The sequence below is a fragment of the Gimesia sp. genome, assembly GCF_040219335.1.
Classification (GTDB): Bacteria; Planctomycetota; Planctomycetia; order Planctomycetales; family Planctomycetaceae; genus Gimesia.
Window position 1 is genome coordinate 461,371 of record NZ_JAVJSQ010000004.1, and the last position, 57,671, is coordinate 519,041.

Sequence of the window (57,671 nt, forward strand, 5' to 3'; positions counted from 1 at the left end):
CCACCAGCTTGGTTTTAAAGACTTACAGACAGAAAATACCACCCTCTTACCTATCCTTTTCGTGTCTTTCGTGCCGGCCGTGGTAGTAAAAAATTCAGTTTGCTTAGTTACTCCTGCTTCTCACGATACCCCTCCTGAATCTCCTCCAACCCATACGCGTTCCGTTCCACTACATTCACAAGTTCAAAGCCCCACTCGCGCGCCGACAGCACCCATCGTAATGCGACTCCGAAGTCCTGCTTCGAAAGCTTCCCATAACCGGTCGCCAGGGCAGGGATGTTAACCGAAGAGCAATCCCGTGATTCGATGATCGACAGCGCACCAGTCAGAGTCTCAGCCGCCAGTGCAATGTTCGAATCGTACCAGCCGTCAATCGCCACCGAATACACGATCGACCGAAATGCAAATGGCTCGGGCCCGATTTCCATCACATAACCGGGCGGCACAAACTTCAGCCCCTCATCCCGCAGATACTGATGCAACTGGCTCTGCAGTGCCTCACCCCCTGGAACCAGCAGTGCGCCGTTCACGCCGCCTGACATATTCAGATAAACATTCCCCGAACAAACCAGCCCCTCCGCCGGCTGCTCCAGAATATCACCATGAATGAATTCGAGCTTCAGATTCATTCGCAGCTCCCAATCTCTTCAAGCCTGTAATCGTTGTGGCTATCAATCAGATACCGCGGATTAAACTACAGTTTTTTTCGGTTCCATCCTCTTCGGAAACCATCTGATTACCAGTTCCAGTCCCCACAGACCTGTCAGGCCTCCAATGATTGTCGCAATTGCCATCAGCAGTTGCAGCCAGCCTCCGATGAGGGACGTTGCCAGCATACCTGCCCCCTGCGCCATCATAAAGTACATTAGAAATGTGAGCCGCATAGAGAGGGTTTCTCAGTCGAAACGGATTACTGGAATGCGTCGGCCGTTTCCAGACAGGATCTGTGTACGGATTAATCACCTGAAATCCGACGACAGCCACAACCATAAAAGGCCAGAGCACAATCGAAATCAACATCCCAAAAACAAATAAATAAACATCAAACGGGGGCATCTCTTCCATTGGTCTCGACTGACAAGCTAAACAAGCCAGCCCTCCTGAAATCGCCGCCGGGATCAGCAACGTCGCGCGGAACCGTGTCCAGTCCCCCTCCAGCCAGCCCGCGCCCAGTTGTTCGCTCTGCCGCAACTCAACCTTCCGCCCGTCCGGATCCTCCACCACATACACCGGCTCCTGATCGACTACATTTTGAGACAGAATTCGCAATACTGGCCTCTTCCAGGCTCTCTCGCAGATCCATAGTCGTTCTCGTGAATTGAGATTTCACCTACCAGACGAAAGCGAATGGACCATTATTCTCTGCAAGCTTTTGCGAGAATTCTTCGTCTGAAAGTGTGCAGTACCGAATCAGCTCGATTAACGAAAGGATTAAAGGGATATAAGTCCACACGAACAAAATATACAAAATTCCCCAACCCCAATTGCCCAAGTAAAACTTATGAATCCCCAACCCTCCCAGAAAGAAAGCCAGAAAACCGGCAACCCGTTTCGATTTTTCTGGTCGCTCTGGCTGAATCTTTGGAGCGTTGACGCCAGCCCCCAAGGGTTCCTCATTTGAATAAAGCATGGTCTTACAATGCTTGCATTTGATCGCTTCGGCTTTAATTTCTTCACTACAGAAAGGACATAGCATGGCCCGGACCTCGGTATTTCGCTCGGATTTCGATTTGACTGACTAACTTGCAGCCGCAATAAAAAAGGCAAACAATAAAAACATGTTTAAACAGCTCAAAATAATTCCAGCAATCGCAACACCGCGCCCTCTATTTTGGATGCAGACGGAAACGATTCCCAAAGCAATACTGATAATCCAAAATAAGAAGAAACCCGCAAAGGTATCACCGTCCCAGGAAGCGATATCAAACAATGCGATAAAACAAAGTATCGCCAGAACTAGTGGAGGAACCGCCAACCACAAAGAGCCAGTCTGCTTTTGAGCTGCCTGACTTGACGCCTGCGCTAAATTGTTCTGAGGGGAAGAGTGAACCAGCATGCTTTGGCAATGTCTGCATTTAATCGCTTTTGCTTTTATCTCCTCCCGACAAAAGGGACAAAGTTTGGTATCGCTTGTTTCCAAGATGAATCCTCTCTACCTGTAACTGTACTCATTCTCGATTCCAGATATGGATCATTTCTGAGGAATCTTTTTGAGTTCAGCCCCTCACATTGATCACTCATACACAGCTAATCTTTTTTTGAGTAAAAATCAAGCACAAGCATACACATTTGCACATTACGTTAAATTTATCCAATCGTTTGACCGTGATGACTACTCTGACAAGAGTTGACCACTAATAACACATCCCTTTTCGTGCCTTTCGTGGTAACAAAATTTCATACCGTTAGTAATCACCCACCACGTTTCCATCGCTGCCGCGCCGCATCCAGCAGTACCGCGACGATAATCACCGCTCCGGTGATCACCCGCTTGAGAGGATCGGTCGCCCCGATCTGGGCCAGCCCCGTCTGCAGCACCGCGATGATCAGCACGCCGAAGAACGTATTAATCACTGAACCCCGGCCGCCCATCAGACTCGTCCCGCCAATTACACAGGCCGCAATCGCCGACAGCTCGAGTCCCACCGCCGCATTCGGATCCGCCGTTGAGAGTCGCGAAGTCTGCATCACACCCGCCAGGCCACACAAGAGACCACTGATCGTGAACACCACGATCGAGCAGGGGGCCGTCCGAATTCCCGACATCCGCACCGCCTCCGCATTCGTTCCGATCGCCACACAATAGCGACCAAAGACTGTCCGCGTCAGCAGATATTGTCCCACCACCACAATCACCAGTGCCAGCAGAAACGCGGGCGAGAACAGCAGCCCCTTCACAGGCACGCCGATCCATTCAATCGACGAACCGATGTATTTCGTCTGCGAATCGGTCAGCAGGTATGCACCGCCGCGTGCCATCTCCAGCATCCCCAGCGTCACAATAAACGAAGGAATCCCCGCCTTCACACTGATCGCGCCGTTAAGCATCCCGCACAGCGCACCGGTCCCCAGACAGACAGGCACCGCCGCCCACAAAGGCCAGCCCCAGTCGACCATGCACACGCCCAGCACCGCCGACGAGAGCGCCAGCAGCGAACCGACCGACAAATCGATCCCGCCAATAATCAATACCAGCGTCATTCCCACCGAAATCACCAGCAGATCTGGAATGTTATTCGCCACCGTAGCCAGCGTCTGCCGCGTCAGAAAGTGATCGCTCATCTGATGGAAAATCAAAACCAGCAGCACCAGCACACCCAAGAGGCCCGCATATTGAAACAGTGAATACGTCAGCCCGCCATGCGACGATTGGTTTTCCGGGAGTGGGGCAGGGGAGTCAGTCATCGCGTCGTTCCTCCAGAGTTTGTTTTCTCTTGTGATGCATACCCTGCAAAACAGTCCTGCATAATCGCGTCATACGACCACTCCTCCCTTTTGTATTCGCTCACCAGCCGGCCTGCCGACATCACACCAATCCGGTCGCAGGTCTCGACCAGTTCTTCCAGGTCACTGCTGACAATCACCAGGGCTTTCCCTTGCCGGGCCAGCTCATCAAACAGCTGATGAATCTTCCGCCGCGCCGCCACGTCAATGCCCCGCGTCGGTTCGTCAAACAGAAACACATCCGCATCCTTGAGCAGCCACTTCGCCACCGCGACCTTCTGCTGATTCCCCCCGCTGAGTGTGCCCACACTCTGTTCCATATCCCGGGCATGAATCCCCAGTCGTTCCCACTCGGTCCGCACGACGGTCGCTTCCCGCTGACGGTCGATCACGCCTGCAGTCCCCGCCAGTCGATCCAGACTGGGCAGCGTCGTATTCACCCGGATCGACTGCGAGAGCAGCAATCCGTTCTGCTTGCGGTCCTCCGTCACCATCGCCAGTTTCGCCGCGACCGCTTCATGCGGATGTCCGAATCGACGGGGCACACTCTCGCCCCGCAGGAAAACGTCACCCCGCGTCGCGCGATCTGCTCCGAAAATCAGCCGCAACAGTTCCGTCCGTCCCGCTCCCACCAGCCCCGCGATCCCATACCGTTCCCCCGTCTGCACGGAAAAGCTGACCTCCTGAACCGGTCCCCCCGTCATGCCTTCTACGCGTAACAGCGTCTGTTCCCGGGAGTGGTTCGTATGCTCCTGGAGCGCATGCTCTACCGCCTGTGTCTCGCCGGTCATCAGATCCACCACCCGTTCGATCGGCTGAAACTCACTCACGGCATGCGTACTGACATACTTCCCGTCCCGCAGCACGGTCAACCGGTCCGCAATCCGGGCAATCTCATCCAGGCGATGGCTGATATAAATGATCCCCACGCCCTGGGCACGCAACTCATCCAGCCGTGCAAACAGACGCTCCGTTTCACCCGCACTCAGCGCCGCCGTCGGCTCATCCAGAATCAGCAGCTCACACTTCCGATCCAGCGCTGCCGCAATCTCCAGCATCTGCTGCTGGCCCACTCCCAGGCTCCCGGCACTCTGATTTGTAGCGATATCCGTGAGCCCGAACCGGTCCAGCGCCGCACGGGCCCGAAGCTGTAATTCCCGACGATCGATCACGCCCCACCGCTGTGGATAGCGTCCCACCAGCAGATTCTCGGCCACGGAGAGCGTCGGAATCAGGTTCAGTTCCTGCTGCACGATCTGTATGCCCAGGGACTCCGCCGACCGCTTATCGCTGGGAGAGTAGGGGACACCGTTCAACAACATCTGACCTTCCGTCGGCGGGACCAGGCCGGAAATGATTTTGCACAGCGTACTCTTCCCGGCTCCGTTGGCGCCCACCAGTGCGTGAATCTCACCCGCGCGCAGCTCAAACGAAACACAGTCGAGCACACGCACCACGTAGTCCTTCGAAAGCCCCTCTGCCGAAAACCGCGGCGTCGTGCCCGTCATTTCAGAACCTCAGCCGTCACCAGATCGACGGGCGTCTCTCGGTCTTCCAGTTTCGCCTGCGGATCCTTGAGCAGGTTCAGGGCATACTCGATGCCATACACGGCCAGTTGATCGCCATGCTGATCCGCGGTCGCCAGAATCTGTCCATCCTTAATCGCCTGCTGTACCGCAGCAATATTATCAAAGCCGACAATCAGCACATCTCCCGCTTTGCCATTGTTCTTCACCGCCGCCAGGGCTCCCAGTGCCATGCTGTCATTCGCCGCCAGGATCGCCTTGACCTTAGGATGTTCGCTCAGCATCGACAGCGCCAGCATATTCGCCATGCTCATTTCCCACTGGGCCGACTGGCTGTCCGCAATCTTGATATCTGCGTCCTTCATCGCCTCTTCAAAACCGAGCCGCCGCTGTGTCCCGTTGAACGAAGTCCGAATCCCCTCCAGCACAATCACCTCATCCCCGGCTTTCAGCTGTTTGGCCAGGAAGTCGCCCACCTTTTTCGCCCCCGCTTTGTTATCGGGACCAACAAACGGAATCTCGATCTTCTCCGCTTCCAGAATTTCCTGATCCAGCTTGTTGTCGATGTTGATCACGACCACGCCCGCTTCACGGGCCCTTCTCAGCGCCGGCACCAGTGCTTTCGAATCCGCGGGGGCAATCACAATCGCATCCACGCCGCTGGCGACCATCTCTTCGACCAGCGCCACCTGGCGACTCAGATCGCGTTCATCCTTGATACCATTCACGACCAACTCGTATTCGTCGCCATGCTCCTGCTGATGCGTCTCGGCCCCTTTGGCCATCGTCGAGAAGAAATCATTCGCCAGCGATTTCATAATCAACGCAATCTTTGGCTTCTGATTCTCTGATTTCTCCCCCGTCGATTTTGCTGCTTTATCCGCCGGCTCTGCACAACTCAGCAACAGACCACAGATTGTCATCGCCAGGGCCAGCCTGGTCCCTTTCCTGAACTGATTCATCGAAGCGCTCCTGTCTTATTTGGTTAAAAGTGTTTCAATCTGTTCCCGCGTCGGCATCGCTGACTGGGCGCCCGCCCCGGATGCCGCCAGGGCCCCCGCCGCCGAAGCAAACCGGACGGCTTCCTTTAAATCGGCCTGTTCCGCCAGTCGGACTGCCAGTCCCGCCGCAAACGCATCCCCAGCGGCCGTCGAGTCGACCGCATCGACTTTAAATGCAGCTACCGTTTCCACGCACTCGCCATCGAAGAGCACCGCCCCCTGATCGGCCAGCGTAATCATCACCCGTCGCGGCCCCAGCTGTGCCAGTTCAGAAACGAGGGCCGCCGCCTCCTCCACCGAACCGACAGATTGCCCCAGCAGTGCCGCCGCCTCCGACTGATTCGGACAGATCAGATCCACGTCCAGCAGTTCCGCCGGGAAGTGAGCCGGGGCAGGGGCCGGATCCAGGATCACGGGTACCCCCGCCTCCCGCGCAATCGCCGCTGCCGCAATCACCGTCTCCACCGGGACCTCGAGCTGCATCAGCAGTACATCACTGTCACAGATCACCTGCCGCGCCTGTTCCAGTTCCTCCGGTCCCACCAGACCGTTGGCACCGGGGACCACCAGAATCGCGTTTTCGCCGCTCGTCTCCACCATCACCACCGCGACGCCGCTCGTGGTCTCTCGCTTGCGTGAGACGAGTTGCGTCTGCACGTCTTCGGCTTCCAGGTTCTGCAACAGTTCCTCTGCGAAACTGTCATCACCCACGCAGCCGATCATGGTCACTTCCGCTCCCATCCGCGCTGCGGCGACAGCCTGGTTGGCTCCCTTACCTCCGGGGTTCTCGACTTTCGCATCGGCGATCACCGTCTCGCCCGGCAGGGGTAACTTCGCCGACCGGATCATCAGATCCATGTTGATCGACCCCAGCACGGCGATGCGGGCACGTCGTGTCTCGCTCATCACAGCCTCCCGTTCTATTTACTTCTGAGGAGGCTGACTGGAAAGTTGCACGAGTGCTTCAATCAGGCGGGCCCGCTGCACATCATTCAGTTTCAGATAGCGATGCTTGCCGTCCGCTGTTTTTTCAAAGGTCGTCAGACCATCCTTCTCAACGGTCACGGTGCCGGCATCAGACAGATCGAAATACCCTCGATGCGGAAAGACACCATACAGCACGCTGGTCAGGTCCCAGGTAGGACGATCGTGCGGCGGTGGAATGTACAGAATATAAGCCTCCGCCAGTGGATGATGATCTACATAGTTATAATCTTCCAGGATGCTCTCGTGCGGGTAGGGGACTGAGAGACCAATCTCAAAGCCGCTCCAGACAATCGGCGTCGGCCAGTCTTGCGCCAGCTTCTGCGCCGCCGGGATGTCTTTCACCACGTTGTATTCCCGATGATCGACCATCTTCCCCTTGTGTGGAATCTTCTCAAACGCCCCCGCCATCACCGACAGCAGTTTCACTTTCTGTTTTACCAGTTGCTCTCCGGTCAGCGGACAGATGTCATCCGCGGGCGACTTGAGCAGATTCGCCAGGTTCGTCGAGAACCCGACCTGCGCGATCACCACTGAATGATCTTTCGCTCCCGCCAGTGCCTTCCGCAACACGGTCACGGCTGAAGGCGCCTGTTTTGGATCCGTCAGATCGTGTGGATACCGCAGTTTTCCGTTGTCTTTCTTTTCCGCCAGCACGTTAAACTTGCCCGGCTGGGGAGTCACGCCACTCTGACAGACTCCGATCGGCACATCTCCCTTACCATAAAACGTATTCACGGCATCGGTGAAAGACGCCGCCAGCGGATTGTCTTTCGTAATGGTCACCGCCAGCAGCTTGCAGTCGCCACGGGCTTCCAGCGCGTGAATCATGCCTAACGCGAGGACATCGTCTACATCGTTTCCGATATCCGTGTCAAAGATCAGCGGCACCGGGCGTTCCGGTTCAGCAGCAGTAATCCGGTTCAGCGGTACTGCACAGACCAGGCTGAGCACCGCTGCCATCAGGGCGAGCATCTGAGGGAATCGTTTCATTGCAGGATGTCCTTCTTCTGGTTGATAAATCGTCCTCGCTCAGGCGGGCGGCTGTATCGAAGCCCGCTGAATGAGCTGGACAGGAATCTGATAATGTTTCTGTTCGGGTGGTTTGCCGGTCCGGATCTGTTCCAGCAGTAAGCGGGCCGCCACGCGTCCCAGCTGGTTCACATCCTGGCTGACCGAAGAGAGCGGTGCAGCCAGATAAGCGGCGAACGGGTGATCGTCGAATGCGATCAACGACAGATCACCGGGAATGGCGCGTCCCAGTTCGCTGGCCGCCCGCAGTGCGCCCAGTGCATTCTGGTTACTGAAAGCAAACAGCGCGGTGATCTCGGGACGTTCCGTGAGCAGTATTTTCGCGGCTGCATATCCGGAGGCTTCATCAAAATTGTGACCGGCGATCAGGCTCGGATCATACTTCAATCCCTGATCCTCCAAAGCGGCCTGCACGCCCGCCAGTCGTTCCCGGTTGGGCAGAGTCTCGGGCAATCCCTGTAACACGCCGATTGTCTTGTGCCCCGCCTCCAGGAGCTGCTGCATCCCCTCCCGGGCTCCTGCCCGATGATCGGATGTCACACTCACCAGCGCGGGATCGTCAAAACCACGATCGACCAGCACCAGGGGTAGTTTCTGTTTTGCCAGCGATTTCAAATGGCGGTTTTCGATCCCCACCGGGCAGACCACCAGCCCTTCAATCTGACGGGCCTGTAGCTGGTCCACCAGCCGGGCCTCGGTCTCACTATTCTCCTGGCTGTCCGTCAACAGCACCGAATATCCCTCTTCCTCCGCCGCCAGGGTGATCTCCCGCGCAATCGCCGCAAAGAAAGGGTTCGCCACATTAGGCAGCACCACGCCCAGAAGTTTGGTCTGCTGAGAACGTAACGATCGCGCCAGCAGGCTGGGGGAGAACTGCAGCTTTTCAGCAGCTTTCCGCACCGACTGCTCGGTCGCACTGCTGATGCGATACGCTTCCGCCTTACCGGAGAGGGCGCGTGAAGCCGTCGAAACACTCACTCCAGCAGCGGCAGCGACTTCTTTCAACGTAATCGATTTGTTTGCAGACTTGCTCATGGAACCCCTTTGCACAATCGATTGTGCATATTACCAGATCAGTAGCGAAGATCAAGCAAAACAGGGATTTTCAGATTTAGAAATCAAACCAGGTGCGGCGTAGGGGCTGGCCTGTGTGCCTGCCCGCCTCGCGACAGACGAATCAGTTGACACTTCAAACGGGACCGGATACCAATCTCAAAAAACACGAAACAGGGTGCCCCCTCAATATTTCTCGAAACCTCAATGCCGGGTGGTACCGGATGTAATCCGGTATTGCCGCAGGCAACAGGAGGTCACAGGGAGCACGCTGTCTGTGATGAAGAGCGCGCCTCACTTTAAAGAAAGATCATACAGATCGGCTCGGCCCGGAAAAGGTAAATATCCGCCACCAGATAATTCTTTTAAAAAGACGACTGATCAACGTTAAATCCATCCCGTTATTCACTCATCCAACGGAAACTCTTCCAGAATCCGACGGGCCGGCTCTATGTCTCCCGCCAGGAGCAGTGAGACGGCTTCATCCAGCTTTACCGTCACGGTCTGCTCACCCGCATACTGTTTCTTGAGTCGATACCACAACACCGGCAGCCGTAAATCGCGGGCCGTCCCTGACACCTTCCGGGGAGACCTGGCACCAACAAACGAGCGGATGATCTCCAGATTCCGATAGCCCCCTTTTAGCTGTGGTTCCACCACGGTTCCTTCGCCATAATCGTTCCAGGTCGCGACCTGAATCAGCGGCGTCTTGCTCTCGGCTGCCAGCTGCAACGTTTCCTGTAAGGTCTTTCCATACCGGGCGTCGATTGCCCCATAGCTCTCATGCAGGCCCGCCTGCTGATAGATGTCGTGAAAGCCGGGAAAGGCAACTGATATAACCGTCTCCTGTGGCGCTCGTGCGTAGTACTCAGTGAGCCGTTTCCGCCACATTTCCGGCGTGACCGTTTTCCCGCCGGAAACGGGGGGCCAGGCAAAGAGTCCATCCAGACCGGCGGGTTGAACCAGATGCGGCAATCCACAGATCAGCGGCGAATGCTTCAAGCCGCCTCTCAATTCTTTCCACTGTGATTGATTTAAATACTGAGGACCGAAAACCAGCAGCAAAGGCTTGCCGTCAACCCGTAGATAAGCGTCGTCGTCAAACCAGTGCTCGCCCAGCCAGCCCATCACGGATTTCCCCTGAGCCATCACCTGAGAGGCGGGAATCTGTTTTCCGTCCACCAGATGTTTGAGTGTCTGGTCTTCGTAGCAGATCGCGAACTTCAACCCGGCCCGTTTCACAAATTTGATCAGGTGCTGCGTGTTACGGTGCACCATTCCATAATCGCGAAAATCCGTGATCCCGTACCAGTCGATGATCACACCCTCGATCCCTGCCAGCTTCATGAGCAAGACCTGACACTCCAGCACATCGGGATCATTCGAATCATACAGTCCGATGACAGGGGGATCATGCGTGGCCGCTTCTCTGATCCCTTTTCCTGCCAGCTTGTCCGGATTGAAATGCCCCATCGTCCAGTGCCAGCCCCATTGGCCGCTGACCGGCTTTGACGCATACCAGGGCATGTAATGCACGCAGACCGGTTGCTCAGCCTGTGCAGAAATCTGAGACAGCAGAAACACCAAAAGCATGCTGCCCGCAGACAGCATGCTTTTGACTCGAAATAGAAATCTGAACCGCAGCCACTTCACAATTATTTCAATCCTATAGAATACAGATGCTTGCGGGTCCGAATAAACAACCGCCCGTCAGCGATCGCCGGGGTCCCCAGAATCGAATCCCCCATGTCGTTCTTGGCGATGATCTTCTGCTCGGGACCGTCTTCCAGCACCACGATCTTTCCGTTCTCGCCAGCGACGTAAATCTTCCCGTCGCCATAAATCGGAGAGGCGAAGTATTCGCATTCGTTCTGAATCCGTTTCGGGCCCCAGACCTTCTTGCCTTTGTCGATTTCATAACAGGTCGAAATCCCGCCCCCTTTGACCAGGAACATCCGGTTCTCTGTCACCAGCGGCGAGACGATATGGTCGGTGTACTTGGTCTTATGCTTCCAGAGCAGATGCGATTTCGTTACGTCGCCGCGTCCGCCCCCTTTGACGGCCAGTACGAACTCCTGGGCTGGTTCTTCACCAAACTTGGCACCTGCCTCGTTACCGGGAGGCAGAAACGCGATGTCCAGCTCTTCCCCTTCCAGCGCACCGTCTTTATTCAGATCGCCCCGGTCGAAGGTCTTCTTGTAGAACGCCTCGGGTACTTTGGTCTTACCCACAAACGCCTGGATCTCTTCCTTGGTCACCTTACCATCGCTGTTACCGGTCTCCCAGCGGTCGATCGAAGCCAGCCACTGATTGGCAATCCCGCCACTCTGCAATGAGACATAGATGATCCCGTCCCGGCTGACCGGCGTGGTTTTGATATTTCGCAACAGCGTTTGCGCACTCCACAGTCGCTTGCCGGTCTGCGGATCGTAGCCGATCAGTTTCCCGGTACCGGCCACCACGATCTCATCCCCTTTATCCGTTTCACAGATCACCGGATGCGAATAATTCACGGCCTGGTCGCTGCGGTCATCTTTCCAGACAATCTTGCCGGTCTTTTTATCGAAGGCATAAAATGCCGGCGCCAGGTCATCGTCCTGACAGAACAGCACCAGGTCCTTATACAGAGTCGGGGACATCCCCGCGCCCCATTTGAATACGAAGTAGGGGACCGGCAGTTCCTGTTTCCAGACATCCGCCCCCGTTTCCGCATCGACGGCCAGCATCCCCAGTGTGCTGAAGTAGAAGTAAACCCGCTCGTCATCGGCAGCCGGAGTCGTGGCAGCGAAGCTGTTGGTTTTGTGAATCTCTAAAAGCTCGCCCGTTTTCCAGGTCCGCTCCCACAGTTTCTTACCGGTCTCGGCGTCAAAGGCGTACAGGCCGACCTTCTCCTTGTCGACCATTCCCGAAGTAAATACGCGTCCGCCCGCAACCACCGGACAGCCGATGCCGTCGCCCAGTTCTGCAGACCAGATCACATTTTTCTGATCGTCGAACTCAGCCGGCAGTTTATGTTTCTCAGTGGAAACCCCAGAGCAGTTCGGGCCGCGGAACTGAGGCCAGTCCTCCGCCTGGGCAGGACGCATCCCGTTGATCCCGGTGAAACATAGAACCTGTAAAGCCAGCAACAAACATTGATTCCGTAACGAAAGCATTCCCTGAATCTCCTGCGATCTGAAAGAGAGATGACGTAGCGCGATGAACTTGAGTCTTCAGTACCTGATTATCTGTTATCCAATGTAACTGCATGTCACTACAAAACCTACAACAGAAACCGACTTTTTTTGGACCCGGAAAAACACATAAAAAACCTTACATATTATAGAGACAGCCCGCCGATGAATTGTTAGAATGTCCCGACAGAAGTTTCTGGCCGCCTCGCCGGGACTTCCTACTGCTGGCACGAGCAGGAATCGAATTCACGTAACAGACTGAATAGAACGAAAGGTTAACCCCATGTTCTCGATTCTGAATCAGCCCCAGCGCGCCGCGGGAAAGATGTCCCGTCGCGATGTCCTCACCACCGGCGGAGCAGGGCTCCTCGGTCTCTCGCTCCCGAAAATGCTGCAGGCGGAACAGCAGCAGGTCGACAACCCGTTTCAGGGTGGTCGCGCGAAATCTGTCATCTTCCTGTTCCTCTTCGGCGGCCCGAGTCAGCTCGAAACCTTCGACATGAAGCCGGAAGCACCCAGCGAAATCCGCGGTCCGTTCCAGCCCATCGACTGTCGTACTCCGGGACTGCTCATCAGCGAACATCTGCCGCGACTGGCGAATGTCTCCGATAAATTCTCCGTCGTCCGCAGCATGACGCACACCTTCAACGATCACAGTGGCGGCGGACATTACATTCAGACGGGACAACGCTGGCACCTTCCCATCGGCGGTGGTTTCGATGCGACTCCCAAAGACTGGCCTTCAATGGGATCGGTCGTCGAATACCTGACCCAGCACACACCCGGCGGACTCGAACGCGATCTCCCCAACTACACCGTGCTCCCCAATCGACTCGGTCGCCTGCAGGCCGGCGGTCGCTATATCCGCCCCGGCGAATACGCGGGCTGGCTGGGACGCGCCTACAATCCGCTCTCCACCACCGTGGACAGCCGCGACTCGACTGACAATCCCTACTGGCGCGACTGCACCGATAAAGAACTCAGTTACCAGATTGAGGGGCTCGCCCCTGAAGTCCCCCTGTCGACGATTCAGCGTCGCATCGATCTGCTCAAGCACTTCGATCTGATGAAACGCAACTTCGACAAGGAGGACGCGCAGATCTTCGACCGCTTTCGACAACGGGCGCTCGCCCTTTTGACTTCCGACAACACCCGTAACGCTCTCGACATCAAGCAGGAACCGGATGCCCTCCGCGATCAATACGGGCGGCACCTCTTCGGCCAGTCCTGTCTGATGGCCCGCCGCCTCGTCGAATCGGGTGTGCGTTTCGTCACCGTGCATTATGACTGTGTGGACGGCTACAGCTGGGACTCGCATCGCAACAGTGACGATGTTAAACAGAACCTGCTGCCGACCTTCGACCAGGGCTGCGCCACACTGCTGGCCGACCTGGAACAGCGGGGCATGCTCGACGAAACTCTCGTCGTCGCCCTGGGTGAAATGGGCCGCACTCCCAAACCAAACAAGAGCTGGGGCCGCGGCCACTGGAGTCAGCTCTTCCCGGCACTACTCGCCGGAGCAGGCATCCAGGGAGGCGCTACTTACGGCAGTTCCGACCGCCAGGCCACCAAACCGATTGAGCACCCCACCACTCCCGAAGACCTCGCCGCCACCATCTACTGGGCGCTGGGGATCGACCCGGGCCTGATGCTCCCCGACTCCCTCGAACGCCCCATCCCCATCAACGACGGCGGCGAACCACTCAAACAGCTCTTTGCTTGAACCTTCTCGAGATGATTCCCTGCGTAGGGGCGGTGCCCATGTGCCCGCCCGCCTCTTGACGTCACGTCGACAGTGAAACACACCAGGGGAACCAGCTAAACGCTCCCCGGGGTGGTCCCGAATGTAATTCGGGATTACCGCAGGCAACAGGAGGTCGCAGAGCACACTCTCCCAGTTTGTGGTTCGACCGCCAAACTCCCACCTGCCCAAATCCCAGCCTGTCGTGTTCCTCACTGAACGTCCCTCTCATCAACCTGCTCATATTGAACTTGATCGGCTCTTTCCGAATCATATCTTGTTGCAATTGTGCTTCGCGCGCGAGGCGGACGATGCGTGCACTGGAACACGACGCACCACTGACCCAGATGCACCTGAATCAACGTCGAATTTTCCCGTTTTTCACCGGAACAGTTTGAACCGTTTCTCAATGTCTCGTCCCATTTCAAATCATTTCGGAGCATACTCAACGCATTTCAAATCATTCTCACCTGAATTTCAGGTGCACTCGCAGTGAATTCAGAATACGAATTCCGCTTGACGCCCTCGCGCCGTTCCGGAAGATGGCATCCGTTCGCAGCCGTGTGTAAAAACATCGCCTGCCATCACCCACAAACATAACCATCGACACCGACGGGAACAGGCAAAAACCGTCAGTGTCTGCTGGACGTACTGCGCAAATTGAACTGTGAAGCGGGAACTACTCGCTTCCGTAACGGAACACGATCTCCAAAATTCCTTGCATTCCCGACCGCAATCGGCTCCAATCATGGTTGTAAACATCATCCCGCCTGTTCCCGTGTCTCGATAAAAGGTTTCCCATGTTGCGCTCAGCCTTGATCACCGCCTGCCTGTTCTCGACCTCCCTCTGTTTCGCCGCAGATGAGACGCCGCAATTCAAATCGCAGACCATCGACGATACCGTCGAGATCGGCTACGGCACCGCCATCGACGACGTCAACGGAGATGGAAAACCAGACATCCTGCTGGCCGACAAAAAAGAATTCGTCTGGTACGAAAACCCAACCTGGCAGCGACACGTCATCGCCGAGAACCTGACCGAACGCGACAATGTCTGCATCGCCGCCCGCGATATTGATGGCGACGGAAAAGTCGAAATCGCCGTCGGCGGGCAATGGAATCCCGGCGACACCCTGAATTCCGGCGCGGTCTTCTATCTCGTTCCCCCCGCCGACCGCAGCCAACTCTGGGAACCGGTGAAGCTCCCCCACCAGCCGGTCGTACATCGCATGCGCTGGGTCAAACTGGACGATCAGAAGTTCGCACTCGTCGTTTCCCCTCTGCACGGAAAAGGCAACAAGCGGGGCGAAGGGGCCGGCGTCAAACTCATCGCTTACGAAAAGCCGGACAACCCTCAGGACGAGTGGCAGCAGACCGTCATCGAAGACACGATGCACGTCACTCACAATCTCGATCCTGCCCAGTGGATCCCATCCACACCGGCCGAAGAAATTCTCTACGCCGGCCGCGAAGGGGCCATGCTGCTCACCTACCAGAACGGCAAATGGTCCACGCAGAAATTTCCCCTCATTGAAGGGAGCGGAGAAATCCGCATGGGCCGCCTGGCTCACGACAGTCAGTTCATCGCCACCATCGAACCCCTGCACGGTGATCGTCTGGTACTCTACCAGTCAGCTGCCTCGAACAAGGGAATCGACCAGCGTCAGGTTCTGGACGACAACATTCAAGCCGGCCACGCGGTCGCCACGGCAGACCTGTTCGGTGATTCGCGACAGGAAATCGTCGCAGGCTGGCGCACGCCCAACAAAGATCAGAAGGTGGGCGTCAAAGTCTACTGGGCCACCGACGCTTCAGGAAAAACGTGGGAGTCAGCCTGGATCGACAACAACGGCATGGCCTGTGAAGACCTGCGTCTGGGCGACCTGAACGGCGACGGCAAAATTGACATCGTCGCCGCCGGTCGCAATTCCCATAATCTGAAGATCTACTGGAACGAATCGAAGTAGACCGACCGGCTACATCGTCCTGCCGCCATCGACGACCAGCAGCTGTCCGGTGGAGAGTGATGTTCCCAGCGCAAGATAGACCACAGTATCCGCGATGTCTTCCGGCAGGGCAGGGCGGGGAATCGGGTACTCGGAGGTCATCTCCGCCAGCTGCTCATCGGTCATCACCCGCTTCAGCCAGCGGCTGTCGATCGGACCGGGGCAGACAGAGTTCACGCGAATCTCGGGGCCCAGGGCGCGGGCCAGCGATTTCGTCATCGTATTCAGCGCTCCCTTACTCGCACAGTAAGGCACACTCGAACCGCGTCCATCAACGCCTGCCGTCGAACTCACGTTCACCGCCGCGCCAATATCACTCTCGCGCAACAGCTTCGCGGCGGCACGGATACAGAAGAAGGGCCCCTTCAGATTCACGCCCAGCAGGCGATCCCAGATCTCCTCGGTTACCGCGTCCAGGTCGGTGTGTTCGATGAATTCGGTAGTCCCCGCATTATTCACGAGCACATCCAGTCGCCCCCATTTCTCTTCAACCTCGCCCACCATCTTCTTGACGCCGGCATCATCGCTGACATCGCACTGAATCAACAGCGCCTGCACACCCAGTTCTTCCACCAGCGTTTTGGTTTCCTCGGCTTCTGCCTGGCTCTGCGAATAGTTGACGACAATGTCAAAGCCCTCTTCGGCCAGCCGCAAGGCACAGGCCCGACCCACGCCTGTGGCAGAACCGGTAATCAGGGCTACGTAATTATCATTCATCAGGGTTGTTTCCATATAAGACTTGTGTTTGAGAAAGCACGAATCAGCAGAGCTTAACTGCAGGCGTTGGCTTCGACAATGCCCCAGTCAACTTCCACTCCCAGTCCGGGAGCCTCGGGCAATGTGATCACGGGGCCTTCGATCTGCAGCGGATTCTTGACGACCGAGATTTCATGGTATTCCGGTCCCAGAATATCCCCCGGGTACTCTTCGATGTTCATGTTGGGACAGGCGATGACCGAATGGCACATCGCGGCCGAAGCGATATCCAGTTCCAGGTTCGAACCGATACTGCAGGGGATTCCATGTTCGCCGGCGTATTTCACAATCTCCACTGTCTTGCTGATGCCCCCGTTTTTGCCGGGATACACGTTGATCACATCACAGGCTTCGTTGCGAATACACTCTTTCGCATCCGCCAGGTCAAAGCAGATATCATCCGCCATGATCTCGGGCTTGATCGCCCGTCTTACTTCAGCCAGTGCGGCGAAATCGCCCCGGTGCGTGGGCTGTTCGAACAGGGCCACATTGAATTCTTCCATGCGTTCCATCGCGGCAATCGCGGTCGCTGCATCCCAGCCTGCGTTCGCATCGATAGTCAGTTCCAGGTCCGGCCCCATTGTTTCCCGCACCATCTTGACGCGGGCCACATCGTCATCGGGATCCGTCCCCACCTTGACCTTGATGGTAGTAAAGCCGGCTTCCACCAGTTCCTTCGTCCGCCGTTCGGCTCGCTCCAGAGAGTACGCGCCCATGGAGAACCGGCACTTAATCGACCGACTGCGGGCAGCGCCGCCCAGCAGTTCATAGACGGGCTTTCTCGCCTCTTTGCCTTTGATATCCCAACAGGCCATCTCAATCGCCGACTTGGCAAACCAATTCCCCTGCGCGATCTTGTCCATAATCAGATTCACGCCATCAATATCACACGGATCATGCCCCAGCAGCAGGGGAGTAAAAATCCGGTCCACCAGTGCCTGGGCGCCCCAGACCGTCTCACCACTCCAGCGGGAGATGACCGTCGCCTCACCGGCCCCTTCAATCCCGGCATCGGTCTCGACGCGTAACACCAGGTATTGGGAAACATCATGCTTCCCCAGTGCGGAGATCATGCGGCGTTCCGGTTTGAGGGGAATGCGTACGGGAAAGGTCTTAATCGCGGTAATCTTCATGGCTGGTCGTCTCGCTTCCTTTCAGAGTGAGTAAGAACTCAAACATCAACCGGCGCGGGTTGGGGATGGTTACTCTCATAATACCAGAACCCGTATCAATCAGAAATCATCAGCCCCACCGTGAACCATGAAATCAATGGATTCAGAAGTAGGGGCTGGCCTGAGTGCCTGCCCGCCTGGCGAGCCTCATTCAAAATAAAACACATGAGGGAAAAATGAAAACACGTTCCCCGGGTGGTCCCGAATGTAATTCGGGATTGCCGCAGGCAACAGGAGGTCGCAGAGTATCCGCCATCTAGTGAGAAATCGTCCCACTATTTTCCTCTCAGAATTAATTGTCAAAGGGTAGGCCCGAATGCAATTCGGGCCGAGCGCAGCGAGCAGGAAACTGACAGGGAAATAGACCTGCACAGAACCGGGAAACCAAACTGAGCGACTTGCAGGGGCGGTGCCCATGTGCCCGCCCGCCTGGTGACATCCAAACCGGATCACACTTCGATCGGAACCGGATACCACTCTCGAATACCACCACACAAACAACACCAATTTAGCGGGCCACCACACAGGGTGGCCCCTACATGATACCCTCAGTTGAATTCCCCCCCTCATTCCGCTAAAAGCAACGTACACTTAATGCCTCAATCCCGAACCCTGAACTCAGCGAGTTTTCCGTGTCCACACTGTCAGATCGTCTCCCCACCACCGAACAACGCATCCTCGCAGGGATCGAAGCAGGACTGCATACCGGCGTACAGATCTACGTCTCTCACCAGGGAGAAACCATCGCAGATACCGGCGTCGGCGAAGCCCGTCCCGGAGTGCCTATGACCGCCGAGACAATCAATCTCTGGCTCTCCGCAGGAAAACCACTGACAGCGATGGCTATCGCCCGGCTCTGGGAACAGGGGCAACTGAGTCTCGACGACCGCGTCACCCGATTCATCCCCGAGTTCGGCACGCACGGTAAAGAACCGATCACGCTGCTGCACATCCTCAATCACACTGCCGGCTTCCGTAATGTCGATCCAGGCTGGCCGGAACTGAGCTGGGACGAATCCCTGCAACGCATCTGTGACGCGTCCCTCGAAGAGAACTGGCAGATCGGTAAAACCGCAGGTTACCATGTTTCGTCCAGCTGGTTCATCCTCGGTGAAGTCCTGCAGCGGATAACCGAAACCCCTTATCCCCAGGCCATGCGGGAACTGATTCTCGAACCCCTGGGTATGACCGGCAGCTGGCTCGGCATGCCTGCAGAAGTCTATGAACAGTTTCAAGAGAACATCGCGTATGTCTATCAGCGAGACAAAGGGGAGATGCTGCTCACCGACTGGCACGAGGCGCCGCGGTGTGTCAAAGCTTCGCCCGGCGGCAATGCCCGCGGCCCCATCCGCGAACTGGGCTGGTTCTACGAATGCCTGCTCAACGCGGGCATGCCTCTGTTTGATCCACAGACGGTCGAAACCATGACCACCCGACATCGCGTCGATGAATTCGACCTGACTCTGCAGCACAAGGTCGACTATGGCCTGGGCTTCATCGTCAATTCAAATCGCTACGGCGCTCAAACCGTCCCCTACGGTTTTGGTGAGGCCGCTTCCGAACCGACCTTCGGACACGGCGGCTCTCAGTCTTCCATCGCCTTTGCAGATCCGGAACGGGAACTGGTCGTCGCGGTTGTCGCGAATGGCAGACCGGGTGAACCCAAACACCAGCGCCGCGCAAAAGAAATAAACGATGCGATCTACGCCGACCTCGGCCTGGCTTAGAGAATTCACAGCGGGTGGTCCCGGATGCAATCCGGGATTGCCGCAGGCAACAGGAAACTGACAGTAACAGAAAGCAAAGTACTGTCGAGGTGCCAGCTCAATAGAACCGTAGGGGCGGTGCCTGTGTGCCCGCCCGCCTTGCGAGTCGCAAATCAATTGATGCTTCGAGTGGAATCGCAGAAAACACCGATCACCATTCCATAAAACTACGGCGCGACCGCACCCACATAGGGTTTCATCCCACCGGGTGCCCCCGCAACTTTACGGGCCGGGTTGTCCGCGGCAGGGGCCAGGAACTTCTCATCGCCGGGCGTGGTGGAAACAAAATCGTTCAACTTCGCGTCCCCCTGTTTGCCTTTGTTCTTGAACAGAGTCAGTTCGTTCGCGGGCACCGGGCTGGGCGCTGTCCGGGAGGAATAGTTTTCCTGGGCTTTCAGAATTTTCCCCCAGAGCTCGGGATTATTATTCTGTTCCACTTTGGCTTCCGCCCCTTCGACAGTCGAGAACAGGTTACGGGAAATTTCAACCAGTTCGCTGTCGGGTGTCGGCATCGCGGTGATCACAATCGCCGAGTTGGTGATAAAGAAAGTGTTATTGGTCAGCTTGAGACTGCTGAAGGTATATCCCAGCGACTCGAACTGAATGCCCGTCATGCTTTCCGAGAAGATACACTCCTTGATCTGCGTGTCCCGCACACTGGAGGAGAACCGGGCACCAACCTGCATCGCTGTCAGGCAGCGGACATTCGCCAGAACCAGACCACGGTTCGTTTCGCCGGTAAAGTCCAGACCGATGGCGTTCGGGCTGCCTGACTTAAGGCTCACATTCTCCAGCAGGAACGGTTCATTCCCCAGACCGGAAACCCCATTTGCCAGGATGCCGGTCTGCTGGAAATCATTGACCTTCAGATTTTTCAGACTGGTTCCCACAAGATACTCAGACAGCTCAATCGCCACCTTTTTCCCCTGGGCACGGATTAAGAATCCGTCGATCGTCAATCCTTCAATTCCCTTGAGATTCAACACCGCCTCCGGCCCCTCGGGAGCCAGAATCACCGGCTTACCGCTCTCGGCCACGATGGTAATTCCCTTGGGATAACTCAGGTCCGAATTATCGATCTGAATCCGCTCTTTGAGTTCCTGGCCGGCGGCCACTTTGATTGTGTACTGTTTACTGTCGACGCCAAAGGTCTTGTCAAAGACGATCTTGATATCTTTCAGAGCCGCAGCAATCGTTTTGTATTTCGCCTCCGGTCCCACCATGATTTCATCCGGCAGGCTGTCCGGTTCGGGCGGTGGCGCCGGTTCGGTCTTTTTATCAGCGACCACTTCCGGGGCGGGCTTCTCATCTTCGCCGCCGGAAAGGGCAAACATCACCACGCCGATAATCAACAGCACCCCAATCCCGCCGCCAATCACTGCAGGCATGATCCACTGACGTCCGCCGATGACAGCTTCTGCGGCAGCAGCCTCTTCTACGACTTCCGCTTCTTCCTCATCCACTTCTGCTTCGAGAATCACAGAATCGTCGGGCAGGGCCTCGCTGACTGGAGCCGGCTTCTTAACGGGCTTCTGCGCCGCCTTGGCCACCGGTTTCGCAACCGGCTTCGCCGTTGGTTTCGCGACTGGCTTTGCGACCGGTTTAGCCACGGGTTTCGCTGCCTGTTTTTCCTGGGGTGGCTCCGGCTTGATTTCTGCTGCCGAAGATGTCACCGCAGAACTGCCGGCAATCCGTGTCGACGCCGAACTGATTTTGTCATCGGGCAGAACCGAAGAGTCACGCACATTGAGACTGGATGACGCTGGCTGCAACAATCCCGGATTCCGTTGTGGTTTGGGAGCCTCGGGTTTCGGGTTCTCTGGTTTGGTTTCGCGGGCGATGCCGGATTCTTCCTTCAGGTTCGACAGGAACGCTGCCAGCTCCGGATTCTGATTCCCTTTCTCCGCACCACTACCACTGCCTTCCCCCTGGGTCAGGCCCACGCCCGATCCGACGCCGCTGCTCAAATTATTCTGCCGCCATTCTTCATCTGTGTGACTCTGCAGCCATTCATACAGGGCCGCCTCGGCTTCGTAGGCTGTCTGATACCGTTCTTCCTTATCCTTGGCCATCATCTTATTCAGAATCTGCACCAGATCATCGGGGGTATCGGGACGGTCATCAGTAACCGGAGGCGGTTCCTTGGTCTGATGCGCCATCAGTCGCTGTGCCAGGGAACCTTCGGTGAAGGGGGGATGCCCCGTCAGCAGGAAGTACAGCGTACATCCCAGGCTGTAGATGTCGGCCCGGGAATCCACCTGGTGACTGTCAATCGCCTGCTCGGGCGCCAGGTAATCTGCCGTGCCCAGCACTTTTTCATCGTGTGCGATCGTCAGCGATTTGTCTTCTCCCTCGTGGAAGAAACGCGCCAGCCCCAGATCGAGGATCTTGACGACCCCTTTTGAATCGACCAGCAGGTTGCCCGGCTTCACGTCGCGGTGCACCATGTCTGCTTCGTGGGCATGCGCCAGGCCATTGGCTGCCTGGCGGATGTAATTCACAGCGTCCCGAAAGTCGAGGATCCCGTTCTTGTTGACGATCTCCTGCAGATCTTTCCCGTCCACATATTCCATGACCAGGAAGTGGATCTCAGCGTCGTTCTCTTTTTCATGATCGACGTCATATGCGCGCACGATATTTGGATGGTCCAGCGAGGCGACTGCCTGGGCTTCGCGATGGAATCGCGCCAGGTAAGAGGCGTCATTGACGCGTTTGGAAGGCAGGACCTTGATAGCACACCGCCGCCGCATCAGCACGTGTTCCGCCAGGTAGACCGAACTCATGCCCCCTTTGCCGACCAGGTCCAGCAGTCGGTATTTTCCCAGGAAAAAACCCTTGTGTTTTCCCTGCAGCAGCTTGTTCGCCTGCCAGCGCGTGAGTAAAGCTCGCCCAATCAGTTCCTCGGCGATCTCACTGGGTTCTCCCAGTTTCCGGTCCTGCTCCTGGTATTCCGCGAGGAGCTTTTTCAGCTGATCGACCGATACCAGACCGCTCTGCTTCACCAGGTTCAGAAAACCCTCGGCCGTTTGTTTACCTGCCATTCTTTACCAATTCGTTCAACGTGTCCATCGATGAAACTCTCATCTGCGCGGGGCTATAGTAACACTCTAGCATCCGATTTAACGACTGACCAGTATTGGTTTAAGGAATATCCTGATTCCCCGTGAATGCAAAATTCGCCACTTGGGGACACCTGGTTTTCATAAATCAGCTCAGACAATTTGAACACTACCGGTTTGCCCCGGGAAATTCAGAACGTGCTCCCATGCCCCTCGTTCTCACGGAAACAGGGATAAAACCGGGCAGAGATTTAAAAAGCAGGGCAATTGACTATAATATTTAGCGTCAGGATTCGATGATTACTTATATAGTACAGATCAGGGACCGGTCTGGCTGCTCACAGGGACGGATCAGGAAAGACACATGAGTACGATTGCACATAAAGAGGAACTACCGCCGGGGCTCGCATTTCTGGGTAACTCCATGTTATTTCTAGGGTTATCCATCTTGGCCCTCTCATTTATCGGAACGGAATGGCTCCCCTTTGAGATGCCACGCTCCTGGTACTCCAGCCCTTCGATCTGGAAACTGCTCGCGCTGGGGCTCTCCGGAGGCGGAGTGGCGGTTCTGCACCAGGTTTCCAAAGTCGAAATGAAAAAACAGCTCAGGCAGCAGCCTATCGTACAAGATGCAGACTGGATGCCCGAAGAACCGGGCCAGCGGTTTGAAAGCCTGACCGTCTACACCAAACACGATTGTCCGCTCTGTGAAGAAGCAGTCGACATCCTGGAAGACTACGCTGCCTACCTGCCAGCCTGGGAAATGATCGATATCTTCAGTGATCCCGCCCTGGTGGAAAAATTCGGAACCTGTGTCCCCGTTGTGCTCATCGACGGTAAAATCCGCTTTCGAGGCCGCATCAACGAAGTTCTGCTCCGGCGGATGATCGTCGCCTCTCCGGTGACCCAGGCCATCAAAAAGAAATGCGGCTGCAACAAGCAGGGTTGTGGCTGCCAGCGGAAGAATCCGGATGCCGCAGCGACGGGTGAATCATCCGGCTGTGGTGGTCAATGCCGTTGTGCATAACGGCGGTAACGGCCTGATTCGGCTCGAAAAACGGGGCAGGGGCCCTAAAATCGGACTGGCAGTTATTGTGATTCGACTTTAAATGAGATAAATTACAGAAATCGAAGTCAGCTATCTCGGGAGTTACAGGCCCGGTATTCATAAACTTTCATCACATTAGGCTTATAGACCATGTCGTCTGAAATCTCATTGAAGAATTCAAAAATCCTCATCGCAGATGATAATCATCAGAACTGTGAACTGCTCGATGCCTACCTGCTGGATGAAGGCTATGAAACGTTCATGGCCTACGATGGGAAAGAGACGCTGGAAAAAGTCGCTGAAATCGAACCCGACCTGATTCTGCTCGACATCATGATGCCCAGGCTCAGCGGTTATGAAGTCTGCGCCCAGCTCAAGCAGAGCGAAGAGACCCGCGACATTCCGATCCTCGTGATCACCGCGCTGAGTGAAATGGGTGACATCGAAAAATCGGTCCAGGCCGGCTGTGATGACTTTTTAACCAAGCCCGTCAACCGCATCGAACTGACGACCCGCGTCCGTTCACTGCTCCGCGTACGTCACCTGACCAATGAACGCGATCGACTGCTGGCCTATCTGGCTGAGGTGGAAGGTTCAACCAATTCCGCTTCCAGTGATTCATAACCCCTCGGTGCAGGCAACCGGGACCCGCTGAAAGTCCGCCTGTATTGATCCTATATAAATACGCTCCACTCCCACTCTGTCGGGATGCTGGACCTCGCTGATCTTTTCGAGCGTCCCCGATATTCGTTCGATCTTTTTAATTAGAAAACTCTCATGAGTGATTCTTCGCCCTCCGTCTCGGAAACGAACGGGGAAACCGACACACCACCGTTACCGCGCGTCCTGCTTAAACCGCGCCGCGCACTTCCGTTCTTCGGTCGACACCCCTGGGTCTTCGCCGGTGCCATCTCGCGCATCGAGGGCCATCCCCAGCCGGGAGAGGAAGTCCTGCTGCAGACCGACCGGGGTGAATTCATTGCGCGAGGCCTGTTCAACCCGAACAGCAACATCCGCGTGCGACTCTACTCGTGGGACGAAGAGCAGCCCCTGAATGACGAACTCTGGATCGAGCGCCTCACACAGGCCGTCGCACTCCGCGAAGAAACCGGGCTCCTGGAAGACTTCGAAACCTCCGGCTGCCGACTCGTCTTCAGCGAAGCCGACCAGCTTTCGGGACTCACCGTCGACCGTTACGGTTCCTGGTTCCTGGTCCAGTTCTCCAGCCTGGCCCTCTCGCAGAAACAGGATCTGGTCATTCGCTTCCTCAAGGATCGCTTCCCCTGCAAAGGCATCTGGCTCCGCACGGAGAAGGGCATGCGTGAAGCTGAAGGCCTGGAAATTTCCGATCAGCTGCTGTTCGGCGAAACTCCGCCGCCGCACTTCTTCCTCGAAGAGAACGGCATTCGCTACGGCATGAACATGGTCACCGGCCAGAAGACCGGGTTCTATCTCGATCAGCGCGACAACCGCCTGGCGGCCGCCCGCTATCTCAAAAATCATCGCGTGCTGGAAATGCACTGCTACACGGGTGCCTTCGCGCTGAATGCCATCATTCATGGACAGGCACAGTCGGTGCAGGCCTTCGACGCGTCCCAGGGGGCCATCGAACAGGCCACCGCCAATGCAGAACTGAATGGCGTCGGCAACCGGATCCGCTTTCAGTCGGGTAAAGCTTATGCGGTGCTCGAACAGTTCAAAGAGCAGGGGGAGCTGTTCGATTCCGTGATCCTGGATCCCCCCAAGATGGCCCGGCACCGCAGTGGGGTCAAGCAGGCACTCAAAGGTTACTTCAGTCTCAATCGGCTCGCCCTGGATGTACTCAAACCCGGTGGCATTCTGGTGACCTGTAGTTGCTCCGGACTCGTCACGCAACAGGACTTTCAGCAGATGCTGGCCTCGGTCGCACAGCAGACCGGTCGCCACATCCAGATCCTCGAACAGCGGGGCCAGCCGGCCGACCATCCGGTTTCCCCCAGTTGTCTCGAGAATCATTACCTGAAATGTTTTATCTGCCGCGTCGCCTGATGATTGACGACCGGCAACGGACTGCTTAAGAAAGAATTTTCCGTTTTTTAAACCCAACCTGAAGACCAGAACCGATGTCGCGACGTTCGAAAAAGAAACAACGCTCACAGAAACTGCAGCCGCCCCCCGAACAACTGCTCCTCGATTTCCTCGAGGCAGACTGGCAGCCGGCGCGGGCACTCTGTTTTCAAACCAACCTGCAGCCGTTCACGATCGAACTCCTGCAGCGTCCCGGCCTGGAAACGCAGCTCGACTGTTTCAGCTTTAACAAATCGGTCAGCACGCAGATTGCAGAACAGGTTACTGAACTCAAGTCCGACGAGACCATCACCATCAGTGCCGGATTTCAATCCCTCTGCGACAGCGAGTTCCCGGAAACCGATTACGATGCCGTCCTGCTGCCACTCTCGCAACAGTTTTCCGATGAATACGTTCGCGATCTGACACTCTCAGCCGTCCGCAGCCTGGGGCAGGGAGGCATGCTGACCATCGCTTCGCCGCGCGACAAAGATTACGAATACCACAAATTCCTGCAGTCGCTCTTTTCCAAAGTCACCCGCGTCGTCTCGGACGCAGGCATTGTTTACCAGGGCAAGAAACAGCAGGACGCGCCGGAGAAGAAAACATTCGAGGATGAAACAGCCATCCGCGAAGGCGAGCGACTGCTTTACGCATACACGCTGCCTGGCGTCTTCAGCCATCGGCGTCCTAACCAGAGTGCCCGCACGCTGATCAAGCTGATGGAACTCACCGATGAATCCCGGATCTTGAATTACGACTGCGGTTCGGGCATCGTTGCTTTCGCCGCTGCCGCCCGATGTCCTAATGCCGATATCCACGCCGTAGACACCAACGCGCGCGCCATCCTGTGTGCAGAGCAGGGGATCGCGAAGAACGAACTCACCACGGTGCGTACGGAACTGATCACCGGGGAAGCAGACATCCCCGAAGAAGCCTACGACTACCTGCTCACGAATAAATCCTACTTCACGAGCGAAGAGCAGGGGGAACAGTTTCTGCAACTCTGCCTGCGGTCGCTCAAACCGGGTGGACTCCTGCAGTTCTCTACCAAGCAGTATCAATGGTACGCCCATCGTCTGCTGGACCTCTTCACCGATGTCGCCATCGATGGGGCAGTACACCACTTCATGCTCGCCGCTCGCAAGCCGGAATAACTACAAAGGACCTCTTTCACTTAAAACAGCTTTGATATATTTGATATAACAGACTTAAATCGAGTCATTTTCTGGCAATCACCTCAGGCTTGCTGTCATTGATTTCCCGTTTTTACGGATATTTTTCTGATCTTTTTCCAAGATCAACCCGTTGACAGCGAACTGCGAGTGTGAAAATATCGCTTTAAGTAACTGAGAAAACCGTCTGCGACGCAATGGAGCGCTGATATAAAGCATTTCAGATTGCTCTATCCAGAAGGAGCCCGTTATGTCATTATTCCTGTCAATTGCTGTCCTCGCTTCCACGCCACAGGATACTCAAAGGAATGAACAGCCAGTCGAGGCTGCAAGACCACAGATGACGATGAATTTTAAGACCTTCGACCAACTGGCCGATTCACTTTCCACACGCGTTGAGACAGGCACACTGCTGTTCAGTAAAGGGGACTGTCTCGCCGTTCGTATATTCACCCAGAGCCCATACACGCATGTCGCCATGATCGTCATGCGAAACGGGGAACCGGTGGTCTATGACAGCATGAACGGGGCAGGGGCCCGCTGCCTGACGTTGAAAAACTACCTGAATACACAGCGTCCCGCCTCGATCCATGTCTTTCACCCACGGTCCGCTTTCACTGCAGAGATGACCGAGGAATACGAACGACTGCTCGATCAGAAACTGGGCACCCCCTATTCCATCAGGCATCACCTCACAGGCAAGCGTTCGAATGGAATTCACTGTGCGGAATACGCCATGGATGCCCTCTCTGCCTGTCACCTGATGCAGGCTAAATCGCCTCCCAAGGTGTCCCCGGCTTCGCTGCTGAAGGGGATCGTCCAGGCAAAACGCTACGTACCCGCGGTTACCTTCGAACTGGAAAAACCACCAGCGATCGTCGAAAAGCCGCGCAACTGGTGTCACCAGATCTGGATCGACACCAAAAACTGCACCTCGGCCTGCTGTGTGAAACTGCGTGGCTGGGTTCTCTGTCAGTAATCACCGCCTGATCACAGCCAGACATCTTCGGCGAAATCTGGAAAGAAGCGGAAACACTGCTTGAAACTGCGCAACCCGTCAGCGAAAATCGGCACAAGAGACTTTTGTACCTTAGTGACCATCTTCGTACATGAAAGCGCCGAAGCAATGCAGACCCGTCTGGCTCAGTTTTTTACATACACTCCTTTGTCCGTTCTGTCCTCCGTTCTTCTGATTACGCTCTGCGTCTCAATCCAGCCGGGCAGGGCACAGCAGCCTGCAGGCGACAAACCCGAGACGGCCTTCATCGAACGCGAAGCCATCACGCTCAGACACCCGCGCGACTATTACGTCCCCCTCAACTTGAAGCCGATCCGGCAACTCTCGATCGCCTCGCCCATTGAAGGGGTCGTTCATACCGTCGATGTGCAGCCGGGAGACAAGCCGGCATCAAAGGCAGTGCTGGTTCGCCTGGAAGCAGCCATTCCGCAGGCAGAAGTCGCCCGGGCCCAGGCCGCCCTCGATCTCGCACGGGAAGAACAGAAAAACGCCACCGGCAAAGCGGCAGCCGTCGCCAAAGCCAGCGTGGCACTCGCGGAAGCCGAACTGAAAATCGCCAACATCCGCCTGGAACAGACCACGATCCGAGCCCCCTTCGAAGGGGAAGTCTTCCGCATTCTGGTCTCCCCCGGCACCTATGTCAGAGCAGGGCAGCCCCTGCTCGAACTGGGGGACACCTCGCAGCTCAAAGTCGAAATCCCCCTCGCACGGGACCAGGCCCTCGTGGGCAACAAAATCAACCTGAGCGTCGAAGAACAGGCCACCCAGGGAACCGTCAATCAGGTGCTGCCCCTGGAGCCCCGCTTTGAAAAACTCAGGGACCTCGCCAACTCGATCACTTCAGCCGTCGTTGTCATGGACAACAAACAGAATCAGCTCAGGCCGGGGCAGTCGGTCAGCGTCAGCCTGATCCCACGCTATCCAATCGCCGAAATTCCCACGGTCGCTGTCCAGAACAGTCCGCAGGGGGAACGCAAAATTCAGGTCATTCGTGAAAATGTGATCAGAGAGCTCACCCCCCAGATTCTGGGACAGGTCGGCCCCGAACGCCTGTACGTTTCTGCGGCGTTTGACAAGGACGATGAGATCGTGGTGAGCAGCACCCAGCCCCTGGCCGATGGCGCCAGTCTGCAGCCGGCGACCACCGTCGGTAAATCAAGCACATCTCCCGGCACACCCACAGGCAGCTCACCCTCAAAACCACCTGAAAAAAAGGTCAGTTTTTAAATCATTTGTTTCGTTGAGCTGACAGCCACGTTACACTATAAAATTACAGAGCAAAGTCCTGTCTCACAGAAATTTCGCAAAGCTCCCTTCACGTTCCCCTGAGAACTCGGGTTTTAGCACCGCACTGTCATCCGTTACAATATAAGTCTGGAATGATTCAGTTGGATCACTAACAAGCAAGAGGTTGCGCAGTGGCTGAAAAAGAAACTACTGAAACAGAAAACGATAAACTCGTTGATGAGTATGAGCTCGTCAGCATGATTGCAGACGGCACATCGACTCAGATCTGGGAAGTGAAAGAACAGGGGGGGGCCACCACATTCGCCATGAAGCGGATGCTTCCGGAAGCGATGAAAAAACCGGAAGTGGTCGCCACGATGAAGCTCGAGGCCAAAGTGGGCGCCGCCGTCGATCACCCCAATCTGATTCAGCTCCACAAGTTCATCAAGAACAAAAAAAACTGCTATCTGGTGATGGACTATTTCCGCGCACCGAACCTGCGGTCGCAAATCTCTGCCGATCGCCGCAGTGTGCAGAACCGGCTCCGCAAACTGATCGAATCTACTGCGATGGCACTGGGCCACATGCACGAGAAGGGCTGGGTCCACAAGGATATCAAACCGGAAAACATTCTGATCAGTAAAAGTTCGGAATTGAAAATCGTCGACTTCGGTCTCGCCGTTCCCGTCGCCAAGGGGATCGGCAAACTGTTTGGAAAAGCCAAGTCGGTTCAGGGAACCCGCTCTTACATCGCGCCGGAAACAATCAAGAAACAGGCACTCGGACCGGGAGCCGATATCTACAGCCTGGGCATCACCATCTTCGAAATCCTGACGGGCAAAACTCCGTTCCACGGCGAAAACCCCAAGGAAGTTCTGCTGAAGCACATTTCCGAACGTCCCGTGCCACCGTCCAGCATCAATCCGAACGTCACTCCGGAAATGGATGAATTCGTGCTGAAGATGCTGGCCAAGAAACCGGAAAACCGTTTCCTCTCGATGGATGAAGTCGTTTCCTCCATCCGCAATCTGAAAATGTTCAAACAGGAAATTGCCGAGCTGCTCGAGCAGGAAAAAGCGGAAGCCGAACAGGCCGAAAAAGACTCGATGCAGGAAAAACGGCTCGACAGCCGCGCCGATGCCAAACTCTCTCAGCTGATGAAAGATGATCCGGAACTGGCCAAGCAGTTGATTGCCCAGCGCAACGCCAACAAGAAATCCAAGCCCAAACCGGAACCACCGCCACAGAAAAAAAACCAAAAGCAGCAGCCCCAACAACCACCACAACCGATGCCCGGCGGGTATCCACCACAGTATCAGCAGCCCATGTATCCGCCTCAGCCGATGCCCGGACAGCCGATGCCGTATCCACCCCAGTACCAGGGGCAGCCCATGCCTCCCGGAGGCTATCCGCCACCCGGGTATCCGCAGCAGCCTTATCCACCGCAACAGCAGCCCTACCCGCAACAGCCGTATCCGCAGCAACCGGGGCCACCTCAACAACAGCAGCCTCCTCAACAACCGCCACAGCCCCCGGCGCCACAGCAACCCGCTCCCGCAGGCCAGCAACCGCCGCCACCGGCTCAAAAACCACCTCAGGCAGCTCCGCCTCAGCAGCAACCACCGGCTCCTCAACAGCCCGCTGCGAAAAAAGAGGCTGAAAAAGAGCAGAAAACCCGAAATGATGATGATCTTCCTTTCATGGAAGAATTGCCGGATGTGTTCTGAAAATATAAAATCTTGCAAGAATTGCTTGCATCCGCCAAAATGCCTGACATGTTTAAATAATTAACTTCTATCTTTTACGTGGTCCCATAGATTATGTCCGTACTTAACCAGCTTCCATTCGAACGTCCCATCTACGAACTGGAAGAACAGCTCAAGAAAATCGAGCAGGAACCCAATCCCACCGCCAACACCAAAGATGCCATTCGCAACATGCGTCTGGAAATCACGCGGATGAAGCGCGAGATCTTTGAGAATCTCGATGCCTGGGATACCGTCAAGGTCGCCCGTCATCCCGAGCGGCCACAGACCCTGGATTACCTCGAACTCGTCTTCGATGAATTCGTTGAGCTGCACGGCGACAAAGCCATGGGGGACGACCGGGCCATCCTGACCGGCTTTGCCAAACTCGACGGACAGAAGGTCATGTTTGTTGGCCAGCAGAAAGGACGTACGCTGCAGGAACGCACCGAATGCTATTACGGCTGTGCTCATCCTGAAGGCTACCGCAAGGCCCTCTCCAAGATGAAGATGGCTGAGAAATTCGGCATCCCGATCATCTGCCTGATCGACACTCCAGGCGCCTATCCGGGCATCAAAGCCGAAGAGCACGGACAGGCCTATAACATCGCCATCAACCTCCGCGAAATGGCACTGCTCAAGACCCCCATCATCTGCGTCGTGATCGGCGAAGGGGGCTCTGGCGGTGCACTCGGCATCGGCATCGGCGACCACATCTCCGTACTGCAGTTTGCCTACTATTCGGTGATCACTCCAGAGGGCTGTGCGGGCATCTTATGGAAGAACGCGAAGTTCGCCAACGAGGCCGCCAAGGCACTCAAATTCACCAGCCAGAATCTGCTCGACCTGGGCATCATTGATGAAGTGATTCCGGAGCCGCTGGGGGGCGCACATCGCGATCATCGCCAGATGGCAACCGCACTCAAGGCGTCGCTCTCGAGCAATCTCAAGAGCCTGTCAGGCCTCCCCAAAGACCAGCTGGTCGACCAGCGTTACGAGAAGTTTCGCAAGATCGGTATGTTCCACGAAGCGGGGGAACCCGTCTAACACAGCGGGTGCGTTTCAGGCCTTTCCATCACCTGTGAATTACAGGTATCCAGAACCACAAACACCTGAAATGCACCCCACCACGAACGTCCGATAATGTCCGTTATGTTAAGTTCGAGGCTGTTTTGGGCCTGTTTTTACAGGGTTTTGAATTTACCCTGTTTCAGCCCCGCTGAATCACCATTACGGCAACTCCATCACTCGCAACACCAGCTCGGAGGCTCTCAGATCAACGCTGATCGCCTCTGATTCTGATCGCAAGCTTTATCTGCGTTGCACGCTCTGCATTCGCTGCTGGAGCGCTGCACCAAGCGAGTTCACAGGCACCCGCTGCAGCTGCAATTGACGCAACACACGCGCGTCTAAAGGCGTAGTCACATCGGTCTGTGGATCGGGGTCTCCCCCGTTCAGCAGCAGGTCCGCTTTCCAGTCTTTCAACACGGCAATCACGATCTGATCCGGCAGTCCGGACAGGTCGAGTTCAAACTCCTCGATCATCGATTTCTGGGCATCAGGATAGTCCGAATAGACGGCCGCAATCTGCTTCAGCAGCTGTGTGCGTTCGCTGGCAATCTGCTGCGATCCATTCGCCCCGAAAGTCGAATTATCCGTGGGTACGGAGACCTGGGGCTGACCTTCTCCCCAGTTGTCTGTCACGGTCCGCAGCACACCCGGAATCTTGGATGATAATTCACTGGCAAACTGCTCCCGATCCTTGGGATCAGTCGCGTTGTAAGCTTCAATAATCTTGTCTTCCAGCTCACCCCTGAGGTAGCTGGGAATTCGTTTCAGAATGTCTTTCAGCAGCGAATCCTGGTTGGTCGTCCGTACGTCCGATCCACTCCCTCCCGGCTTTTCGAAAAACGGGCTGGGCAGATCACTGGAGCCCGGCGGAAACGGATTGTCGTCCCCGTGCTGATGATCGTGATGAAAGGGATCGTCCTCATCGTGGTGCATCGGCACATCCGGATGATCCAGCTTGGCCAGACAGTCATCCAGTACCTCGTGCAGCTCCGCAGGCATCACGGGAGCCATTTCGTTGAGAATCACCGCAGCCGCGTACCCGCTGTGCGATTTGATCACAGCAGCCCGCGCGGTTTCAGAAATCGTAATCAGAAAGAATGTCAGGAACAGACAGAATACCACCCCCTTGAGCAGTCCCAGCAAGGCGCCCAGGTGACGGTCGAATTCATTGAACTTCAACGAATCGATGGCCGTCTTCAGGCTGCGTGCCAGCGTAAAGGAGATAAACGAGAAGCCGATGTAGATCGCCAGCATCGCAATCCAGCGATTGAGCGGCGGTTTCACATTGATCATCGGAGCCAGCTGCACCGAAAGTGATTCGGCGAACGCGAAGCACAGCACCAGCGCGGCTATCGCAGCCAGCTGCCAGACCACACCTTTGGAGGCGCCTTTCCAGACTGCATAAATCAGAATTCCAACAATCAACAGATCAAACCACATCGCGACATCCTGTCTCGTAGTATTGCACATCCATGAACAATGATCGGGGTGGCCCTCCCCCCTGCCGGTACTCCCCCGATTTTTCAGAAATTCGAGAGCAGGGGATTATAGGTAAAAATCAGGGTCAGCGCAAAGCCCAGATTTTTGCCCGGTAATTGCAGGCCCGCCGCGACCGGTCGCCCCATTTTGACATCTGAGCAAAGCAGGGGGCTCTCAGCAAAAAAATTCTCAGCGATGCGAATTCACCGTTTCCAGTAACGATCAAAATAATACATGATCACCTGGCTCAACGAAATTACCAGGACCGCAGTTAGAATGACAAATACGATTAGACTGAAGATGGCGAAAAGCACAAAGGGTGCACTCCCGATTGGCCCAGTTTCACGAATTCCATCAGTGCGTACCGATTCGAACTCTCGAAACAGATAATTCAGTAACACAGGAGGAACGCCGCATATAAAAATCACGAGTGGCAGACTAACCACAATCGCCAGGATTCTCTGATACAGTTTCATCCAACAGTCCTCGCTTCGAGGCAATGCATGCGTTTAAAACTGTTTGCGGCTGTCCAGGAGCAGGGTGATCGGCCCGTCATTCACCAGTTCCACATCCATATGTTCCTGGAAGCGACCGGTTTCGACTTCGATCCCCTGTCCTTTCACTTCGGCCACAAAGCTCTGATACAACTCGTTCGCCTGCTCGGGACGTGCCGCATTCACAAAACTGGGACGGCGCCCCTTGCGACAGTCGCCCAGCAACGTGAACTGGCTCACGACCAGCATTTTCCCGTTCACATCCGCGAGCGCCAGGTTCATTTTCCCGTCCGCATCTTCAAAGACGCGCAGGCCCACGGCTTTCTGTGCCAGGTAAATCACATCGTCCTGCGTATCGCTCTGTTCGACTCCCAGCAGAACCAGGAATCCCTGCTCGATCTGTCCGGTAATTTCACCATCGACGGTCACACTCGCACGGGACACGCGCTGCACAACGGCTCTCAAGTTGTCTCTCCTCGTCAGTCCACTTTCAGATCAGGTCAGTCCGTCATCCCGCGCGAACAGGAAAACGCATCCAGGGGCACATCGGTCGGCTCTTCACAGATCAACTGTCTGATCAACCGCGCCGTGATCGGCGAAAGCTGTAAACCATCCCGGTAATGTCCCGCCGCCATCAGCAGATTTTCAAAACCGTCAACAAAGCCCAGGTAAGGCAGCCCGTCAATCGACCGGGGACGCAGCCCTGCCCACGCACGTTCGAAGCGTGCCTCTTTCAAAGCCGGCACCAGCGCCTGAGCGAACTGAATCAGGCCCGCCACTCCTTCTGCGGTATTCTGTTTATTGAATCCAATATCTCGTTCGGTCGAACCGATCAGCAGTCGACCATCTCTGCGCGGCACCAGGTAGCGTTTCCCTGATTCAATCACGGCCTGGAACGGCAAGCGATCCATCGACAGCAATACGATCTGCCCCTGGATCGGCACCAGCTCACACTTGAGTCCCAGTTGAGTCAGGATCTCGGGAGACCACGCTCCCCCGGCAATGATGGTCCGCCCTGCTCTTTGAATCCCCGCATACGTCCGTACGCCGGTGACCTTTGTGCCTTCCCGTTCGAAGCCCACGATCGGCGTGCCCGGCTCGAGCTTCACGCCCCGCCTGACGCATGCGGCCAGCAGCGCCTGCATGTGTCGAGGATTGCGTACCTGTGCCATGTCAGGCAGATAGAAGCCCGAGGTGATCTGCTCTCCAATATATGGAGCACGTTCCCTCAAGGCACATTCATCGAGCGTCTCCAGTCGCACACCTGCCTGCTGCCATTCGGTGAGATATTCATCCCAGTTCGGCGTATCCGTCGTATAAGCCACGTGCAGGCCGCCACAGTTGAGGTAGCCGTTATCGACACCCGATTCTTCTTTCAGCTGTCGTGACCAGTCCGGCCAGAGAGGCTGACTGGCGGCTCTGAGCATGAGGCGCGCCGTAGTGGCAGATTCTCGATCCGCGGGAGGCAACATCCCTGCCCCCGCCCAGGACGCTTCTTTCCCGAACTGCTGACGATCGAAGACGGTCACCGACAGTCCACGCATCGCCAACTCATAGGCGATCGACAGTCCGATCACCCCGCCACCAACAATATTGACATCCTGCATAAGAATCACGCGCCCTGGTCACACTCAAAATAAACGAAACACGCAGCGCGTCGATTATAGCGGACCGCACCCAGATTCACAGGGCAGCGCTCACTCCCGGCAGACCGGAAATGAGCAATTCATCACACCAGAGACACGCCTGTCTAGTTCGACACGCGGCCGGGACGCAATGTTCGGGCATACGCAGTCGCCAGAGCCCGGATGTTGGTGCCGTACACTTTCGTGACCGCATTCACCGGCGTGGTTCCGCTTTTGAGTTCCTTCAGCAGCGCCGCCATCTTAGGCAGGCCCCCGTTATTGATCAGAAACTCAACCAGCGTGAACCCGACTGCCGTCGTTTCGGATGGTGAGAACGTCCCTTCTGCCACGAGTGCTTCCGGACGCTGCACCTTGGGAGCCGCCTCCAGAGCCTGCTGCCGCAATGATTCGAAATAAGCCTGGCTGGTCGTCGATTTGGATGCCAGCAGCATCCCCAGTCCGCGGGATGCCCACATGGGGACCTCCCCTGCTCCACGCTGAATCGCTGCATTGGTCAATCCGGCCATCAGGTTCGTCTGCAATCCGGGAGAGCTCGCATCTGCCTGATCACCCACATCCTGCAGTACGAGGTATGCATCCAGAGAATTCGGCGTCACCTTGGTATGCCACGTTGTATCGTTGCCCACACGCCGGTCTTCAATCGTCTGGTTGAACTCAGAATAGCCGAAGCGATCCTTGAAGACATAAACGGCCAGCTTACCCTTCCAGAACGGTTTCTGTTTTTCGTTGAACAGCTTTCGCAGATCTTCCACCTGCGTCGTTGCCCAGCCGCTGATCTCCTTCAGACGATCTGCACTCACATTGCCATAAAAGATGAAGTCATCCGTCTCGAGCATTTCCGCCGGATCGTTATTCACGACCCGCTTCCAGGTCGGTTCCAGAGTATCACGACGCAGCTTGGCAAACTCATCAGGCGACATATTCGCCAGTTCCGCCATCCGCTTTTCTTCATCGGTCGGCACCATTTCCCGCAGATTGCCCTTGGCGTCTTTACCGTCGAACTTGGCCCCTTCGGCAATCCAGGTTTTGAGGTCTTCTGCATTCTTGCGTTTCAGCAGCGCCTGTCCCTGGGGCATTTTGATCGGATCCTGCAGACCCACCAGGTGCCAGAGCCGACTGTCGTCCGGCTTGCCGGGTACGATCACTTCCCCGGTATCGCCGCCACGCAGAATGTCTTCGAAAGTGACAACGGAAAAACCACTACGGGGATTGTTGCCACTGTGACATCGCATGCAGAAATCGAGCATCCACGGCGCGATATCATTCATAAACGAGACTTTTTCATCACCGGTTGCGATCACAACTTTCACCGGATTCTTCTTCGCTTTCACCGAGGCACCGATCGGATCGGTCTCTTTAGTACCGTCAAAGCGGGCACCCTCTGCAATCCAGCGGGCAATCAGCTGAATCTGGTCCCGGTCCAGTGCGGGTTGGTTCTTGGGCATCCGCTGATTATCGTCGGGAGTGATCAGCTTGCGAACAATCAGACTCGCATTCGGATTCTGTGGCACCAGCAACAGACCATTGCGGCCCCCTTTTCGCATATTCGCGAAGGTATCCAGTCTCAGATTGGCACTCCCCCGCTGCTCGCCATGACAGCTCACACACTTTTCGTTCAGGATCGGTGCAATCTGTTCTTCGAAGCTGACGCCCTTATTCGCAGCGCCCGGCTTGTTACCGCCGGTGCCCATCGCCTTTTCCAGGAATGTCCGCCGCAACGCGATCAGTTTCTTGGTGCTGACCGACAGCGGGTCCGTTTCGGGAATCATCGCGTCCTGAACCAGCTTGTCAAACTTCCCTTCCTCTTCGTCGATCGCCGCTTTCGCTTCATCAAACTTTTTCTGGCGAATCAGCAGCGAGACCTTCGTCAAATTTTTCTTGATGGAGGCCAGCTCTTTACGCTGCTCGCTGGTCAGCTTGGCTGCGGATACTGAGACCAGGTTCATTCCCAGGACCAGCATGACGACGCAAACCAGACGCATGAAACGGACAGACCAGAATGACATAACTATCCCCGTTGTATTTGAATTCAGATTTTGAGTGAGTGATGAGATCACAGCGGGCGAAGACTCCCCTGCTCCGTCATCCGACGAATTCGACCCTCGTCGATCTCACGCGACGGGTCCCGCAGGTAGCAAACAGCCCAAGTCTATTGTTTTCAGTATAATAGGGCGGCAGGTGAGTTAAAAGATCTGAATCGGCCGAATCGGAAATCTTAACCGCTTCCCTCCCCTGCTCTCTTAAACAAAACCTCCACTTGTCTCCGGGGATTCGCGGCTATTTCGCTGTGCAATCCAGAATCCGGGGATTTTTTCCGGCGATGTTCCAAGACAATCCTCCCCCCGGTTGTCTATAATCAATCCAGTGGAAACATCTCGATAACCTGTTAAACTACCATTACTTTGACTATGTCACTCTCTGCCGAATTATCCCGGAAAACAGATCACCTGCAGCAGATTCTCGCGGACATGGACCGGATTATCGTCGCCTTTTCCGCGGGAGTGGACAGCTCGGTTGTCGCCAAAGCTGCGTTTCTCGCACGCGGAGATCAGGCACAGGCGGTCACCGCCGTCAGCCCCAGCCTGGCTTCAGGAGAGAAAGAAGAAGCGATCCGGCTGGCAGAACTGATCGGAATTCCGCATCAGCTCGTTTCGACTGCAGAATTCGCAACCCCCGAATACCGGGCCAACGCTTCGAACCGCTGTTTCTACTGTAAAACCGAACTCTACCAGATCCTGAATCAGGCCATCGCCCGTCACGACTGGCAGGACGCCACGGTCGTCAATGGCGCCAACCTGGACGACCGAGGCGATCATCGCCCGGGCATGCAGGCCGCTGCTGACTTCGAAGTCCGCAGCCCCCTGATTGAAGCGGGCCTGACCAAAGCCGATGTCCGCGACCTGGCCCGGCACTGGGATCTACCGATCTGGAACAAACCGGCCCACCCCTGCCTTTCCAGTCGGATTGCCTACGGCGTGGAAGTCACCGAAGAACGGGTCGGCAGGATTGACGCCGCCGAGCGATTTCTGCGGGAAGAATTCGACATCCCGGAACTGCGGGTCCGCCTGGAACCTCAGGAACTGGCACGCATCGAAGTCCCCCTCGACCAGATCAATCGCCTGACAACCCCCACTGCCCTGCCCCGGGTCACCCAGAAATTTCTTGAGCTCGGCTTTCAGAATGTCACCCTTGATCTGCAGGGATTCCGTTCCGGAAGCATGAACTCATTTCTGTCCCTTGAGGAACTACAGATAGCCGCTCATAAATCTTAAGTCACCGTAGAGAACAACCCGACCAACCAACCGGTGATGCACTCCGTGATCTCCACAGCAATATATGACAAGGAATAACCCAGTGGCCCCGCTTGATCCCGCATTTATCGATCTTCGCAGTGATACGAAAACCAAACCCACGCCTGACATGCTGCAGGCCATGATGACCGCGGAGCTCGGCGACGATATGAACGCCGAAGACCCGACCGTGAATCGCCTGGAAGCCATGATCTGCGAAATGCTCGGCATGGAAGCGGCCGTCTTCGCCTGCTCGGGAACCCAGTCCAACCAGATGGGTGTTCGCGCTCACTGCCTGCCGGGTGACGAACTGCTGATTCACGAACTGGGGCACATCGCGATGTTCGAAGGCGGCGGACCGGCCATCCTGAGTGGTGTCTCCTGTCGTACCCTCTCCGGTGAGAAAGGCATGCTCGCACTGGAAAATGTACGAGGCAAAATTCGTGCAGACGATCAGCACCTCTGTCGCACCCGCCTGCTCTGCGTCGAAAACACCACCAACGCCGGCGGTGGTCACTACTACCCGCTCGACCAGCTGACCGAAATCTGTGACTGGGCACACGAGAACGGCCTGAAAACCCACATGGATGGCGCCCGCGTCTTCAATGCAACGGTCGCCGGCGGCTACTCGATTGCCGAGGTCTGCAAACCGCTGGATACAATTTCGATCTGCTTCTCCAAGGGACTGGGCTGTCCCATGGGCTCAATCCTCGCCGGCCCCAAAGAGGAAATCGCCAAAGCCCGTCGCTCCCGGAAAGTCTTTGGTGGTGCCCTGCGTCAGGCCGGTATCGTCGCCGCTGCCTGCATCTATGCTCTCGAAAATAATATCGAACGACTGCAGGAAGACCATGACAACGCCCGCTTCCTGGCAGAACAGCTCGCCGGGATCGACGGGATCTCAATCAATCCCGCGGAGACCGAGACCAACCTCGTCTTCTTTGATATCGCCCCCGAGCATGGAAACGCAATGCAGCTTTCAGCCGCTTTAAAGGAGTTGGGAGTTGGCATCGGCGCAATGGGAGAAACCCGCCTGCGAGCCTGCACCCACCTGGACATCACCCGCGAGCAGATCGAACAGGTCGCCCCGATCGTTCAGAAAGCCCTGCAGCAGGGACTGGAAAAATACACCGGAATCGCCACCGGCCCCTATGCTCGCGGCTAACACCGTAAAGCCTTTCATAAATAGACCTTACCACAGGCAAGACCGGCAGAACTGAAACCACCGGTCTGCCTGTGTATCATAATCGGCATAATCGCTACAGGCAGCCGAGTCCTGTGTCCAAACGCTGATTTCTATATGGGAAGTTAAACTTTTCCCTGAGCAGTCGTCGATGGAATTAAGGTTCAAACTCCCCTCAAAGAATGAGGCTGTAACGACATAAGATTATGTCTTACCTATAAGCCCTGTCTTATTTTACATCATTGAGCTGGAGGATGTGCAGGAAGCCATTCTACATTCAATATTGAATTGACGACCCGCTGGAAAACAGGTGTTCTTTTGCATCACTAAGACGCAAAACCACTTGAATTCAGCGAATTCAATGAAAGAATTGGCCATGACTGCAGACTACCAGTTGAATCGATCCCCCTTCTTACGATATCATGAACCCCATACAGTAACTAATGGTCGGGAACTTTCGGTCCCGTCTGGTTCAGGATCACGTGACAGGGGGAACGCCGCCATGGATGTTAACGGCACCAGTTCTATTTCCGGATCGCTGCCTATCAGTAAGCAAGCTGGTCCGAGCAACACCAACATCAATAAGACGCCTGGTTCGAAGCCGATCTCCTCACCGCAGGATCAGCTGGAGATATCTTCCGCGGGGCGTATGCTGGATGAAATGACGAACAACTCCGATATGCGTGCAGAGCGGTTGGCACAAATCAAGGCAGCCATTGATGACGGAACTTACGAAACGGATGAGAAACTGGAAGCAGCCTTAGGGCGACTTCTGGATCAGTTCAACGATTCCGAGTAATCCGCACCGGCGCTGTAGTAGAGACTTTTGACGAGGAAGAGATTTACCGTGCTCAATTTTGAAAGCCTGGAAATCGCTGTTTCTCCCACGGAGAAATTCAGAGAGTACCTGGCCACAAAAGGAATGAGATTAACCCAGGAACGCGAATTAATCGTCGCGGAAGTTTTCTCATCCCACGAACATTTCGACGCCGATCAGTTAGTCGAGCGGATGGCCCTCCAGAAAACCGGACGCCGGGTCAGCCGTTCTACCGTTTATCGCACCTTAGGCTCGCTGGAAGAAGCCGGCCTGTTGCGGAAGGTAGCACGGACCAACGATCGCGATGTTTACGAGCACGACTACGGCTATCCCCAGCACGATCACTTCATCTGCAAAAGCTGTGGTGAACTCTTCGAATTCCACAATGAGGAAATTGCGAATCTGCTCGAGAAACTGGCCGAGCAGATCAATTTCCGCATGAGCGAACACCGCCTCGAAGTCTACGGCATCTGCGATGAATGCTCGCGGCCTCCTCAGCGACGCCACAAGAAGCTTGACCTGATCTAACCCCGATCAGGTCATTTCGTCTTGTATTTCCAGCGTGTCAGACGTCAAAGCTTACTGACGCTTAATCGGAATCGACCGGTAAACCCGCAGCATCAGCAGCAGCCCGATAAACGCTCCCAGGGCAATGCCACCAATGATGGCCAGCCCGCCAACATCGCCAAACAGTCTGCGAATAGAGAATTCCGGCGGCGCACCGGGTACCGCAGACGACCATTCCGCCAGCCAGATCCACTGCCAGCCCATCAGCACGATCAGCGTTGCAGCACACAAATAAGGGCCGTAAGGCAGATAAGTTTTGCCGGTGGTCATCCGCGTCACAAAGCCGATCAGTAATCCGCATAAGGGGGCGAGCAACAGAATAGGCACGATCGGCTGCCAGCCCAGAAAACTGCCCACCATCGCCATTAAGGTCACATCACCCAGCCCGAGTGCTTCCTGTCCCAGCAGCACTGATGAAATCAGACGTACGCCCCACGTCAGACCGCCTCCTGCCAGCAGCCCTGCCATGCTCCACGCCAGTCCGTGCCAGTGCGAATGGTCTTTGATCCACTCAGGAATATAAGGCCCCGCCAGTCCGGGAATCGCCTGGTTCCAGTCCACCCAGAAATGGATGATCTGTAACTGCCCCGCGACCGTAGCCCCGATCACTCCCACCAGCATTCCGGTCACGGTGATCTGATCCGGAATCAGGTATTCACGAAAATCGATACTGGTCGCCGCCACCAGCAGAGTCAGCAGAACATAATGATAAAGCAGCCGCCACTCGAACATCCCCTCGGGAGGCACCACCGAAGGCACATCCAGGCAACGAAAGTGGACCGCCATCAGATAATAGCTGGCAAACAGGACGCCCGTCCCCAGTTCGAGTAAAAATTCGGAGCGAGGCAGCCGCCTGGAACAGGCCGGACAACGGTTCCCCAGGGGGATCCAGCGGAGCAGCGGAATCAGTTTCCAGCGCAAAATGCGCGCACCACATGCCTCACAGCGCGACAGTGGCTGCGGTTTTGACTGCAGTGACATCCGCCGAACCCAGGAATTTACCACCTGCCCGACCATTGCTCCCAGTACAAATAGGACGCCACAAGGCACCAGTAATGCCAGTTCCGGGGGCAATAATGTATTCAAATGTTTAATCTGCAGGTTCATCATATCTTAAATAAACCGGAATAAAACCTGTGATTTGACAGGTGATTTTAGTGCACGCCTTTGGTAGACTGACGCGTTAACTGGTTTGACCGCATGGTCATGCTGAATGTGAATATGGTGAAGTCTGTAAGCAGCATTGGCAATTGCCGATGCTCAAAAAACATCAAATTAGAGGAAACTGCTGACAGAAGTTTCTCTCCTGGATTGATGAATTCATAAGCAGACCATCAGTTCAAACCAGTGAAAAAGCGCTCGCTCACTGCTTTTGACAATTCTATGCGCTCAGAAAGGCCCCTGTAATGAGGAGAGTCTACAGACTTCGTACGTACTGCACAATTTTTACACTCTGTCTTGGTTTATTAGCAAGCGGTCCACTATTTGCTGATGAAACAACCAGTGCCCCGCCGCTCGGATCGAGTGCAGAAGCGCCGGCCCAGGAAGCTGCTGCTGTCGAATTCAGCAATGCAGACATCGCCTGGATGATGGTTGCTTCAGCACTGGTGCTGATGATGACGGCACCCGGGCTGGCTCTGTTTTATGGTGGACTTGTTAGAAAAAAGAACATTCTGGGCGTGATGATGCAATGCGTCTTCCTGATGGGACTGATGTCCGTCATCTGGGCACTCTGGGGTTACAGCCTGGCCTTTGGATCCGACATTCTCGGCGGATTCGTGGGTGGCTTTGATCACGTCCTGCTCAAAGGGGTTATTCCCAGCTGGAAAGATGGCGCCGTAGACATCCCGGCCAACGGCAGTATTCCCAAAGCCCTGTTCATGGTCTTCCAGATGATGTTCTTCATCATCACACCAGCCCTGATCTGTGGTGCATTCGCCGAACGTATGAAATTCAGCTCGATGGTCGTCTTCTCCATCCTCTGGGGCACCTTTATTTACTGTCCCATCGCACACTGGGTCTGGTCTGATACAGGCTGGCTCTGCGAATGGAACGAGAACGCCCTCTACCCTGCCTTTGACTTTGCCGGCGGAACCGTCGTGCATATCAGCTCCGGCTTCTCGGCTCTGGTCTGTGCCATCCTGCTCGGGAAACGACTGGGCTACGGTCAGGAACCAATGCCTCCACATAACTTAACTTACACCTTTATTGGCGCGACCATGCTCTGGGTTGGCTGGTTTGGCTTCAATGCTGGTAGTGCTGTTTCAGCAAACCCGGCTGCCGTGAATGCCTTTGTTGCCACTCACCTGGCAGCTGCAGCAGGTGTCCTTGCCTGGTCAATTGCTGAATGGATCTCGCTCGGGAAACCCAGCATTCTGGGTGCCTGTTCCGGTGCAGTCGCCGGTCTGGTCTGCATCACACCGGCCTGTGGTACGGTGACGCCTCTCTCGGGCATCATCCTGGGCCTGATCGCCGGCTTTGCCTGCTACTTCGCCTGTACTACACTCAAATCCAAATTTAAATATGACGATTCACTCGATGCATTCGGCGTGCACGGCGTGGGGGGAATGGTTGGGGCTATCCTGACCGGTGTATTCGCCTCCAAGGCCATTACCGGCAACGCGGAAGGATCGGGGTTACTGGAAGGAAATACACAGCAGTTCATTAACCAGCTCGTCAGTGTCGGGGCTGCGGTCGTGATCTCCGTGATCGGCACGATCATCATCCTCAAACTGATCGATCTGACCATGGGTCTGCGGGTCAGTAAAGATGGTGAAATTCAGGGTCTCGACCTGAGTCAGCATGGCGAAGAAGGATACATTTTCCTGTAAGCATCTCGGTGATCAGAGCCGGCTGGTTCTGGCTCTGATCACCTGTTTCAGGAAAGTCATCCGGATTGGTCCTGTGTGTCAGTTCGAATACTTCTGAGAGTTTTCAGGGGAAATGAAATTGAGGTATCGAGATTTTCCCCTGGTTTCGATATAATAGGTAAGTGTGATAGTCGCTTGGGTTTCTGAAAGCGCTGTAGGAAAACCGGGCATTTTTCTGGGAGTATGATTCCGATGAAAAAAGTGGAAGCTGTCATCAGACATTTCAAATTGGAAGAAGTCAAAGATGCCCTCACCGAAATTGGTGTACAGGGTATGACGGTGTCTGAAGTACGGGGTTTTGGTCGTCAAAAAGGACATAAGGAACAGTATCGTGGTGCCGAATACACCGTCGATTTTCTGCCCAAGGCCAAAATGGAAGTCATCGTTCCCGATGATCAGGTGAAAGCCGTTGTCGACACGATTCTTGAATCAGCCCGCACCGGCCAGATCGGTGATGGAAAGATTTTTGTTCTTCCCGTGGAAGACATCATCCGTATTCGTACGGGAGAAGCTGGAGAGACCGCTCTCTAAAATAGACGTAAAGCGAGGGGCCGATTTCCTGCCCCTTTTGCTTTACATCTTTTAGAAAGCTGAGTCGCGTTACCCCTTGATAAAGAAGTCTTAGATGAAAAAAATTCAGGCAATCATACGCCATTACAAACTTGAAGAAGTCAAAAATGCCATTTCGGAGCTTGGCATCAGTGGTATGACTGTCAGTGAAGTCCGGGGGTTTGGTCGCCAGCGCGGTCATAAAGAAACCTACCGCGGCAATGAGTACATCGTCGACTTCTTACCCAAGGTGAAAATTGAAATCGTTGTCCAGGACGACGTGGTCCCCCAGACCGTCGAAACCATTACACAGGTGGCACGGACAGGCCAGATTGGTGACGGGAAAATTTTTATCACGAATCTCGATGAAGTTATCCGAATCCGTACGGGAGAAACCGGCCCGGAAGCGGTCTGATTTGCTGACAGCTTCCATACGCGATTCGCTGTCATCAGGCCAGGCAGTCCTGTTTCGTTTTTCGTTTCAGCCTGGAACAGACCATGTCACGCACCGCGAACTCTAGTTCTGCACAGCAACCCTTCGTTGTCTATCGCACACAGCTGGAGCAGGCCAGACAACGAGGACGTGACCTGCTGCGCCAGGGAGCAGGCGGACTGCAAATCGCTACCGCCATCGCGGAATCCATCGAACAGCTGTTGCTCAAGATCATCCAGGATCAGTTCCAGGAACTTTCCGCAGCAGAACAGAAACGGATTCAGCAGAACTGCTCGATCCTGGTCATCGGCGGCTCCGGTCGAGGCTTAATGGCCCCCTTCTCCGATGTGGACATGCTGTTCCTCTATCGCAATCAGGTTGTTGATGAATTCTCGAACTTCATCGGCAACATTGTCCGCAACTGCTGGGACGCCGGCCTCAAACTGGGGCACAGTGTTCGTACGATTGCAGATTCCATCAAGATGGCCCGCACCGAACCCGAGTTTGCCACCGCGATGATCGAGGCCCGCTCCATCTGGGGAGATGAGCATCTGGCTGAGCAGTTGATTCGGTCTTACTACCGCCACGTCATCCTGTTTCGCAGACGCATCTTCTTCGAACAGTGCGTTGCCGCACGCTGGGAAGAACGCAAACAGCACGGCGGCGCGGTCATGCAGCTGGAACCCGATATCAAACGCTCGCCCGGCGGTCTGCGCGACATCCACCTGCTTCGCTGGACCGGTTACGCCCGCTACGGTACATCGAACCTGGACATGCTGAGACTCGATGGCCGTATCAACAGTCGTGATGTGCGAACCATCAAAAATGCCCGTGACTATTTACTCAAAGTCCGCATTCAACTGCATTATGAAGCAGGCAAACAGCAGGATCTGTTTACCAAAGATTCGCAACTCTGGATGGCCGAACAAAGACAGATTGAAGGCACCAACGGACAGCGTCCTGTCGAAATCCTGATGCAGGAATACTTCCGGCACAGCAAAGCAGTCGCGGAAATCACCGAACGCTTCATCAAGGCACATCGCCCCCTGCCCTTCCTGTCGCGGGCTTATGATTTCCTGATGACGCATCGTTCAGACGGAATCCTCAAAATCGCTCCCGACCACCTGGATGTCGTCCCGAAATATAGAAACGAAGTCTGCAACAACCTGGAAGAAATCCTCAAACTGTTCGATACCGCTTCGCTGTACGGCATCTCAATCGCCCCCGATCTGCTGGATGCCATTCGCGAAGCAGCGCTCAAGCTGCCACCCACAATTACCAATCGCTCGATCGATCTGTTCCGCGCGATCATGGGCCGCAGCACGCAGTTGGGCCCCACGTTGAGGATCATGTCGGAAACCGGCATCCTCAACCTGCTGATCCCTTATATGCAACATGCTTACTGTCTGTTGCAGTTCAATCAGTATCACAGCTACACCGTCGACGAACACACTTTCCGCGCCATCGAAGCAGCGGAATTATTCGCTGATGACGACTCCGCCCTGGGCAGTTCCTATCGCAATATCGAGGATAAGGATCTGCTCAACCTGGCGATTCTGCTGCACGACATTGGGAAAGGCTACGGCGAAGACCACAGTAAAATGGGCGCCATGATCGCAACAGACACCGCGGTCCGCCTGGGGCTCAGAGAGGACGAACAGAAACTGCTCGTCTTCCTGGTCTTAGAGCATCTCACGATGGCCCACCTGGCATTTCGGCGGGATATCTCTGATCCGGATATCCTCTTCGAATTCAGTCAGAAGGTCGGCAGCCCGGAAAAACTCCGCATGTTATACGTGTTGACCGCGGCAGACATCACTGCGGTTGGCCCCGGCGTGTTTACTGACTGGAAGTCGGAACTGCTCGCGGATTTATACGAACGCACCATGCTCCTGCTGGGTGGAAAGCATTCCCGCTATCATCGTGACCAGCGCCTGGCTCGCGTGAAACAGCTGGTCCGAAATCACCTCGACCTCCCCCAGATTCCCGAGTATGAAGAAGACCCTGACTCCTGGTTCACCGAGCTGTTTAATTCGTTCTCGCCACACTATCTGCTGGTCAATTCTTCAGAACGGATTGCCGCCGACATCAAAATCCTCCGCGACCTCCCACCGGATCAGATCGTGGTGGAGGGGGAATTCGAACCGGACACAGGCACGGTCAATTACCATGTGATCGCTCCCGCCATGTACTCACAGGCCTGCTTCCATCGCATGGTCAGCGTGTTTACTTCACGTCGCATGGAGATCATTTCCGCTCAGATTACGACCAGCGCCTCCGGTGGTGTCGTCGACAGTTTTCACGTCATTGATCATGACTTTGTGGATGAAGTTCCCTTAAGTCAGATCGAAAAAATCGAAGAGGAAATCCGCAAGGCCGTCAAAGGAGAAAGCGATGCCCGCACCATGTTCCTCTCCAATCAGCGGTTCCACGAATCAACTGAGCTGAGCGGAGAGTACGAACTGGGACGCGTGGAAATTGACAATCACTCTTCCAAACGCTGCACGATCATCGACGTCATTTCCAACGACCGCACCGGGCTGCTCTATATTATTTCCCGGGCCATCAGCCGCATGGGGCTCTCCGTCGTCATGGCGAAAATTTCGACGCACCTCGACCAGGTCGTCGATGTCTTCTATGTGATCGATGAACACGAACAGAAAATCATTGATGAGGGGCGGCTGCAGCAGATCAGACAGAAACTCGAATCAACATTGCATGACTTCGAACTTGAAGGCTACAAACGTTACCAGCGGGTCTGATTCCGGGTCAGCCGGGAATCACTTCCAGGAACGTCATTTCGTTTTCGACCACAATTTGGCAATCCGAAGCGGCCGCCGGCACGAGCAGCGTCTTACCCTGGAACAACTCGTAGCTTTCGGCACTGCACTCAAGCTGTCCCGTCCCTTCCAGCACGATCAGAATCTGTGCCCGGTTCACTGAAGGTAACCGCAGCGGACTCGCACTCTGATGGCGACGGATAGAAAAACAGGAAGACTCCAGCAGAGTCTCAACTCGATGATCGGCGTCCTGACGCAATCGAGGCTCGAGCAGATCAACTGGCCCCCGCTGGAAATTGATACTGTTGAATGCCTGCTCAACATGCAGAGGGCGCGGCTGGCCCGACTGATCCAGTCGGTTCCAGTCAAACAATCGGTAAGTGATATCGCTGGTCTGTTGAACTTCCGCCAGCAGGATCCCTTCGCCAATCGCATGCAGAGTCCCTGCAGGAATAAACACACAATCTCCCGGACGAACCGGATAACTGTGCAGACAGGCTTCGACATTCCCCTGTTCCAGTTGGGCTCCAAGTTCATCGGCATCAACGCCTGCCTTCAAACCGGCATAAATCCGGCTGTCGGGGGCGGCATCCAGAATCACCCAGGCTTCCGATTTCCCTGCTTTGCGGGCATCGAAGTCGGCCAGGTGTGAATCATCGGGATGGACCTGCAGGGAAAGTCGATCCGTAGCGTCGATGAATTTGATCAGCAGCGGAAATGTCGAATAGCAGGTTCCCGCACCGTACATTGCCTGGGGATTCTGACCGATCACTTCAGAAAGAGTCCACCCTGCATACTCACCACTGGCAATCAGGGTTGGTGCTTCGGGATGATCTGACAGTTCCCAGCTTTCACCGAAATCCCCTTCCAGACCGATCGGCTTCTGCAAGATTGTGCCCAGACGCTCCCCGCCCCACCGGGCACGCTTCAAGAGAGGCGTAAACTCCAGCGGCAATAACGTGGCCGTCGATTGGACTTCTTGCAAAGACATAACAGTTGGAAAGTAACACCAGACAACAAGATAGAAAAACTGGAAAAGATAGAAACCTTAACTATCCTAAACCACCAAACCTGTTGGTTGCAACTATAATCATACGAATTGAGCGCACCCGAGTCTCTGTTTTTTCAATCGTTTTCGGCGAATTCCTGATCTTGCCGAGTTCCAATTGCCATAAACGGGATCTCCTGCTAATCTCTCCCCCCCTGACCCCATGAGCGAGCCCCACAAACGACACTAATGTACACTTCCTGCCGTTGAAATTCTCCTGACGACACAAAACAACGGCCAGGAACACTGCTTCCCTACGAAAGGTGCTTACGTGGCAGACCTGGTAACCCAAACCTGCGAACTCGAACTTTCTATTGGTGATACAATTCAGGTTGGCGATCAGTTTTTAACGGTCGTAGATATTGAGGAAGACGAAATTCTGTTTCAACTGGATATGGACAACCCGGCTGAACGCGATGCAAATGCCGGCACAGCCCATCGTTCCTGTCGCTGATCAAAACTGATTCCAAAAACGACATTTCGCCTTCCAGCCGGTCAGGTAGACCGACCAGTTGGAAGAGATGCCTCTCCCGGTTTCTGCCGAGGAGGATCCCCGGGAAACAGGATCCAGAGTGGTATCTCAGGCACCGGGAGCAGTTCCTGTTTTGTTCTAATGATCATCGGTTGAAAACGAGGCAAATCCTTAAGCCAGATCGTGGACTGCGCATCGGCATAGACCTGTTTCCAGTCAGTCCGTTTCTTCAGATATCCCTGGACCGGTTGAGCTGCGGGCAGCAACAGGATTTCTGTTGGATACTCATCCAGCAATGGCGTGGGTCCAGACGAATCAGCGTTTAACTGCTGAAATTCAACCAGCTCCTGTTCCAGCTGCGCGGAATAGACAGTCCGATAACGCCCGTCAAATGCAATTCGCGACTCGGGAAACGTCTGCCAGATGACATATTGCGCCCAGCCATAGTCGGTAAGAATGTTCCCCCGCAGTTCCGCCTGCTGCAAGATTTCGATTGCAGCCACAGGCATACCCGGAGCCCGACTTTGTGTTTCCACTCCGATCTGCCAGGGTGCTACCTGCTGCTGCCAGAGTTTAACAATCGTATGCACGGATAATCCATAGATCCCCAGCAGGAGTCCCCCCACCAGGAACATCCGCAATCCGGTACGCTGCGCGCCTGCCCATCGCTGATGCAAACGTGGTAACAGCTTGTGAAGTCCTTCCGATAGAGGTACCGGCAGCAGGATCAGCACAGCAATCGCGAGCAATGCCACATGCCTGATATGGCTGAGTGCCTGATAGGCTACAACAATTATCAGCAGCACGTCGATCCATTCCCATTTACGTGACCCGAAAAACGCCAGGCCGATCAACAGAAAAGGAATATAATACAGGAGTGCCTGGCGCGCCTCCCACAAAGGCTGCCACTCCCGCACAATCTGTTTTGTTACCAGATGATCCCAGAGCATCTGATGCAGACCGACCCCGTAAGGATTGATCAGCGTCACAGCCCAGGCAAAGACGATCACAAATGCCAGTCGCCAGAAATCTGTCGGCCGATACATTCCCTGAGTCGTTTTCCAGCCCATCCAGCAGACGACCAACCCCTGGACTCCGACTCCTGCCAGGAACCCGCCGTGCGAATTAGACCAGAACAACATCAGGACCGGCAGATACCAGATCGCTTTACGTTGCGGATCAGTCAGATAGCCACGCAGCAGCAGAAGTGTCCAGGCAAAACAGCCAAAGGTCACCAGTTGAGGTCGCACAAAGACGACGAACTGTGACAGGCAAAACGCGGTATAAACCAGCAGCAACAGACCACCGGCCAGGCTGGCATGCTGCGATCTCAAGGCCAGCCAGCCTGGAATCATAATCATCAGCAGCCAGAAATTGCGCCAGAGCCAGAGACCGGTATTCCCGAATCGCAACCAGAGCCAGCCGAAGGAATCTTCGGAAAACCATTCATGATTGATCCAGGTTGCCCCCGGTTCGGTATAGCAGAACGGATCGGTATGCTCTACCAGCACATCCGCTTCCAGAGCACGAATCCCATACAGGGTATGCCCCCACAAGTCAGGATCAGCGATCGTTACGGTAGATATCAGAAACAGGCATGCGCACCAGATCAGTCCCAGGGAGATCAGCCATTCCCGCTGACTCATGGTCCATGCTCCAGCTGCCATTGGTGAATCAGATTCGCCCACTCCAGTTCCCCAAACGAAAAAAAGATCTGCACACAAAGGCACAGATCTTTTTTATTTCAATTTCTTATCAGCCCGTCAGGTTTCCGTCAGCAGCTTACTTGCTTTTCAGAATGTCTTCCAGACTGGGAAGTTCGTTATGAATGGGTTCCAGCCCCGGGACACCGTCGCCGTCAGCAGGAGCTTCTTCATATGTTGTCAGATCAATCTGCTCATAGATCCGGTCGAACATCTTGTGTGCGTAGGGAGCTTTTGGATTTCCTCCCAGGGCAATGATCTCACCCTTCTGACGCAAAATGTTGGTGTAGTTGTATGGCCGGAAGTAATAATAGCCATGGTATGCTGGAGCATAAGGATAGTGGGGATACATGTCCCCCGTCGTTTTCCAGTCACATAAGCAACGTTTCTTCAGTTTGCAGTGGCCATCACAGTAACTGCTGCCACACATACCACAGTATCCGTTCCCGCCTCCTGACTGACAGTACCCGTCCGACATGCACTCATGAGAAGCCGGGTAATTACATTCGTAAGAAACAGGAGAAATGGTTGCGGGAGCACTGACCGTGTTGGCTGGCGTGACTTGACCGTCAGACTGCCATACACTCAGACCAATGAGCAATGCAATACTCGCATTCATGAGACCACCTTTTGATATTTTATGTTGTATCTACAACTTAACTGGTAAGGTTAACTGGTGGATCACCACTGAATTCACTCTGGGTGGTACGCAATCAGACACCAGAGCAGGAGTTCTCCCACCATAGTTCAATTTCGTCTCAACATGCATCAGTTATAAAGTAGAAAACTGCTGAAATCGCCAGAATCTCTAATTTTGTACATTCTTGAACCACATTCAAAAAAAACCATCAACATCCCGTGATGGTTGTTCCGATAGAACTGATGCTGTGGGATTTGTCTTTGCGAATCTCCGCTTTGCAGGCACTATGATAACTGCAACAGTTTTTCTGGACCTGATGTGCACGACTATAACGGGAACTGCACCATCCGACCTGATACAACGACACCGCAGACATTGAGTGACACCCCGGAATAAGTATAAGTAACTGAAAAATTCACAGTCCCATGTAAGACTGTTTCTCGGGGCTGGTTCAAACCAATATACCTTTATATCCACACTGACGACCAAAGGATTGGGAGACGAGTATGTCTATTAACGCCTTATGGAAAAGACGCACAATGCTGGCACTCGCCTGCGGTGTCGCTTTGACGGCTTCGCCCCTTGCTGCACAGGTCCCGCCAGCACCTCCCGTTCCGGGAAAAATCAAAACAAATGGCTTCAAGGCTGGCACAGCAAAGAAGAACACACCAGTCGCAAGCACCAAAGTCAAAGAAAAGGTGCATCAGCTCGTTGATCAGATCTATGAATCTGAAGTCGAGTTGAGTGTCCAGCAGCGGCATTCCAAAATTCTGAAAATGAAAATGGACGTCTTCCGCGTCGCGATCGCCGATCCGACCAAGATTGAAGTCGTCGCATTCGGGTCACAGGAAGTCGAAGTGATCGGTAAAGAAACCGGAACTACGACCATGACCCTCTGGCTGGGAGAAGAAGCCAATCCACAAATCCTGAGCGTTCAGGTAAAAGTGGAAGGCGACAACTCCATCGATGACCTGCGTCGGATGGAATACAGTGAATTCCAGAAGATGATCAATGAATTCTTCCCCAACAGTAAAGTCCAGCTGATTCCTTTTGCTGACAAACTGATTGTGCGTGGCCAGGCTCGTGATGAGCAGGAAGCCGTGCAGATCATCACGATCATTCGTGCCCGGTCCGGTGGATCAGGAGTTGGCGGTGGTGGAGCCAACGGTGCTGGAGGAGGTTCGCTCTTCGCAGATGGTCAGGCTGCAGACCCCTTCCCAGGGGGAGCCGTGCTGCCGGAAGCCACTGTCATCGACATGCTTAAAGTTCCTGGTGAAAAACAGATCATGCTCAAAGTGCGAATCGCACAGCTGGACCGATCTGCTGCCCGGACTGCCAGCACCGACCTGATCGTACAAGCCGGAGAATTCGGCTGGAGCCAGATCTTTACCGGTGTTGCTCAGAACCTGGCCAATGGCGGTTCAGGACTCGTAACCGCATCTCTCAATAGTAAACACGTCGACCTGTTCATCTCAGCTCTGGCCCAGAACGGATATGCCAAGATCCTGGCAGAACCAAACCTGGTGACAATCAGTGGCCGTCCTGCAAACTTCATCTCTGGTGGTGAGTTTGCTGTACCAACCGTGGTTGGTGTGGGTGGGGCTCAGGCAGCGACCACAACCTTCAAAGGCTTTGGTACCCAGTTGACCTTCCTGCCGACCGTACTCGATAAAGATCGAATTCGTCTCCAGGTAACTCCGACTTTCAGCCAGGTTAACCCTGCTCTGTCGGTCAACGGGATCCTGGGGCTGGATACTCAGTCTGTCAGCACGACCGTCGATCTGCGTGAAGGTCAGGTACTGGCAATCGCCGGTCTGATTCAGGAACAGCAGCGTGGAGACTTGAACCGCGTGCCCTTCATCGGAGACATTCCGCTGGTCGGACCGCTGTTCTCTAATAAATCAGTACAACGGGATGAAACCGAGCTCATCGTGCTCGTCAGTCCTGAACTGGTCCATCCGCTGGAACCGGAAGATGCTCCGACAATTCTGCCGGGCATGGAAGTCACTGAACCAGGTGACATCGACTTCTACTTCCTGAATAACATTGAAGGCAAGCCGGACGTGCACCACAGAAGCACCGTCTGGTACATGCAGAAAAAACGGATTCACCAGCAACAGAAAGATTACATCCATCAGACAAAATCTGATAAGTACTACATCAACGGTGACTACGGTTTCTCTGACTAATCATCTTTAACTTCGCCTGATAAGAGACTATTAAAATATCAATCACATCGCTTCTCCTCGAACATGTGAAAGAAATAAACAAGGGATTAAACGATGTCAATACAACCCAAAATTGCAAGTTTGCCTGCTATTGCTTTAGCAGCACTGCTGGTCAGCGGTTGCCACCACAAAGGTTACCAGGCTCAGATCCCTCACGATTCTGTAGCCCCGCTGGGAACCATCAGTGATGATATCTGGCAGAAGCAGGAAGAAAATGGTGAAGCCTCCGACTTCGTAATCGTTGAAAGCGAATTCGTTGGCTCCACTGCCAAGTTAAATGCTGCAGGCGAAGACCACATCAAACAGATCGCGGTCCGCATGGCTTCCACCCCGTTCCCCGTGGTGATCGAGCCCAGCTCCATGTCTGTCGCAGAAAAATCTGAATACAAGTACCCGATTCATGGCAACGACGATCTGGACATGCATCGTCGCAACGTCATCGTCAAAATGCTGCAGGCGATGAACGTGCAGGATGCTGACGAACGGGTGGTTGTTGCTCCGGCCTTCACACCAGGCTTCGAAGGGTTTGAAGCATATCGTGCCTACAATAACGGTTTCCGTAACAATGGTAACGGAGGCGGCTTTGGTGGCTTCGGTGGCTTTGGCTCCGGCTTCGGTGGCGGCGGCGGTGGAATCGGCTTCTTCTAAGCCGGAAGTTTCCTGCTGAGCAACCTCAACTACAGTGGACGGATTCTTCGGGGGATCCGTCCACTTTTTATAACGGTTTAATCGAGTCGTACCAGTAACAATCTCTGAAAGCGTCATTTTAATTTCGACGCTCTCACCACGGTTTCGATCGAAACGGAATTCAGTCTGAAATAACGCCAGGACACAATTATGAACAGCAATGGATTGTTTTGTTCAACTTTGATTCTCTGCACGCTCGCTTTCCAGGGATGCTCGCAGTTGAATACACAGGTTTCCAAAGTGAAGTCTGTGCTTCCCGGTGGGAAAGAAAAAGACGAGAACGCTCTCGCTGCCGCCCGCTCAATGGAGAGACAGAAAGAGTGGATCGGGGCCAGGGAGAAATACGAATCTTACCTGAAAAGAAACCCGCACAGCGTGAAGGCCTGCCATCGACTGGGGATTGTCTGTTCGCACCTGGGCGATACCGTTGCAGCCACCCGTTATTTCACCCAGGCCAGGCAGCTTGACCCGAACAACTCAGAAGTGCTGAACGACTTCGGCTATGCCCTCTACCAGCGGGGCCAGTACGAAGCCGCTGAAAAAGCACTCGCCGCAGCTTTGCAGAACGATGCTAAAAACCCACGAATCATGAATAACCTCGCACTGGTTGTCGGGCATCAGGGACGCTTTAAAGAGAGCTATACCATGTTCCGCAACATCATGTCCGAAGCAGAAGCGCATGCCAACGTCGCCTACATTCATACCCAGCGCGGCGAAGGGGAACTGGCACTCAAAGAATATGATCTCGCCCTCTCAGCAGACCCGGATCTGACTTCCGCAGGACAGGGAGCAGCGGAACTGGCATTGCTCAAAGATCGCATGCTCGCCCACAAGACAGCAGAAGCGGAAGCACAACTGGCAGCAGCGTCCGCTGAAAAACAACCGCAGCCCCAGGACAGTGCGAAAGCAGCTGCACCGCAGAAGACCCGGTCACTGGATAAACCCACTCAACTGGTCAGCCTGAAAGCTTCTGCAGAAACCCGCGCGGAAAAACGTGAAACACTGACACAAAGCAAACCAGCTTCTGAAAAAACAAAGCTGATCAGTCAGGTCTCACTGAAGAAGGAAATGGAATCGGCAGCACCGGTTAAAGTACAACCCTTCCGGAAAATTCCTGATAATCCGGCACCGGTTAAAACCGCTACCCGAACAGCTTCGGTTCAATCCAAGCCCGTTGTGACCCGGACCATCCCTCAACCCAAAGTGGAAGCAAATCCTAAACCACAACGGGAAGAGGCACCTCTGGAAATCAACCCCTTCCGATCACTCGATGAAATCGAAGAGGAAGCACCGGTTATCATTCGTATTTCGAATGAAGTACCTGCTCAAGACAAGACTGCTGCTTCGGAAGAATCCCTGTTTCGTGCACCGGGTGAACTCGCACAGCCGTAATGTCACAGACTACTTGACTCGCGCCTCGATGGATCTGACCGTCGAGGCAGCCTGAAAACGGAAACTTTTATTCTTCGTTTTACGTGTCACCTCGTCGATTTTCTTCAGACTCTTTTCCGTGCCAATCTCTTTTAAGACGCGCATCACGTTCACCGTTGTCAGAAAATCTTCAGGGGCAAGCTGTTCCAGTACCGCATCTTCTGCATCGCTGCCGTACTTAATCAGCTGATTTCCCGCCTGATGAGCTCTGGACCGATCACACAACAGCCCTGCAACCGCCTCGGTCCCCTCATCAGTCTGAAGCTGCAATATGGCCTGCATTACGTTTTCCTGTCCCAGAATATTAACTTCGGGTAACAGTTTAATCATGGCGGGTACATTCTCTTTGGTTGACCAGACCACCAGAGCTTCGGAAGCATCCTTGACAATAGTGATGTCTTTACTCTCCAGGAGTCCAATCAGGATCCGCGCTACTTCCGGATTTTTCTTCGTCGGTTTCGCCTGGCTCAGTTTTTTCAGAGCCGCTTTGCGCTGCAGCAGATTCGTTGTCGACAAATCCTGCAATATTCCTGTCAGCGCGGCATCCAGGTTTTCAGGGACCTCAAATTTCGCTGCCGCTTCCCGCTTCTGCATTTCGGCTGCATGCTTCTTGCGTAACTCGGCCTGCGCAGCCTGCTGTTGTGCCAGCTCTTCCGCCGTCAGTTGCTGCGACGTGATCGTAATCGGGATCCGATGGGTCGACGACTCACTGCGTCGCACCATTTTATAATTCAACTTGAGCTCTTTGACCGCGCCCTGTTGTTTATCAAACTGAATCTGCCCTGAGCCCGTCAGTTCTACCTCAGGCCCGTCTTCAACCATCGCAATCGTGCGATAGCTGTGCTGCACCTTGATCGTCACAAGATTCCCCTGCTCACCTTCAATTACATATTCGGTCGACTTTTTGGCTTCCAGCGTTTTCTCCACATTGGGCCCACGGAACGGAAGTGCCATCCGGTCGGATGAGATCACGGAAATCTTCGCTTTGTCCTGCTCAGACCATTCCGCTTTACCAGCAGGAGAAAGCGGAATCAGATTGATCTGAGACAAATGCCCGATCAGATACGGCAGCAGCGATGACCCTTTGACCGTCTCGATTTCCCCAAACCGATTCATGACAATCTCATGCGGATTCATCACCCCGGCCATGCTGCCAGTCAGTCCCGCAAAGGGATTCGAATGAGGCATTCGCGGCGCAGGCGGGATGATCAACCGTCGTCCCTTGTCGCGTTTGATTTTACGCGTCGAGTTCAGGCTACCATTGCAGCGGATCGTCAGGCTGTCATCTGTCGCTTCTGTCACACGATATTGCTC

General features: G+C 54.9%; 47 protein-coding genes (1 of these 47 running past the window's edge). 23 read left to right on the plus strand and 24 right to left on the minus strand.

The window, feature by feature from the left end:
- Positions 1–107: 107 nt before the first annotated feature.
- The 12 genes from RID21_RS02965 to RID21_RS03020 all read right to left on the minus strand — a co-directional run bounded on the left by RID21_RS02965 (position 108) and on the right by RID21_RS03020 (position 12,195).
- Positions 108–629: a macro domain-containing protein gene (locus RID21_RS02965; RefSeq protein ID WP_350187101.1), complete on the minus strand. Its 522-nt coding sequence runs from the start codon at positions 627–629 to the stop codon at positions 108–110.
- Between the two features lie 46 nt (positions 630–675).
- On the minus strand, positions 676–1,269 hold the full coding sequence (locus RID21_RS02970) for a hypothetical protein (RefSeq protein ID WP_350187102.1): 594 nt from the start codon (positions 1,267–1,269) through the stop codon (positions 676–678).
- 61 nt (positions 1,270–1,330) lie between these two features.
- On the minus strand, positions 1,331–1,696 hold the full coding sequence (locus RID21_RS02975) for a TM2 domain-containing protein (protein ID WP_350187103.1): 366 nt from the start codon (positions 1,694–1,696) through the stop codon (positions 1,331–1,333).
- A gap of 42 nt (positions 1,697–1,738) precedes the next feature.
- Positions 1,739–2,140, minus strand: a complete 402-nt coding sequence (locus RID21_RS02980; protein ID WP_350187104.1) for a hypothetical protein — start codon at positions 2,138–2,140, stop codon at positions 1,739–1,741.
- Positions 2,141–2,412: 272 nt separating this feature from the next.
- Positions 2,413–3,405 (minus strand): ABC transporter permease, encoded by a 993-nt coding sequence (locus RID21_RS02985; protein ID WP_350187105.1) that lies wholly within the window; start codon positions 3,403–3,405, stop codon positions 2,413–2,415.
- The gene (locus tag RID21_RS02990; protein WP_350187106.1) at positions 3,402–4,952 is read right to left on the minus strand and encodes a sugar ABC transporter ATP-binding protein; all 1,551 of its coding nucleotides are present in this window, start codon (positions 4,950–4,952) and stop codon (positions 3,402–3,404) included. Before RID21_RS02990 ends, RID21_RS02985 begins: the two co-directional genes overlap by 4 nt.
- The gene (locus RID21_RS02995) at positions 4,949–5,932 is read right to left on the minus strand and encodes a sugar ABC transporter substrate-binding protein (protein WP_350187107.1); all 984 of its coding nucleotides are present in this window, start codon (positions 5,930–5,932) and stop codon (positions 4,949–4,951) included. The genes RID21_RS02990 and RID21_RS02995 overlap by 4 nt, the downstream gene beginning before the upstream one ends.
- A 15-nt stretch (positions 5,933–5,947) precedes the next feature.
- Positions 5,948–6,877, minus strand: coding sequence for a ribokinase (gene rbsK / locus RID21_RS03000; RefSeq protein WP_350187108.1), 930 nt, complete (start codon positions 6,875–6,877; stop codon positions 5,948–5,950).
- Positions 6,878–6,895: 18 nt separating this feature from the next.
- The gene (locus RID21_RS03005) at positions 6,896–7,948 is read right to left on the minus strand and encodes a nucleoside hydrolase (protein WP_350187109.1); all 1,053 of its coding nucleotides are present in this window, start codon (positions 7,946–7,948) and stop codon (positions 6,896–6,898) included.
- 39 nt (positions 7,949–7,987) lie between these two features.
- Positions 7,988–9,022: a LacI family DNA-binding transcriptional regulator gene (locus RID21_RS03010; RefSeq protein WP_350187110.1), complete on the minus strand. Its 1,035-nt coding sequence runs from the start codon at positions 9,020–9,022 to the stop codon at positions 7,988–7,990.
- Positions 9,023–9,445: 423 nt separating this feature from the next.
- On the minus strand, positions 9,446–10,624 hold the full coding sequence (locus RID21_RS03015; protein ID WP_350187111.1) for a glycoside hydrolase family 99 protein: 1,179 nt from the start codon (positions 10,622–10,624) through the stop codon (positions 9,446–9,448).
- A 71-nt stretch (positions 10,625–10,695) separates the two neighbouring features.
- Entirely contained in the window at positions 10,696–12,195 is a 1,500-nt protein-coding gene (locus tag RID21_RS03020) for an outer membrane protein assembly factor BamB family protein (RefSeq protein WP_350187112.1), read from the minus strand.
- Between the two features lie 301 nt (positions 12,196–12,496).
- Here RID21_RS03020 and RID21_RS03025 point away from each other — a divergent pair, with 301 nt between their 5' ends.
- Together RID21_RS03025 and RID21_RS03030 are read left to right on the plus strand one after the other, a co-directional pair.
- Positions 12,497–13,936, plus strand: a complete 1,440-nt coding sequence (locus tag RID21_RS03025) for a DUF1501 domain-containing protein (protein WP_350187113.1) — start codon at positions 12,497–12,499, stop codon at positions 13,934–13,936.
- An 818-nt stretch (positions 13,937–14,754) separates the two neighbouring features.
- Complete coding sequence (locus tag RID21_RS03030) at positions 14,755–15,921, plus strand: FG-GAP repeat domain-containing protein (RefSeq protein ID WP_350187114.1); 1,167 nt, start codon at positions 14,755–14,757, stop codon at positions 15,919–15,921.
- Between the two features lie 9 nt (positions 15,922–15,930).
- On the opposite strand, the gene RID21_RS03035 is transcribed toward RID21_RS03030, so the two are convergent.
- Positions 15,931–16,677: an SDR family NAD(P)-dependent oxidoreductase gene (locus RID21_RS03035; RefSeq protein ID WP_145039560.1), complete on the minus strand. Its 747-nt coding sequence runs from the start codon at positions 16,675–16,677 to the stop codon at positions 15,931–15,933.
- Between the two features lie 53 nt (positions 16,678–16,730).
- Positions 16,731–17,849 carry a mandelate racemase/muconate lactonizing enzyme family protein gene (locus tag RID21_RS03040; RefSeq protein WP_350187115.1) on the minus strand — a complete coding sequence of 373 codons (1,119 nt, stop codon included), beginning with the start codon at positions 17,847–17,849 and terminating at the stop codon, positions 16,731–16,733.
- Between the two features lie 671 nt (positions 17,850–18,520).
- Here RID21_RS03040 and RID21_RS03045 point away from each other — a divergent pair.
- Complete coding sequence (locus tag RID21_RS03045) at positions 18,521–19,615, plus strand: serine hydrolase domain-containing protein (RefSeq protein ID WP_350187116.1); 1,095 nt, start codon at positions 18,521–18,523, stop codon at positions 19,613–19,615.
- A gap of 206 nt (positions 19,616–19,821) precedes the next feature.
- Here RID21_RS03045 and RID21_RS03050 read toward each other — a convergent pair whose 3' ends face one another.
- Positions 19,822–22,695: a serine/threonine protein kinase gene (locus RID21_RS03050; protein ID WP_350187117.1), complete on the minus strand. Its 2,874-nt coding sequence runs from the start codon at positions 22,693–22,695 to the stop codon at positions 19,822–19,824.
- A gap of 382 nt (positions 22,696–23,077) precedes the next feature.
- On the opposite strand from RID21_RS03050, the gene RID21_RS03055 reads away from it, so the two are divergent.
- The 8 genes from RID21_RS03055 to RID21_RS03090 all read left to right on the plus strand — a co-directional run bounded on the left by RID21_RS03055 (position 23,078) and on the right by RID21_RS03090 (position 32,019).
- Entirely contained in the window at positions 23,078–23,740 is a 663-nt protein-coding gene (locus tag RID21_RS03055) for a glutaredoxin family protein (RefSeq protein WP_350187118.1), read from the plus strand.
- 171 nt (positions 23,741–23,911) lie between these two features.
- Positions 23,912–24,385 (plus strand): response regulator, encoded by a 474-nt coding sequence (locus RID21_RS03060; RefSeq protein WP_350187119.1) that lies wholly within the window; start codon positions 23,912–23,914, stop codon positions 24,383–24,385.
- 153 nt (positions 24,386–24,538) lie between these two features.
- A complete protein-coding gene (locus RID21_RS03065; RefSeq protein WP_350187120.1) occupies positions 24,539–25,789 on the plus strand; it encodes a class I SAM-dependent rRNA methyltransferase in 1,251 nt (416 codons plus the stop codon).
- 74 nt (positions 25,790–25,863) lie between these two features.
- A complete protein-coding gene (locus RID21_RS03070; RefSeq protein ID WP_350187121.1) occupies positions 25,864–26,964 on the plus strand; it encodes a methyltransferase in 1,101 nt (366 codons plus the stop codon).
- Between the two features lie 268 nt (positions 26,965–27,232).
- Positions 27,233–27,961, plus strand: coding sequence for a YiiX/YebB-like N1pC/P60 family cysteine hydrolase (locus tag RID21_RS03075; RefSeq protein WP_350187122.1), 729 nt, complete (start codon positions 27,233–27,235; stop codon positions 27,959–27,961).
- A gap of 114 nt (positions 27,962–28,075) precedes the next feature.
- Positions 28,076–29,227: an efflux RND transporter periplasmic adaptor subunit gene (locus RID21_RS03080; RefSeq protein ID WP_350187123.1), complete on the plus strand. Its 1,152-nt coding sequence runs from the start codon at positions 28,076–28,078 to the stop codon at positions 29,225–29,227.
- Between the two features lie 191 nt (positions 29,228–29,418).
- The gene (locus RID21_RS03085) at positions 29,419–30,954 is read left to right on the plus strand and encodes a serine/threonine protein kinase (RefSeq protein ID WP_350187124.1); all 1,536 of its coding nucleotides are present in this window, start codon (positions 29,419–29,421) and stop codon (positions 30,952–30,954) included.
- Between the two features lie 93 nt (positions 30,955–31,047).
- A complete protein-coding gene (locus tag RID21_RS03090; protein WP_145440599.1) occupies positions 31,048–32,019 on the plus strand; it encodes an acetyl-CoA carboxylase carboxyltransferase subunit alpha in 972 nt (323 codons plus the stop codon).
- Between the two features lie 264 nt (positions 32,020–32,283).
- Here RID21_RS03090 and RID21_RS03095 read toward each other — a convergent pair whose 3' ends face one another.
- The 4 genes from RID21_RS03095 to RID21_RS03110 all read right to left on the minus strand — a co-directional run bounded on the left by RID21_RS03095 (position 32,284) and on the right by RID21_RS03110 (position 37,668).
- Entirely contained in the window at positions 32,284–33,483 is a 1,200-nt protein-coding gene (locus tag RID21_RS03095) for a CvpA family protein (protein ID WP_350187125.1), read from the minus strand.
- A 548-nt stretch (positions 33,484–34,031) separates the two neighbouring features.
- The gene (gene dtd / locus RID21_RS03100) at positions 34,032–34,481 is read right to left on the minus strand and encodes a D-aminoacyl-tRNA deacylase (RefSeq protein ID WP_145039510.1); all 450 of its coding nucleotides are present in this window, start codon (positions 34,479–34,481) and stop codon (positions 34,032–34,034) included.
- A 35-nt stretch (positions 34,482–34,516) separates the two neighbouring features.
- Entirely contained in the window at positions 34,517–35,623 is a 1,107-nt protein-coding gene (gene thiO / locus RID21_RS03105) for a glycine oxidase ThiO (RefSeq protein ID WP_350187126.1), read from the minus strand.
- Between the two features lie 143 nt (positions 35,624–35,766).
- Positions 35,767–37,668 (minus strand): c-type cytochrome domain-containing protein, encoded by a 1,902-nt coding sequence (locus RID21_RS03110; protein WP_350187127.1) that lies wholly within the window; start codon positions 37,666–37,668, stop codon positions 35,767–35,769.
- Positions 37,669–38,070: 402 nt separating this feature from the next.
- Between RID21_RS03110 and larE the strand changes: the two genes are divergently transcribed.
- The 4 genes from larE (at position 38,071) to RID21_RS03130 (ending at position 41,477) form a co-directional block, all read left to right on the plus strand.
- Entirely contained in the window at positions 38,071–38,934 is an 864-nt protein-coding gene (gene larE, locus RID21_RS03115) for an ATP-dependent sacrificial sulfur transferase LarE (protein ID WP_350187128.1), read from the plus strand.
- Between the two features lie 82 nt (positions 38,935–39,016).
- Entirely contained in the window at positions 39,017–40,114 is a 1,098-nt protein-coding gene (locus RID21_RS03120; protein ID WP_350187129.1) for a threonine aldolase family protein, read from the plus strand.
- Positions 40,115–40,634: 520 nt separating this feature from the next.
- Positions 40,635–40,931, plus strand: coding sequence for a flagellar biosynthesis anti-sigma factor FlgM (locus RID21_RS03125; protein WP_350187130.1), 297 nt, complete (start codon positions 40,635–40,637; stop codon positions 40,929–40,931).
- A 48-nt stretch (positions 40,932–40,979) separates the two neighbouring features.
- Positions 40,980–41,477 carry a Fur family transcriptional regulator gene (locus RID21_RS03130; protein ID WP_145039493.1) on the plus strand — a complete coding sequence of 166 codons (498 nt, stop codon included), beginning with the start codon at positions 40,980–40,982 and terminating at the stop codon, positions 41,475–41,477.
- A gap of 51 nt (positions 41,478–41,528) precedes the next feature.
- Here RID21_RS03130 and RID21_RS03135 read toward each other — a convergent pair whose 3' ends face one another.
- Positions 41,529–42,602, minus strand: coding sequence for a prepilin peptidase (locus tag RID21_RS03135; RefSeq protein ID WP_350187131.1), 1,074 nt, complete (start codon positions 42,600–42,602; stop codon positions 41,529–41,531).
- Positions 42,603–42,922: 320 nt separating this feature from the next.
- Here RID21_RS03135 and RID21_RS03140 point away from each other — a divergent pair, with 320 nt between their 5' ends.
- The 4 genes from RID21_RS03140 to glnD all read left to right on the plus strand — a co-directional run bounded on the left by RID21_RS03140 (position 42,923) and on the right by glnD (position 48,130).
- Positions 42,923–44,347: an ammonium transporter gene (locus tag RID21_RS03140; protein ID WP_350187132.1), complete on the plus strand. Its 1,425-nt coding sequence runs from the start codon at positions 42,923–42,925 to the stop codon at positions 44,345–44,347.
- Between the two features lie 231 nt (positions 44,348–44,578).
- Positions 44,579–44,917: a P-II family nitrogen regulator gene (locus RID21_RS03145; RefSeq protein WP_145039491.1), complete on the plus strand. Its 339-nt coding sequence runs from the start codon at positions 44,579–44,581 to the stop codon at positions 44,915–44,917.
- Positions 44,918–45,011: 94 nt separating this feature from the next.
- Positions 45,012–45,350, plus strand: coding sequence for a P-II family nitrogen regulator (locus tag RID21_RS03150; protein ID WP_145039488.1), 339 nt, complete (start codon positions 45,012–45,014; stop codon positions 45,348–45,350).
- Positions 45,351–45,433: 83 nt separating this feature from the next.
- Positions 45,434–48,130, plus strand: a complete 2,697-nt coding sequence (gene glnD, locus RID21_RS03155) for a [protein-PII] uridylyltransferase (RefSeq protein WP_350187133.1) — start codon at positions 45,434–45,436, stop codon at positions 48,128–48,130.
- A 7-nt stretch (positions 48,131–48,137) separates the two neighbouring features.
- Here glnD and RID21_RS03160 read toward each other — a convergent pair whose 3' ends face one another.
- Complete coding sequence (locus tag RID21_RS03160; RefSeq protein ID WP_350187134.1) at positions 48,138–49,079, minus strand: type I phosphomannose isomerase catalytic subunit; 942 nt, start codon at positions 49,077–49,079, stop codon at positions 48,138–48,140.
- A gap of 388 nt (positions 49,080–49,467) precedes the next feature.
- On the opposite strand from RID21_RS03160, the gene RID21_RS03165 reads away from it, so the two are divergent.
- The gene (locus tag RID21_RS03165) at positions 49,468–49,650 is read left to right on the plus strand and encodes a hypothetical protein (RefSeq protein ID WP_350187135.1); all 183 of its coding nucleotides are present in this window, start codon (positions 49,468–49,470) and stop codon (positions 49,648–49,650) included.
- A 41-nt stretch (positions 49,651–49,691) separates the two neighbouring features.
- Here the strand turns inward: RID21_RS03165 and RID21_RS03170 are convergent, their stop codons facing one another.
- Both RID21_RS03170 and RID21_RS03175 read right to left on the minus strand, forming a co-directional pair.
- Positions 49,692–51,314 (minus strand): hypothetical protein, encoded by a 1,623-nt coding sequence (locus RID21_RS03170; protein ID WP_350187136.1) that lies wholly within the window; start codon positions 51,312–51,314, stop codon positions 49,692–49,694.
- Between the two features lie 136 nt (positions 51,315–51,450).
- Positions 51,451–51,990, minus strand: coding sequence for a hypothetical protein (locus RID21_RS03175; protein ID WP_350187137.1), 540 nt, complete (start codon positions 51,988–51,990; stop codon positions 51,451–51,453).
- A gap of 527 nt (positions 51,991–52,517) precedes the next feature.
- On the opposite strand from RID21_RS03175, the gene RID21_RS03180 reads away from it, so the two are divergent.
- The 3 genes from RID21_RS03180 (at position 52,518) to RID21_RS03190 (ending at position 56,318) form a co-directional block, all read left to right on the plus strand.
- Positions 52,518–54,200, plus strand: a complete 1,683-nt coding sequence (locus RID21_RS03180) for a type II and III secretion system protein family protein (RefSeq protein WP_350187138.1) — start codon at positions 52,518–52,520, stop codon at positions 54,198–54,200.
- 93 nt (positions 54,201–54,293) lie between these two features.
- Complete coding sequence (locus RID21_RS03185) at positions 54,294–54,887, plus strand: hypothetical protein (protein WP_350187139.1); 594 nt, start codon at positions 54,294–54,296, stop codon at positions 54,885–54,887.
- Between the two features lie 189 nt (positions 54,888–55,076).
- The gene (locus RID21_RS03190; RefSeq protein ID WP_350187140.1) at positions 55,077–56,318 is read left to right on the plus strand and encodes a tetratricopeptide repeat protein; all 1,242 of its coding nucleotides are present in this window, start codon (positions 55,077–55,079) and stop codon (positions 56,316–56,318) included.
- A 9-nt stretch (positions 56,319–56,327) separates the two neighbouring features.
- Here RID21_RS03190 and RID21_RS03195 read toward each other — a convergent pair whose 3' ends face one another.
- Positions 56,328–57,671 carry the 3' portion of a HEAT repeat domain-containing protein gene (locus RID21_RS03195; protein WP_350187141.1) on the minus strand. It continues 195 nt past the right edge of the window, so only the last 1,344 of its 1,539 coding nucleotides appear in the window; its start codon lies off the right edge, out of view; its stop codon occupies positions 56,328–56,330.

Excerpts from the sequence above, each read along its gene's own strand:
- RID21_RS02965 (WP_350187101.1), bottom strand. The coding sequence starts at position 629 with ATGAATCTGAAGCTCGAATTCATTCATGGTGATATTCTGGAGCAGCCG.
- RID21_RS02975 (WP_350187103.1), bottom strand. The coding sequence starts at position 1,696 with ATGCTATGTCCTTTCTGTAGTGAAGAAATTAAAGCCGAAGCGATCAAA.
- RID21_RS02985 (WP_350187105.1), bottom strand. The coding sequence starts at position 3,405 with ATGACTGACTCCCCTGCCCCACTCCCGGAAAACCAATCGTCGCATGGC.
- RID21_RS02990 (WP_350187106.1), bottom strand. The coding sequence starts at position 4,952 with ATGACGGGCACGACGCCGCGGTTTTCGGCAGAGGGGCTTTCGAAGGAC.
- RID21_RS02995 (WP_350187107.1), bottom strand. The coding sequence starts at position 5,932 with ATGAATCAGTTCAGGAAAGGGACCAGGCTGGCCCTGGCGATGACAATC.
- rbsK (WP_350187108.1), bottom strand. The coding sequence starts at position 6,877 with ATGAGCGAGACACGACGTGCCCGCATCGCCGTGCTGGGGTCGATCAAC.
- RID21_RS03005 (WP_350187109.1), bottom strand. The coding sequence starts at position 7,948 with ATGAAACGATTCCCTCAGATGCTCGCCCTGATGGCAGCGGTGCTCAGC.
- RID21_RS03010 (WP_350187110.1), bottom strand. The coding sequence starts at position 9,022 with ATGAGCAAGTCTGCAAACAAATCGATTACGTTGAAAGAAGTCGCTGCC.
- RID21_RS03020 (WP_350187112.1), bottom strand. The coding sequence starts at position 12,195 with ATGCTTTCGTTACGGAATCAATGTTTGTTGCTGGCTTTACAGGTTCTA.
- RID21_RS03025 (WP_350187113.1), top strand. The coding sequence starts at position 12,497 with ATGTTCTCGATTCTGAATCAGCCCCAGCGCGCCGCGGGAAAGATGTCC.
- RID21_RS03030 (WP_350187114.1), top strand. The coding sequence starts at position 14,755 with ATGTTGCGCTCAGCCTTGATCACCGCCTGCCTGTTCTCGACCTCCCTC.
- RID21_RS03035 (WP_145039560.1), bottom strand. The coding sequence starts at position 16,677 with ATGAATGATAATTACGTAGCCCTGATTACCGGTTCTGCCACAGGCGTG.
- RID21_RS03040 (WP_350187115.1), bottom strand. The coding sequence starts at position 17,849 with ATGAAGATTACCGCGATTAAGACCTTTCCCGTACGCATTCCCCTCAAA.
- RID21_RS03050 (WP_350187117.1), bottom strand. The coding sequence starts at position 22,695 with ATGGCAGGTAAACAAACGGCCGAGGGTTTTCTGAACCTGGTGAAGCAG.
- RID21_RS03055 (WP_350187118.1), top strand. The coding sequence starts at position 23,078 with ATGAGTACGATTGCACATAAAGAGGAACTACCGCCGGGGCTCGCATTT.
- RID21_RS03060 (WP_350187119.1), top strand. The coding sequence starts at position 23,912 with ATGTCGTCTGAAATCTCATTGAAGAATTCAAAAATCCTCATCGCAGAT.
- RID21_RS03065 (WP_350187120.1), top strand. The coding sequence starts at position 24,539 with ATGAGTGATTCTTCGCCCTCCGTCTCGGAAACGAACGGGGAAACCGAC.
- RID21_RS03070 (WP_350187121.1), top strand. The coding sequence starts at position 25,864 with ATGTCGCGACGTTCGAAAAAGAAACAACGCTCACAGAAACTGCAGCCG.
- RID21_RS03075 (WP_350187122.1), top strand. The coding sequence starts at position 27,233 with ATGTCATTATTCCTGTCAATTGCTGTCCTCGCTTCCACGCCACAGGAT.
- RID21_RS03090 (WP_145440599.1), top strand. The coding sequence starts at position 31,048 with ATGTCCGTACTTAACCAGCTTCCATTCGAACGTCCCATCTACGAACTG.
- RID21_RS03095 (WP_350187125.1), bottom strand. The coding sequence starts at position 33,483 with ATGTGGTTTGATCTGTTGATTGTTGGAATTCTGATTTATGCAGTCTGG.
- thiO (WP_350187126.1), bottom strand. The coding sequence starts at position 35,623 with ATGCAGGATGTCAATATTGTTGGTGGCGGGGTGATCGGACTGTCGATC.
- RID21_RS03110 (WP_350187127.1), bottom strand. The coding sequence starts at position 37,668 with ATGTCATTCTGGTCTGTCCGTTTCATGCGTCTGGTTTGCGTCGTCATG.
- larE (WP_350187128.1), top strand. The coding sequence starts at position 38,071 with ATGTCACTCTCTGCCGAATTATCCCGGAAAACAGATCACCTGCAGCAG.
- RID21_RS03125 (WP_350187130.1), top strand. The coding sequence starts at position 40,635 with ATGGATGTTAACGGCACCAGTTCTATTTCCGGATCGCTGCCTATCAGT.
- RID21_RS03140 (WP_350187132.1), top strand. The coding sequence starts at position 42,923 with ATGAGGAGAGTCTACAGACTTCGTACGTACTGCACAATTTTTACACTC.
- RID21_RS03145 (WP_145039491.1), top strand. The coding sequence starts at position 44,579 with ATGAAAAAAGTGGAAGCTGTCATCAGACATTTCAAATTGGAAGAAGTC.
- RID21_RS03150 (WP_145039488.1), top strand. The coding sequence starts at position 45,012 with ATGAAAAAAATTCAGGCAATCATACGCCATTACAAACTTGAAGAAGTC.
- glnD (WP_350187133.1), top strand. The coding sequence starts at position 45,434 with ATGTCACGCACCGCGAACTCTAGTTCTGCACAGCAACCCTTCGTTGTC.
- RID21_RS03170 (WP_350187136.1), bottom strand. The coding sequence starts at position 51,314 with ATGAGTCAGCGGGAATGGCTGATCTCCCTGGGACTGATCTGGTGCGCA.
- RID21_RS03175 (WP_350187137.1), bottom strand. The coding sequence starts at position 51,990 with ATGAATGCGAGTATTGCATTGCTCATTGGTCTGAGTGTATGGCAGTCT.
- RID21_RS03180 (WP_350187138.1), top strand. The coding sequence starts at position 52,518 with ATGTCTATTAACGCCTTATGGAAAAGACGCACAATGCTGGCACTCGCC.
- RID21_RS03185 (WP_350187139.1), top strand. The coding sequence starts at position 54,294 with ATGTCAATACAACCCAAAATTGCAAGTTTGCCTGCTATTGCTTTAGCA.
- RID21_RS03190 (WP_350187140.1), top strand. The coding sequence starts at position 55,077 with ATGAACAGCAATGGATTGTTTTGTTCAACTTTGATTCTCTGCACGCTC.